60 protein-coding genes, 1 tRNA gene, 1 other RNA gene and 1 pseudogene (2 of these 63 cut by a window edge) are annotated in these 53,967 nt (G+C 65.4%); 23 read left to right on the plus strand and 40 right to left on the minus strand.

The genetic code is table 11. The annotated features are described in order from the left end of the window. The 7 genes from LI337_RS05880 to LI337_RS05910 all read right to left on the minus strand — a co-directional run. Nucleotides 1–157: the 5' portion of a DUF7314 family protein gene (locus LI337_RS05880; RefSeq protein WP_227228835.1), read on the minus strand. Its footprint begins 119 nt before the window's first position; only the first 157 of its 276 coding nucleotides appear in the window; the start codon lies at nucleotides 155–157; the stop codon falls past the left edge of the window. Next, nucleotides 150–509 (minus strand): DUF7315 family membrane protein, encoded by a 360-nt coding sequence (locus tag LI337_RS05885; protein ID WP_227228837.1) that lies wholly within the window; start codon nucleotides 507–509, stop codon nucleotides 150–152. Before LI337_RS05885 ends, LI337_RS05880 begins: the two co-directional genes overlap by 8 nt. A gap of 153 nt (nucleotides 510–662) precedes the next feature. Beyond that, nucleotides 663–1,451, minus strand: a complete 789-nt coding sequence (locus LI337_RS05890) for a cytochrome b family protein (protein ID WP_227228838.1) — start codon at nucleotides 1,449–1,451, stop codon at nucleotides 663–665. A gap of 11 nt (nucleotides 1,452–1,462) precedes the next feature. Continuing rightward, complete coding sequence (locus LI337_RS05895; RefSeq protein WP_227228839.1) at nucleotides 1,463–2,269, minus strand: cytochrome b; 807 nt, start codon at nucleotides 2,267–2,269, stop codon at nucleotides 1,463–1,465. A gap of 4 nt (nucleotides 2,270–2,273) precedes the next feature. Further along, nucleotides 2,274–2,660, minus strand: coding sequence for a DUF7318 family protein (locus tag LI337_RS05900; RefSeq protein WP_227228841.1), 387 nt, complete (start codon nucleotides 2,658–2,660; stop codon nucleotides 2,274–2,276). Continuing rightward, nucleotides 2,660–3,292 (minus strand): plastocyanin/azurin family copper-binding protein, encoded by a 633-nt coding sequence (locus LI337_RS05905; protein WP_227228842.1) that lies wholly within the window; start codon nucleotides 3,290–3,292, stop codon nucleotides 2,660–2,662. The genes LI337_RS05900 and LI337_RS05905 overlap by 1 nt, the downstream gene beginning before the upstream one ends. A 129-nt stretch (nucleotides 3,293–3,421) precedes the next feature. After that, nucleotides 3,422–4,342: a DUF7319 domain-containing protein gene (locus tag LI337_RS05910; RefSeq protein WP_227228843.1), complete on the minus strand. Its 921-nt coding sequence runs from the start codon at nucleotides 4,340–4,342 to the stop codon at nucleotides 3,422–3,424. A gap of 169 nt (nucleotides 4,343–4,511) precedes the next feature. On the opposite strand from LI337_RS05910, the gene LI337_RS05915 reads away from it, so the two are divergent. Further along, nucleotides 4,512–5,003 carry a DUF7321 family protein gene (locus LI337_RS05915; protein ID WP_227228844.1) on the plus strand — a complete coding sequence of 164 codons (492 nt, stop codon included), beginning with the start codon at nucleotides 4,512–4,514 and terminating at the stop codon, nucleotides 5,001–5,003. Between the two features lie 28 nt (nucleotides 5,004–5,031). Here LI337_RS05915 and nth read toward each other — a convergent pair whose 3' ends face one another. Next, complete coding sequence (gene nth / locus LI337_RS05920) at nucleotides 5,032–5,715, minus strand: endonuclease III (RefSeq protein WP_227228846.1); 684 nt, start codon at nucleotides 5,713–5,715, stop codon at nucleotides 5,032–5,034. Nucleotides 5,716–5,944: 229 nt separating this feature from the next. On the opposite strand from nth, the gene LI337_RS05925 reads away from it, so the two are divergent. Then, on the plus strand, nucleotides 5,945–6,919 hold the full coding sequence (locus LI337_RS05925) for an aldo/keto reductase (protein ID WP_227228847.1): 975 nt from the start codon (nucleotides 5,945–5,947) through the stop codon (nucleotides 6,917–6,919). Nucleotides 6,920–6,974: 55 nt separating this feature from the next. Here the strand turns inward: LI337_RS05925 and ffs are convergent. Both ffs and LI337_RS05935 read right to left on the minus strand, forming a co-directional pair. After that, nucleotides 6,975–7,284: signal recognition particle sRNA (gene ffs / locus LI337_RS05930), an RNA gene on the minus strand. Between the two features lie 101 nt (nucleotides 7,285–7,385). Next, on the minus strand, nucleotides 7,386–7,799 hold the full coding sequence (locus LI337_RS05935; protein WP_227228848.1) for a DUF7548 family protein: 414 nt from the start codon (nucleotides 7,797–7,799) through the stop codon (nucleotides 7,386–7,388). A gap of 279 nt (nucleotides 7,800–8,078) precedes the next feature. Here LI337_RS05935 and LI337_RS05940 point away from each other — a divergent pair, with 279 nt between their 5' ends. From LI337_RS05940 to LI337_RS05960, 5 genes are all read left to right on the plus strand, one after another. Beyond that, nucleotides 8,079–8,327, plus strand: coding sequence for a DUF7999 family protein (locus LI337_RS05940; RefSeq protein ID WP_227228850.1), 249 nt, complete (start codon nucleotides 8,079–8,081; stop codon nucleotides 8,325–8,327). Between the two features lie 106 nt (nucleotides 8,328–8,433). Further along, entirely contained in the window at nucleotides 8,434–8,712 is a 279-nt protein-coding gene (locus LI337_RS05945; protein WP_227228851.1) for a ribonuclease P protein component 4, read from the plus strand. Between the two features lie 79 nt (nucleotides 8,713–8,791). Next, complete coding sequence (locus LI337_RS05950; RefSeq protein ID WP_227228853.1) at nucleotides 8,792–9,037, plus strand: YhbY family RNA-binding protein; 246 nt, start codon at nucleotides 8,792–8,794, stop codon at nucleotides 9,035–9,037. Then, entirely contained in the window at nucleotides 9,037–9,957 is a 921-nt protein-coding gene (locus tag LI337_RS05955; RefSeq protein WP_227228855.1) for a mechanosensitive ion channel family protein, read from the plus strand. The genes LI337_RS05950 and LI337_RS05955 overlap by 1 nt, the downstream gene beginning before the upstream one ends. Nucleotides 9,958–10,053: 96 nt before the next feature. Next, on the plus strand, nucleotides 10,054–10,260 hold the full coding sequence (locus LI337_RS05960) for a hypothetical protein (protein ID WP_227228856.1): 207 nt from the start codon (nucleotides 10,054–10,056) through the stop codon (nucleotides 10,258–10,260). Nucleotides 10,261–10,299: 39 nt separating this feature from the next. On the opposite strand, the gene LI337_RS05965 is transcribed toward LI337_RS05960, so the two are convergent. The 4 genes from LI337_RS05965 to LI337_RS05980 all read right to left on the minus strand — a co-directional run bounded on the left by LI337_RS05965 (nucleotide 10,300) and on the right by LI337_RS05980 (nucleotide 12,345). Next, the gene (locus LI337_RS05965) at nucleotides 10,300–11,127 is read right to left on the minus strand and encodes a bacteriorhodopsin (protein ID WP_227228858.1); all 828 of its coding nucleotides are present in this window, start codon (nucleotides 11,125–11,127) and stop codon (nucleotides 10,300–10,302) included. Between the two features lie 385 nt (nucleotides 11,128–11,512). Next, a tRNA-Ala gene (locus LI337_RS05970) sits at nucleotides 11,513–11,584 on the minus strand. A gap of 100 nt (nucleotides 11,585–11,684) precedes the next feature. After that, entirely contained in the window at nucleotides 11,685–12,125 is a 441-nt protein-coding gene (locus LI337_RS05975; RefSeq protein ID WP_227228859.1) for an RNA-binding protein, read from the minus strand. 31 nt (nucleotides 12,126–12,156) lie between these two features. Beyond that, complete coding sequence (locus LI337_RS05980) at nucleotides 12,157–12,345, minus strand: DUF1918 domain-containing protein (RefSeq protein ID WP_227228861.1); 189 nt, start codon at nucleotides 12,343–12,345, stop codon at nucleotides 12,157–12,159. Between the two features lie 255 nt (nucleotides 12,346–12,600). Between LI337_RS05980 and LI337_RS05985 the strand changes: the two genes are divergently transcribed. After that, nucleotides 12,601–13,164: an NUDIX hydrolase gene (locus LI337_RS05985; protein ID WP_227228862.1), complete on the plus strand. Its 564-nt coding sequence runs from the start codon at nucleotides 12,601–12,603 to the stop codon at nucleotides 13,162–13,164. Between the two features lie 40 nt (nucleotides 13,165–13,204). Here LI337_RS05985 and lrpA1 read toward each other — a convergent pair whose 3' ends face one another. From lrpA1 to LI337_RS06000, 3 genes are all read right to left on the minus strand, one after another. Then, nucleotides 13,205–13,633: an HTH-type transcriptional regulator LrpA1 gene (gene lrpA1 / locus LI337_RS05990; RefSeq protein WP_227228864.1), complete on the minus strand. Its 429-nt coding sequence runs from the start codon at nucleotides 13,631–13,633 to the stop codon at nucleotides 13,205–13,207. Nucleotides 13,634–13,828: 195 nt separating this feature from the next. Next, nucleotides 13,829–14,767, minus strand: a complete 939-nt coding sequence (locus tag LI337_RS05995; RefSeq protein WP_227228866.1) for a thiamine pyrophosphate-dependent enzyme — start codon at nucleotides 14,765–14,767, stop codon at nucleotides 13,829–13,831. A gap of 2 nt (nucleotides 14,768–14,769) precedes the next feature. Next, nucleotides 14,770–16,671 carry a 2-oxoacid:acceptor oxidoreductase subunit alpha gene (locus LI337_RS06000; protein WP_227228868.1) on the minus strand — a complete coding sequence of 634 codons (1,902 nt, stop codon included), beginning with the start codon at nucleotides 16,669–16,671 and terminating at the stop codon, nucleotides 14,770–14,772. 343 nt (nucleotides 16,672–17,014) lie between these two features. On the opposite strand from LI337_RS06000, the gene LI337_RS06005 reads away from it, so the two are divergent. Then, nucleotides 17,015–20,302: a PKD domain-containing protein gene (locus LI337_RS06005; RefSeq protein ID WP_264474852.1), complete on the plus strand. Its 3,288-nt coding sequence runs from the start codon at nucleotides 17,015–17,017 to the stop codon at nucleotides 20,300–20,302. Further along, the gene (locus tag LI337_RS06010; RefSeq protein WP_227228870.1) at nucleotides 20,299–21,246 is read left to right on the plus strand and encodes a hypothetical protein; all 948 of its coding nucleotides are present in this window, start codon (nucleotides 20,299–20,301) and stop codon (nucleotides 21,244–21,246) included. Before LI337_RS06005 ends, LI337_RS06010 begins: the two co-directional genes overlap by 4 nt. Nucleotides 21,247–21,252: 6 nt before the next feature. Here the strand turns inward: LI337_RS06010 and aroC are convergent, their stop codons facing one another. From aroC to aroA, 4 genes are all read right to left on the minus strand, one after another. After that, a complete protein-coding gene (gene aroC / locus LI337_RS06015; protein WP_227228871.1) occupies nucleotides 21,253–22,419 on the minus strand; it encodes a chorismate synthase in 1,167 nt (388 codons plus the stop codon). A gap of 105 nt (nucleotides 22,420–22,524) precedes the next feature. After that, on the minus strand, nucleotides 22,525–22,665 hold the full coding sequence (locus LI337_RS06020) for a hypothetical protein (RefSeq protein WP_227228873.1): 141 nt from the start codon (nucleotides 22,663–22,665) through the stop codon (nucleotides 22,525–22,527). A 69-nt stretch (nucleotides 22,666–22,734) separates the two neighbouring features. After that, on the minus strand, nucleotides 22,735–23,835 hold the full coding sequence (locus LI337_RS06025; RefSeq protein WP_227228875.1) for an alkaline phosphatase family protein: 1,101 nt from the start codon (nucleotides 23,833–23,835) through the stop codon (nucleotides 22,735–22,737). A 2-nt stretch (nucleotides 23,836–23,837) separates the two neighbouring features. Continuing rightward, nucleotides 23,838–25,139, minus strand: coding sequence for a 3-phosphoshikimate 1-carboxyvinyltransferase (gene aroA / locus LI337_RS06030; protein ID WP_227228876.1), 1,302 nt, complete (start codon nucleotides 25,137–25,139; stop codon nucleotides 23,838–23,840). On the opposite strand from aroA, the gene LI337_RS06035 reads away from it, so the two are divergent. The 5 genes from LI337_RS06035 to LI337_RS06055 all read left to right on the plus strand — a co-directional run bounded on the left by LI337_RS06035 (nucleotide 25,126) and on the right by LI337_RS06055 (nucleotide 29,028). Next, complete coding sequence (locus LI337_RS06035) at nucleotides 25,126–25,428, plus strand: hypothetical protein (RefSeq protein WP_227228877.1); 303 nt, start codon at nucleotides 25,126–25,128, stop codon at nucleotides 25,426–25,428. The genes aroA and LI337_RS06035 overlap by 14 nt on opposite strands. Further along, the gene (locus LI337_RS06040; RefSeq protein ID WP_227228879.1) at nucleotides 25,425–26,609 is read left to right on the plus strand and encodes a M24 family metallopeptidase; all 1,185 of its coding nucleotides are present in this window, start codon (nucleotides 25,425–25,427) and stop codon (nucleotides 26,607–26,609) included. Before LI337_RS06035 ends, LI337_RS06040 begins: the two co-directional genes overlap by 4 nt. Nucleotides 26,610–27,050: 441 nt before the next feature. Further along, nucleotides 27,051–27,833, plus strand: a complete 783-nt coding sequence (locus LI337_RS06045; RefSeq protein WP_227229429.1) for an aldo/keto reductase — start codon at nucleotides 27,051–27,053, stop codon at nucleotides 27,831–27,833. Nucleotides 27,834–27,951: 118 nt separating this feature from the next. Next, nucleotides 27,952–28,725, plus strand: coding sequence for a hypothetical protein (locus tag LI337_RS06050; RefSeq protein WP_227228880.1), 774 nt, complete (start codon nucleotides 27,952–27,954; stop codon nucleotides 28,723–28,725). Between the two features lie 111 nt (nucleotides 28,726–28,836). Then, nucleotides 28,837–29,028 (plus strand): DUF7333 family protein, encoded by a 192-nt coding sequence (locus LI337_RS06055; protein WP_227228882.1) that lies wholly within the window; start codon nucleotides 28,837–28,839, stop codon nucleotides 29,026–29,028. Between the two features lie 37 nt (nucleotides 29,029–29,065). Here LI337_RS06055 and LI337_RS06060 read toward each other — a convergent pair whose 3' ends face one another. Then, nucleotides 29,066–29,635 (minus strand): hypothetical protein, encoded by a 570-nt coding sequence (locus LI337_RS06060; protein WP_227228884.1) that lies wholly within the window; start codon nucleotides 29,633–29,635, stop codon nucleotides 29,066–29,068. A 95-nt stretch (nucleotides 29,636–29,730) separates the two neighbouring features. Further along, nucleotides 29,731–30,681 (minus strand): phosphoadenosine phosphosulfate reductase family protein, encoded by a 951-nt coding sequence (locus LI337_RS06065; protein WP_227228885.1) that lies wholly within the window; start codon nucleotides 30,679–30,681, stop codon nucleotides 29,731–29,733. Between the two features lie 192 nt (nucleotides 30,682–30,873). Here LI337_RS06065 and trxA point away from each other — a divergent pair, with 192 nt between their 5' ends. Then, a complete protein-coding gene (gene trxA, locus LI337_RS06070) occupies nucleotides 30,874–31,284 on the plus strand; it encodes a thioredoxin (RefSeq protein ID WP_227228887.1) in 411 nt (136 codons plus the stop codon). Between the two features lie 186 nt (nucleotides 31,285–31,470). On the opposite strand, the gene LI337_RS06075 is transcribed toward trxA, so the two are convergent. From LI337_RS06075 to LI337_RS06090, 4 genes and pseudogenes are all read right to left on the minus strand, one after another. Beyond that, entirely contained in the window at nucleotides 31,471–32,262 is a 792-nt protein-coding gene (locus LI337_RS06075; RefSeq protein WP_227228889.1) for a hypothetical protein, read from the minus strand. Between the two features lie 49 nt (nucleotides 32,263–32,311). Next, on the minus strand, nucleotides 32,312–32,935 hold the full coding sequence (locus LI337_RS06080) for an HAD family hydrolase (RefSeq protein ID WP_227228891.1): 624 nt from the start codon (nucleotides 32,933–32,935) through the stop codon (nucleotides 32,312–32,314). A 116-nt stretch (nucleotides 32,936–33,051) separates the two neighbouring features. Then, a complete protein-coding gene (locus LI337_RS06085) occupies nucleotides 33,052–34,230 on the minus strand; it encodes a M24 family metallopeptidase (protein ID WP_227228892.1) in 1,179 nt (392 codons plus the stop codon). Nucleotides 34,231–34,481: 251 nt separating this feature from the next. Beyond that, nucleotides 34,482–34,661 (minus strand): annotated as a pseudogene (locus LI337_RS06090) (DUF8145 family protein); the annotation flags it as partial. Nucleotides 34,662–34,866: 205 nt separating this feature from the next. Here LI337_RS06090 and LI337_RS06095 point away from each other — a divergent pair. Next, on the plus strand, nucleotides 34,867–36,525 hold the full coding sequence (locus LI337_RS06095; protein WP_227228895.1) for a potassium channel family protein: 1,659 nt from the start codon (nucleotides 34,867–34,869) through the stop codon (nucleotides 36,523–36,525). On the opposite strand, the gene LI337_RS06100 is transcribed toward LI337_RS06095, so the two are convergent. Continuing rightward, on the minus strand, nucleotides 36,464–37,132 hold the full coding sequence (locus LI337_RS06100; RefSeq protein ID WP_227228897.1) for a DUF998 domain-containing protein: 669 nt from the start codon (nucleotides 37,130–37,132) through the stop codon (nucleotides 36,464–36,466). The two genes, LI337_RS06095 and LI337_RS06100, sit on opposite strands and share 62 nt — an antisense overlap. Nucleotides 37,133–37,261: 129 nt before the next feature. Here LI337_RS06100 and LI337_RS06105 point away from each other — a divergent pair, with 129 nt between their 5' ends. After that, nucleotides 37,262–37,450 carry a DUF5786 family protein gene (locus tag LI337_RS06105; RefSeq protein ID WP_227228898.1) on the plus strand — a complete coding sequence of 63 codons (189 nt, stop codon included), beginning with the start codon at nucleotides 37,262–37,264 and terminating at the stop codon, nucleotides 37,448–37,450. 39 nt (nucleotides 37,451–37,489) lie between these two features. Here LI337_RS06105 and LI337_RS06110 read toward each other — a convergent pair whose 3' ends face one another. Both LI337_RS06110 and LI337_RS06115 read right to left on the minus strand, forming a co-directional pair. Next, entirely contained in the window at nucleotides 37,490–37,795 is a 306-nt protein-coding gene (locus tag LI337_RS06110) for a hypothetical protein (protein ID WP_227228900.1), read from the minus strand. 6 nt (nucleotides 37,796–37,801) lie between these two features. Continuing rightward, on the minus strand, nucleotides 37,802–39,160 hold the full coding sequence (locus tag LI337_RS06115; RefSeq protein ID WP_380699636.1) for a hypothetical protein: 1,359 nt from the start codon (nucleotides 39,158–39,160) through the stop codon (nucleotides 37,802–37,804). Nucleotides 39,161–39,371: 211 nt separating this feature from the next. Between LI337_RS06115 and LI337_RS06120 the strand changes: the two genes are divergently transcribed. Next, entirely contained in the window at nucleotides 39,372–40,265 is an 894-nt protein-coding gene (locus LI337_RS06120) for a hypothetical protein (RefSeq protein ID WP_227228904.1), read from the plus strand. Between the two features lie 129 nt (nucleotides 40,266–40,394). On the opposite strand, the gene LI337_RS06125 is transcribed toward LI337_RS06120, so the two are convergent. The 6 genes from LI337_RS06125 to LI337_RS06150 form a co-directional block, all read right to left on the minus strand. Further along, a complete protein-coding gene (locus LI337_RS06125; protein ID WP_227228906.1) occupies nucleotides 40,395–40,910 on the minus strand; it encodes a SocA family protein in 516 nt (171 codons plus the stop codon). 57 nt (nucleotides 40,911–40,967) lie between these two features. Further along, on the minus strand, nucleotides 40,968–41,990 hold the full coding sequence (locus tag LI337_RS06130; protein ID WP_227228909.1) for a hypothetical protein: 1,023 nt from the start codon (nucleotides 41,988–41,990) through the stop codon (nucleotides 40,968–40,970). 116 nt (nucleotides 41,991–42,106) lie between these two features. Further along, entirely contained in the window at nucleotides 42,107–42,661 is a 555-nt protein-coding gene (locus LI337_RS06135; protein WP_380699634.1) for a hypothetical protein, read from the minus strand. 62 nt (nucleotides 42,662–42,723) lie between these two features. Beyond that, a complete protein-coding gene (locus LI337_RS06140; protein WP_227228912.1) occupies nucleotides 42,724–43,314 on the minus strand; it encodes a tRNA (cytidine(56)-2'-O)-methyltransferase in 591 nt (196 codons plus the stop codon). Nucleotides 43,315–43,365: 51 nt separating this feature from the next. Then, nucleotides 43,366–43,836: a hypothetical protein gene (locus tag LI337_RS06145; RefSeq protein ID WP_227228914.1), complete on the minus strand. Its 471-nt coding sequence runs from the start codon at nucleotides 43,834–43,836 to the stop codon at nucleotides 43,366–43,368. Nucleotides 43,837–43,906: 70 nt separating this feature from the next. Continuing rightward, on the minus strand, nucleotides 43,907–44,608 hold the full coding sequence (locus tag LI337_RS06150; protein WP_227228916.1) for a DICT sensory domain-containing protein: 702 nt from the start codon (nucleotides 44,606–44,608) through the stop codon (nucleotides 43,907–43,909). A gap of 131 nt (nucleotides 44,609–44,739) precedes the next feature. On the opposite strand from LI337_RS06150, the gene LI337_RS06155 reads away from it, so the two are divergent. After that, the gene (locus LI337_RS06155) at nucleotides 44,740–45,672 is read left to right on the plus strand and encodes an NAD-dependent epimerase/dehydratase family protein (protein WP_227228918.1); all 933 of its coding nucleotides are present in this window, start codon (nucleotides 44,740–44,742) and stop codon (nucleotides 45,670–45,672) included. Nucleotides 45,673–45,713: 41 nt separating this feature from the next. On the opposite strand, the gene LI337_RS06160 is transcribed toward LI337_RS06155, so the two are convergent. Both LI337_RS06160 and LI337_RS06165 read right to left on the minus strand, forming a co-directional pair. Then, a complete protein-coding gene (locus LI337_RS06160; protein ID WP_227228920.1) occupies nucleotides 45,714–46,055 on the minus strand; it encodes a BsuPI-related putative proteinase inhibitor in 342 nt (113 codons plus the stop codon). 511 nt (nucleotides 46,056–46,566) lie between these two features. Next, entirely contained in the window at nucleotides 46,567–47,727 is a 1,161-nt protein-coding gene (locus LI337_RS06165; protein ID WP_227228921.1) for a S8 family peptidase, read from the minus strand. Between the two features lie 321 nt (nucleotides 47,728–48,048). Here LI337_RS06165 and LI337_RS06170 point away from each other — a divergent pair, with 321 nt between their 5' ends. Further along, nucleotides 48,049–48,792: a DUF2797 domain-containing protein gene (locus LI337_RS06170; protein WP_227228923.1), complete on the plus strand. Its 744-nt coding sequence runs from the start codon at nucleotides 48,049–48,051 to the stop codon at nucleotides 48,790–48,792. A 6-nt stretch (nucleotides 48,793–48,798) separates the two neighbouring features. Here the strand turns inward: LI337_RS06170 and LI337_RS06175 are convergent, their stop codons facing one another. Then, nucleotides 48,799–49,011 carry a DUF8132 family protein gene (locus LI337_RS06175; RefSeq protein ID WP_227228925.1) on the minus strand — a complete coding sequence of 71 codons (213 nt, stop codon included), beginning with the start codon at nucleotides 49,009–49,011 and terminating at the stop codon, nucleotides 48,799–48,801. Between the two features lie 220 nt (nucleotides 49,012–49,231). Here LI337_RS06175 and LI337_RS06180 point away from each other — a divergent pair, with 220 nt between their 5' ends. After that, nucleotides 49,232–50,173 carry a beta propeller repeat protein gene (locus LI337_RS06180; protein WP_227228926.1) on the plus strand — a complete coding sequence of 314 codons (942 nt, stop codon included), beginning with the start codon at nucleotides 49,232–49,234 and terminating at the stop codon, nucleotides 50,171–50,173. A 296-nt stretch (nucleotides 50,174–50,469) separates the two neighbouring features. Here LI337_RS06180 and LI337_RS06185 read toward each other — a convergent pair whose 3' ends face one another. Further along, nucleotides 50,470–51,555: a WD40/YVTN/BNR-like repeat-containing protein gene (locus tag LI337_RS06185; protein ID WP_227228928.1), complete on the minus strand. Its 1,086-nt coding sequence runs from the start codon at nucleotides 51,553–51,555 to the stop codon at nucleotides 50,470–50,472. A 209-nt stretch (nucleotides 51,556–51,764) separates the two neighbouring features. On the opposite strand from LI337_RS06185, the gene LI337_RS06190 reads away from it, so the two are divergent. Continuing rightward, nucleotides 51,765–53,967: the 5' portion of a KAP family P-loop NTPase fold protein gene (locus tag LI337_RS06190; protein ID WP_227228930.1), read on the plus strand. It continues 11 nt past the right edge of the window; 2,203 of the gene's 2,214 nt are visible here — the first part of the coding sequence; the start codon lies at nucleotides 51,765–51,767; its stop codon lies off the right edge, out of view.

Here is a 53,967-nt window from a genome sequence, read left to right on the forward strand (position 1 = left end):
CGCCGATCTGGTCGAACGTTCCGAGGTTCTCGGGGAGCGGGTCGATCAACTGGGTGGTGCTCTCGAAGGAGGCCGTCCGGTACCAGCCCGCGAGGATCATCCACGCCAGTCCTGCCCCGGTGAAGATAGCGAGTCCCTTGGCGAATTCGTCAGCCATTGTCTGAACCTTCGTCGGCGTCCTCTTGAGAGTTTCCCATTCCCTCGGCCTGGAACCGCGTTCCGAGGACGTAGACACCGGCCCCGCCCGCGATCACCAGCAGTGCCACGACCGCGAGGATGCCGCTCAGGATGCCGTCTGCGACGGCGAGACCGAGCGCCGACAGGAGCGATTCGAGCAGACTCCGCAGGAGACTCGTCTGGAGCGTCGCGGCGTCCAGCAGGAGGAACCCGCTCACGACCGCGACGACTGCGATCAACGTCGAGAAGACGATGATCGTCTTGTAGAGTCGCAACGGGACGACGACGTTTCGCCCGCCGGGGTCGGTCGACGACGCTGAGCCATCACTCATGGCAGAGAGAAGGGACCGGCGATACTTCGGTACTTCGGGACGTGCCCGTCGCTGTGGGGCGCGAGGACACGGAAGGCGGTGAACCGCAGAGAACGTCGGGGAACCGCCGTCAGTTCGGCGGCCGGAGTCTGTCGGACGACGCTCGGCAGGCCGTTACTTCGGCGGCCGGAGCCGGTAGTAGCGACGGTTGAGGTCGTACATGTAGCCCTCGCGCATCGTCTTCAGCACCGCGTAGGTGATGATCCCCGCGACGATGGGGAGGAGGAACGTCAGGTCGAACAGCAGCGTCGGGTCCATCGGCATCAGGTTCTTGACCGACAGCAGGCTGATGGTGAACGCGAAGACGACGCCCATCACGCCGACCGCAGACCAGAACGGCTGTTCGACCGGTCTGCGTGCAGACCCCTTGTTCAGGAACGGCACCATGGCGATGAAGCCGACGACGACCACGTTCGCCAGCACGCCGTACGTCCGGTCGGCCATCAGCTTCTGGCCGCCCAGAATCGCCAGTTCGGGGTTCAGGTCGTTGAGCTTCAGCAGGCCGAACGACCAGTAGAGATACCAGTCGGGCAGGATGATCGCCGGCGTCACGCTGGCATTCGCCGGGTCCGCGATGTGCGGCGGCATCGTCGCCGACAGGAACAGGATCATCCCGGTGAAGAAGGCCGTGATCGAGAGGTTCCGCACGATCTCGTGGGGCCACGTCGGGAAGCCGAGCACGTCGCGCTCGACGTAGTCCGACTCGGTCCGGAGGTCCTGGTCCTCGCGGCGTGCCCGCTCGAAGTACTCGTAGGTGAGCCGCGACAGGCCGGTCGTCCGCTCTTTGCGTTCGCGCCACGTCGGCGTCTCGTCGTCGGGGGCGACGATGCCCGTGCCGTCTGCACGGACCTCCTCGCCGCCGTCCGTCTTCGCCGTCTCGTTCGTATCGTCGGTGTTACTCATGTTGTGTCACCTCAGTGCGGTTCCGCGATGCCCTGCACCCAGACGATCCCGATGTGGATGGCGATCAGCGTCGTCACCACGAACGGGAGGAAGAACACGTGCAGGATGTACATTCGCTGGAGCGTCGCCTGACTCAGCGTGAAGCCGCCGAACAGTAGCTGGGCGACCCACTCGCCGATCAGGGGGATCGAGAGGCTCATCTCGACACCGATCTGGCCGGCCCAGAAGGCCAGCTGGTCCCACGGGAGCAGGTAGCCGGTGTACCCGAACACCATCGTCAGGCTGATGAGCACGATGCCGATCAGCCAGTTCAGCTCACGCGGTTCCTTGTACGCGCCCGTGAAGTAGACACGGAGCATGTGCAGGAACACTGCCGCGACCATCACCTGTGCGGACCACCGGTGGATGGAGCGGAGCATGTAGCCGAACTGGAGTTCCCGCATGATCAGTTCGATGGAGGCGTACGCGACCGAGGGGTCGCCGGTCGCCCCCTGTGCGGCTGCGGGGGAGTAGTAGAACCCCAGTAAGGCCCCGCTGATCGCGGCCACGATGTACGCGAGCGTCGAGAACGACCCCAGCGCGTACAGGGGGTACCAGTACCAGAACTTGTTGTCGAGGTTGTACTGCTCGGTGTGGCTCTTGGGCATCTGGAGGTTGACCCGGTAGTAGAGGGTCTCCAGAATCTCCAGATAGTCGACGATCCGGAGCCGTTTGTCGAGCCAGATCAGCGCCGTCAGGAACGTCGTCTCGACGGGAGACAGGTCCTTCGTCTCCATCCAGCCCTTGTGATCGTAGTCGTCTTTTTTCTCTAAACTCATTGTCTCACCGCTTGTAGTACGGGTAGATCGCCCGCTTCACTTGGTCCCACGCGCCGTCGGCGAACTCGGTCCCGTCTACGTCGTCCTCGCGGATGTAGAGGTCCTCCCACTTGCGACGCCGCTTCTTCACGATCATCACGTCGGGGAGGAACTCCTTCCGGTACAGCGCCAGCACGAAGGCGAGATCGATGAAGATCATCGCCAGCAGACCGCCGAGGAACATGTTCCCGAACTCCGAGAGTGCCCACCCGGAGACGAAGCCGTACGCGAACAGGAACACGAAGCCGATCTCCAGGATCGTCAGGAGGACGATCGCGATCGCCGCCGCCGTGCTCTCACGTGCCGGTTCGTACCGGTGGATGTCGCCGTAGGTGCTTCCGGTGCTGGACATCAGTCACGTCCCCCCGTGTTGCCGGTGTTCGGCGACTCGCCGTACTTGAGGACGTAGAAGGTGAACACGAGCGTCGCGATGATCCCGAGGATCGTCGCGGAGCCGACCCAGTGAGCCTGGATCGGGACGCCGAGGTCGTGGAGTTCCTTCTCGCCGCCACCGCCGCCACCGCCCCCGCTGCCGGGGTTCTCGGTGACGACGACCTCGGCGACCATCCCTGCCCCCTCGTGGGGGATGCAGAAGTACTCGTAGGTGCCGAGCGTCTCGAAGGTGTGGCTCACGGACTCGCCGCCCGCGACGTTCCCCTCGCCGTTGTTCCACCCGGTCCGGGCGGCCTCCTCGGAGTCGAACCCACCGGACGCGAAGTAGGTGGCTCCCTCCGGGATGCCATCGTCGTAGAACGTGACCGAGTGCCCGACGCTGCCGACGTTCGGCCACTCGATGGTGTCTCCGGGTGCGATCTCGATGCTCGCCGGATCGAACACGAGGCCGTCCGTCATCTCGACGGTGTGTGTCGTCCCGCCACCACTGCTCCCGCCTCCGCTCTCGTTTTGGGCGGACGCAGTGCTCGTGGCGGCTGCTACCGCGCCGGTCGCGCCACCGGCCGTTCGCAGAAAGTCCCGCCTGTTCATACACGAATGCCTCAGGATGGAACGCGCTTAAACCCACCGACTGCCGGAGCGCGGCGAGGCGACGAAGGCGGCCGATTCGACGCCCCACGGCGCCGAATCGCGGTTCGGCTCCTGCGGCCTGCTACCGGCTCACTCGCCGTCGAGTTCCGGGGCGCGTTCGGCGTCGGTCAGCCGTCGGAGTTCACCGGTCTCCGGATCGGCACCGACCGGGACGAACTCCGGGATCTCGCCGCTCTCCAGGCCGACTGCACGCAGGCGGTTCCGGTACTCCTCGGCGCGGAACCGGTCCGAGAGGCGGGCGTTGGCGACGACGCTGAACAGGAAGATCCCGGTCAGGATGAACAACACCGCCATGATCGGCGCGACGAGGTTGATCGCGCCGTTCGCGTCCGGGATGCGGTCGGTGAAGAAGAAGATGGCCAGCATCCCGAGTCCGGCGAGAATCTGTGCGCCGGCGACGACCTGCAACATGTTGTTGCCGAGTTGGCCGGAGCCCTCCGGCACGTCATTCGGGTCGGGCAACGCGAAGTTCTCCGGCGGTTCGGGCACGTCGTAGTCTTCCATCGAGCAGAGCGCGACCGTCGGCTTCACGTCCCGGAGGACGGTGCCCCGCCCCTCGATACTCCCGTCGGGGTGGACGATGGCGTACCCCTCGTCGGAGTACGCGAGCAGTCGTGGTTCGCCGTCCTCGACGAACCGCTCCAGAACCGCGAACACCTCCCTGCCGGCGACCCGGTTCCGGAGGTCCTGTTCGACGCGGTCCAGCAGTTCGGTGCCGGTGATCCACGTGTCGGCGTCGAACACCGCGTCCCACTCGTCGGGGGACATCTGTGCCATGTCCGCCGGGCCGAAGTTGTCGAAGTCGTACTTGTCCTCGACCTCCTGCCGGAGCGCGTCGAGGTCCGGATCGCTCGACTCCGGTGCCGTCTCGGTCGGGGGCTGGTCACCTGCGTCCGACACACTCGACGGTGTCGAGTCGGCTCGCTCGGCGTCGGTGTCGTCGGCCGTCTCGTCGGCGTCGGACCCACCGGTCGAGGGTGCGTCTGCCATCGGTCGAAGTAGGGAACACAGCGGTAAACGCTTTCCGACACGCCCGACCGTGGTCGTCACAGGGCGGTGGCGGAGAGTCCGGTCGGCTACCGAGTGACCCGCGATACTGCGGTCCGGCGACCGGGAGCGAGTCGGTCCATTTACGCCACCCCGAACCTAATCCCGGACGATGGGAGCCGTCGCCGACAGTACGATAGCCGCCGTCGCGTTTCTGCTCGTCACCGCGAGTTTCCCCTTCTACCTCTACGGGGCGTGGATCATGATCGACGCCGAGACGGTGACGTGGGACACCCTGACGTACCACCTGAAGTTCATCGTCCCCGGTCTGCTGTTGAACACGGTGCCGGTCGTCTTCTGGATGGCTCCGCGCCTGCCGGACCAACTGAACGGTATCTCGGCACTCCACGCGTTTCTCGGGTTGCAGGCGTACGCGCTGTTGGTGTTCGCACTGACGGGGATCGTCCGCATCTTCCAGGCGAAGCGGGCCGCGAACCTCTACGACGACCCCGGACAGGAGGTCGACCTGGACGACCTCCACGAGAACATGGGCGCGTGGCGCGGTCGCCTCCGACTGGGCGTGTTCGGCTACGTGTTCTTCTGGATTCTGGCCTACGTCGTCGGCATCTTCAAGTTCGTCTCGCGGTACGGCCTGCCGTTCTGAGGCGAAGTTCGGGTTCGATTTCCGCGAGTCACCACGCCTCGCCGCTGGCGAGGTCGACGTCGTGATCGACTTGCGAGGAGGGACAGATGGCTTCGAGTCGGCAGTCGGCACAGTCGGGGTTCTGCGCGGTGCAGACCGCCCGCCCGTGGCTGATGAGCAGGTGGGTGAACTCCTGCCAGTCGTCCTCGGGGACGACGCCCATCAGGTCGGCTTCGATCTTCTCCGGGGTCTGCTCCTCGGTGAGGCCGAGTCGCCGGGAGAGCCGCTGGACGTGGGTGTCGACGACGATGCCCTCCACGATGTCGTGGCCGTGCTGGAGAACGACGTTCGCGGTCTTGCGCCCGACGCCGGTCAGGGCGGTCAACTCGTCCATCGTGTCCGGCACCTCGCCGTCGTGTTCCTCCACGATCGTCTGGCAGGCGCTCACGATCCACTTCGACTTGTTGTTGTAGTAGGTGATCGAGTTGATGTCCTCGGCGAGTTCCGCCTGGTCGACTGTGGCGTAGTCCTCGGCGGTGTGGTACTTCTCGAACAGGTCGGCGGTGACTTTGTTCACGCGCTCGTCGGTACACTGCGCCGAGAGCATCACGGCGATCAGGAGTTCGAGTCGGGTCGAGAAGTGCAGCGAGATGGTCGTGTCGGGGTACTCCTCGTACAACTGGTCGAGGACGTCGAGCATCTGGTCGTCCCGCGACTCGTGTGGCGTTCCCATACTCGTCGTGGTCGTGGGGGAGCGGTTTGAACGGTTCGGAGTCGGAACTGTGCGGTGCTGTGGCCGCTGGCTAATCGGGCGTCGGTACGAACTCGGGCGCATCGAGCGTCGGTGCGAACTCGGGCGGGTCGGTCGTGGCCGGCGAGACGAACCTCTCCGACTTCTCGACCGGTCGGGACTCACTCGCCGGTGGGCGTGAACTTTTGCCCCTGCCCGGAGAGGTGCCGGTATGGAGTACACGACTCTCGGCGACACCGGGATGGAGGTCTCACGCGTCTGTCTCGGCTGCATGTCCTTCGGCACGAGCGACTGGCGCGACTGGGTCTTGGACGAGACGGAGGGCATCGAACTCGTCGACCGCGCACTCGAGTTGGGGATCAACTTCTTCGACACCGCGAACATGTACTCGGCCGGCGAGTCCGAACGCGTCCTCGGGAAGGCACTCGACGGACGTCGGGACGAGGCGGTCGTGGCGACGAAGGGCTACTTCCAGATGGACGAGTCGAACCCCAACTCCGGTGGTCTCTCGCGGAAGGCCATCGAACAGGAACTCGACGACTCACTCGACCGTCTGGGGATGGACACCATCGACCTCTACCAGACCCACCGCTGGGATTACGACACGCCCATCGAGACGACGATGCGCGCGCTGGACGACGCAGTCCGGCGCGGGAAGGTGCGCTACCTCGGTGCGTCCTCGATGTGGGCCCACCAGTTCGCCGAGGCGCTCCACACCAGCGACCGCCTCGGACTGGACCGGTTCGCCACGATGCAGAACCACTACAACCTGCTGTACCGCGAGGAGGAACGCGAGATGCTCCCCCTCTGTGAGAAGGAGGGTGTCGGCGTCATCCCGTGGTCGCCACTCGCTCGTGGCTACCTGGCCCGCCCGCACGCGGACGCCGAGACGACCACTCGCGGCGAGACGGACGACCACGCCAGACAGCACCCCTACTTCGAGGGTGGCGGCCGGGAGGTCAACGAACGCGTCGAAGAACTGGCCGACGAGAAGGGCGTGAAGATGGCTCAGATCGGCCTGGCGTGGCTCCTCCACCAGGAGGGGGTCGACTCACCCATCGTCGGCACCACCAGTGTCGAACACCTCGAAGACGCCGCCGAGGCGGTCGACCTCGACCTCTCGGACAGCGAACTCGCGTACCTCGAAGAACCCGCCGAACCGGTGCGCGTCTCGGGCCACGAGTAAGGCACAGTCCTGCGTTCACGGGAGCGTCGTCACTCGGGTACTGAAAACCGGATGAATGTGGACAGCGGGATTGCCCGGCGTTCCGACCCGGGGAATCTCGGTTGCCTCCTCCACCCCGCGACCCTACGAGCGACGCACGTCCGACGGTGGGATGCTCGCTTCCGCGCCTGACCCGATACCGCCGACGAACCACGGCGTGTCGCCCCTGCGGACGGACGCCCTGGACCGCTGTCCCCGCAGGACGAGGTTTCGACGTTGGCTCCCGAGGCCCGAACCGGTCTGACCGGACGCCTCCGGGTTCGGTCCCCGCTCAAGACCGTATCGCGGGTGAAGAGCAGGGCCTAACTGCCCGACCTAGTCCGGTCTCACAGTACGCCGTTGCTTCTTAAGGGCCTTTCGACTCGTCGGCGAAAAGCGACCGACGGCGACTCACCGACGACACCGGCAGACGACCGACCACGGCGACTCACAGCACCTGCCGGGCGTATCCCGCCGCGCTGACCGGGATGACCGCCGCGACGGCCAACAGGAGCCAGCGGTGCCACTCGATCCACGAGGCGCTCGCCGGGAAACTGAACAGGTAGTTGTCCGGCATCGTCACCGCCCACAGTGTCGCCAGTGCCGTCACCGCCAGCCCCATCACGAGTGTCAACCCGGCGATCACGTCGGCGTCGGTCCGGCCCTGCGCGCCCGAGAGAAACGCGATGACGGCGACCGCAGCGAGAAACGGGATCGCACTCGCACCGACCGGGCCGGCGCTGTAGTACGTCCCGACGTCGCCGCCCGCGTTCGGGATCAGCAGATACGGGGCGAGGTAGACCGCGATCAGCGCCACCGAGGCCACGATGCCGACACGCGGAGCGACCTGCGTTTCGTCCATACGTCAGCCTGCGGCCCGACTGCTGTTAAACGATGTGAGTTCGGGCGTGGCCTCCGGCCCCGACTCCGGGGCCACTCGACCCCTCGCGGCCACGAACAACTCGTGTTCCGTTTCTCGCTGTGGTCACGGTAACGACCCACACGACCAGATGACCGGACGTAACGGTGTTCGGTGAACTATTGTGAACTACCGAGAGCTATCCGAAAGATCGTTAGCTATCTATCACAGATTCTGCCACAGTTACCAAGGTTTATGTAGAATTGGTTCAGTGGGTTGTGTATGTCTGGAACGACGGCGGTTCATCGGGGACAGACGCACAGAGTAACCAAGGGTATGAACGACTACGGTGCGATGACGTTGACGACGCGGGAGACCCACGAGACGAAGCAGGTCGTCGGTTACTCGTCGCCCCACATCAAGACGCGGCTCGAAGCACTCGAGGAGGGTGAGACGGTTCGACTGAACCTCCGCCGTGCCGGTTCCCGGGGCAACGTCTGGGAAGTGGCCGAACTGCTCCCCGGTCGGTAATCGTCGACGCTCGCGACGGCTTCTCTCTCTCTCTCTTTCGGTCTTCGTCTCTTCGCCCGCTTCTCACTTCGGAACGCCTAACACCGACAGCCGACTCCCTGTCGCTATGGGAGTTCCGGCCGAACGACTCGACCGACTACACGCCCTCGCGCGAGCAGCGGCCCGCGACGGCGACCCCGAGCGCGCCCGGTACTACGTCCGTCTCGCCCGTCGGGTGGGCGAGCGGAACCGCGTGCGACTCCCGCGAACGTTCCGTCGGTTCACCTGTGACGCGTGTGACGCCTACCTCCTCCCCGGTCGGAACGCGCGGGTGCGACTCCAGTCGGGTCACGTCGTCGTCACCTGCGACTGCGGCGTGCAGGCGCGGTACCCGTACCGCGACTGACCCGCTGGCGGCCGCCAGCGAGAGGTTCGGCCGAACCCGAAAGGTAAAACCAGTTGCTCCGGTAATGAGGATAGACCCCATGAGCACTCAGGAGTTGCGGAAGGAGGCACACGATCTGGACGTGACGGTGTGGGTCGGCAAGAGCGGCGTCGGGGCGGTCACCGACGAACTCGCCGACCAACTGGACGACCGAAAACTGGTGAAGGTCAAGTTCCACCGCTCTGCACAGGGCGGGACGACGGTCGAGGAACTCGCCGACGAACTCGCCGACGCGGTCGGCGCCGAACTGGTGGAGACGCGCGGGAACACGGCGGTGTTCCACTGATGCTGCCCGGCATTCTGCTGCAGGTCGCGCCGGACGGCCCGATCGCACAGTTCCTGGTCGACACGTTCGGCCTGGCCGCGCCGACGGCGAACACGCTCGGCAGTGCGATCACCTTCGTCCTCGCGGCGGTGATCCTCTACGTCGTCGGTCGTGCGGTCGTGTTGCCCCTCGCCGACCGCGTGTTCAAGTCCCGCGGCCTGGAGGAACACGCCCGGAAACCGCTCCGGAAACTGACGCTCGTCGTCGTCGTCTTCGCCGCCATCGGCATCGCCTTCGCGGCGGCTGGCTACGGCAGCATCCTGACGGCGCTGGCGACCGTCGCCGCCGCGGCGACCCTCGCCATCGGCTTCGCCATGCAGGACGTCATCGCCAACTTCGTCGCCGGCATCTTCATCTTCACCGACAAGCCGTTCCGTATCGGCGACTGGATCGAGTGGGACGGCAACTCCGGCATCGTCGAGGACATCAGCTTCCGCGTCTCGCGCGTCCGGACCTTCGACAACGAACTGCTGACGGTGCCGAACTCGGCGCTCACGGACGGCGTCGTCAAGAACCCGGTCGCCAAGGACACCCTCCGACTGAAGGTGCCCTTCGGCATCGGCTACGACGACGACATCGGCAAGGCGACCGAGATCATCCAGGAGGAGGCCGAGAACCACCCCGAGATCCTCTCGGACCCGGCCCCCTCGGTTCGACTGACGAACCTCGGTGACTCCTCGGTCGAACTCACCTCCCGCGTCTGGATCGCCAACCCCTCGCGGGCGGACTTTGTGAAGACTCGCGGCGAGTACACGACGACCGTCAAAGAGCGGTTCGACGCCGAGGGCATCGACATCCCGTACCCGAACCGCACGCTCTCGGGATCGCTGTCGGTCGCCGACGCGCCGTCGCTTGCCGACGCCGTCGACGCGGACGACTGACCGCACTCGTCGGTCACGAGCGCGGAGTGCGGATTCTTTCGACGCCGACCGACCCAGTGCCGACAGCGACAAGCCGCTGGCTGTCGGAGAGGTGGTATGACCACGACAGGGATCCGGTACATGGCGGCGTTCGGCTTCGGTTTCCTCGCCGCGACACTCGTCTTGCGGTATCTCTTCGACTACACGGCGGCACAGGCGATCGGCACGGGCGTCTTCGCGGGCCTCATGTCCATGGGATCGACGTACATCAGTCTCAGACGACAACGGCGGAAAGAAGACGGCGACGCGGAAGCCGAGGCGTGACGCCTCGACCGTGAAGAACGCGTCGTCGGAGTCGGGTGTTCAGTCGTCGGCCGGCGTCGCGCCCGAGAGCGACGAACCGGTCTCGGAGACCACGCCTTCGTTGTCGGCGACCCAGTTCAGGAGCAGGAACGCGAAGACGTACTTGGCCACGATGTCCAGCGCGGAGTAGCCCCACGAGGTCAGACCGACGCCCAGCACGGCGATGCCCTCGGCACCGAGCGCCCACAGGATGGGGTAGCCGAGCCACAGCACGACCGTCAGGGTGCGGAGCGTCCCGAAGATGTCGGCGGTCCCGGCGGCTTGCGCCTCGGCCGGCCACTCGGCCAGCAGGACGTACAGCACGACCACGAAGAACGCACAACTGACGCCGAAGAACGCCCAGCGGAGCAGGACCGAGGAGGTGACCAGCGCGGCCGCGAGGCCGGTCACGCACATCGCCACGTCCATCGTGACGACCGTGAACAGCTTCGTGCGGTCGGTGCCGGCCAAGAGACCGAGTGCGATCAGGATCATCGGCGTCGAGAGCGTCCACGTGAGGTAGCGACCCCACGGTGACAGTACTTCCTGCCCGGCGAGTGCGTGGCCGGCAGGCATCGTCTGGAGGCTCACGGTCAGCCCGGAGATCAAGGCGAGATAGCTGGAGATGGAGACGAGTGGGACGAGCAGTGCGGCGACCCAGATCAGCTTGGCGCGCTCGGTCTGGAGCTTCCGGCCCATCTGGACGAACAGGAGGATGGACGCCCCCGCGAGGGCGACGTTGACCCACAGCGAGGAACTGAGGAGGAAGTTGTTGGCGATCTGCTCGGCGACCTCCGGTTGGGTCGCTTGGAGTATCGGTGCGAACGGTGTGGCGGGTTCTGCTGTCATGTGTTGTGAGTGTCGAGTGTGTGTCGAATCGGTTTCACGTCGAACAGTCAGTACTGGTTCCGAATCGTAATAAGGCTACGTAAAATGTGAACTCTTTTCACCGGTGTTTCGATTCGGTTTCTGGTTTTACACGGATCGTCACGAAATCGTGGCAGTACCGAATCGAGGTGGTGTGAGTCAGGCGGGTGGGTCGCTCGGGGTCGTGAGCCGAGTCACGTCGTCCAGTACGTCGAAGTCGTCGTGGGAGGAGTACAGATACTCGGTCTCCTCGCACGCCATGTGTGGAGTGACAGGTATCCCTCTGATAGATGATGGCCTACATGTTACCACAACGACGCAGTTTGAGTGGCCCGGTGTCTGTCGAGGGACCGACGAAGAAATCGAGTGGACTCGCCGGGATTTGAACCCGGGGCCTCTCCCATGCCAAGGGAGTGATCTACCCCTGATCTACGAGCCCGCGAACGCATCCACCAGTACCCCGGTAGAACACATAAGGGCTTCGACTTTGCGAAGTCCGCGAGAGCCAGTACCGCGCCGAACAGCCGACCCACCCGAACTCAGATCGCTTCGTCCCGCACCGCCTCCAGCGCCTCGCGCGCGTTCGCCACCGCCTTCTCGCGCTTCGCCGGGTACGCCTCGACCTTCGCGCGGAGCGTCAACCCCTCGCCGAGTCGGACCTCGCCACGGAACGCCGCCTGTTTGTCCAGTCGGAGGAACAGCGAGTTGTTGTCGTCGACGCGGTCCTCCAGTTGGTCGATCACGGCGTCGATGTTCGGCAGGTCTGTCAACCGCGAGAGGACGTGGCGCACGTCGTCGGCGTTGTCAACCCGCGCCGAGAGGACGACGATGCGGTCGCCGTGGAACCCGGTGTTCGTCACGCGCTCTACCTCGTACTCCTCGGGGAGGAACGTCCGGAGCGCCTGCTCGACGCGCTTCTCGTCTTCGGTCGCGTAACAGAACGTCCGCAGATCGACGTAGTGGAAGGGGACACTCGGCATGTGAGCAACGTAAGTCGGCAGGTGGAAAGCGTTACTCCTCGGACTCGACGGCTTCCAGTGCGTCCTCGGGGACGCCGGTCTCCTGGCCGTCCTCGAAGCTGATCGTGTAGGTCGCGTCGCCGAACATCGTCTCCATGACCTGCGTGATCGTCCCCGTCTCGCCGTCGAACTCGCTGTGTTTGTCGTGGAGAACTGCCTCGTCGTCTTTCTCGAAGCTCATGGACTGGGGTACCCCCGGCGCAGTGAAAAGTGAACTGATTACGACCGACGTGTCGGCTCCGGAGTTTCCGGAGTCTCCGGCGTCCAGGGAGCCACCGACCGACGCTCGCAGGCCGGGACCCGACCGGCGACGCTCCCCGGTCGAAGCCTTATTTTCCCCCGGGTTCGAAGCGCGTGGTATGAACACGGTCCCGTCACACTCGCGTTCGCGCTCGCGCGGGACACCGCGACACCGGCTTCGATCTAGGACGCGACGATGACGACGCTCGACGATCTGTGGTTCCTCGCGGACGAAGCGAACCAGCGCGCCGAACAGGCATACCACCGACTCCGCCGTCGGTACGACGAGTTCATGGAACGCTCGCTCGACCGGCGCGTCTCCCGCCCGCGCTTCCGGACGCTCGCCCGCCGCGTCAAGGAGACCGGCGCGCCCTTCGGTGCTCACACGATCGTCTACCGCGAGAACGGCGACCTCCTGCTCTGTCGCCACGAGGGCGTCGACCTGTGGGTCCTGCCCGGCGGCGGCGTCGATCCCGGTGAGACCTTCGCGGAGGCGGCCCGGAGAGAACTCCACGAGGAGGCTGGGCTGTCGGTCGAGTACGACGGTCTGGCGATGGCGAACCGCGTCCAGATCAGGTGTGACGCCTACGAGACGTGGGGCGTCCTCCCGGTGTTCGCGGCCGAGGCGGTGACCGAGACGCCGGCCGTCGCCGACCCGGACGACGAGATATCGTGTGCCCGGTGGTTCGACGACCTGCCCGAGGACACCCGCGACAGGACCGACCTCGAAGCGTGGCGCAGGCGGCAGTCGTTCGGGTGAGTGCAGTCGACGACAGTTCGGCCGAGCGGAGCGGATGCGTCTACTTCAGGCGTTCCTGCAGGAACGAGGGATGTGCGGCGGTGACACCGTCGACGCCGAGAATCGACTCGCTGATGACGTCGCCGAGTTCGTCGCCGTCGCCGGCCCGGACCTCGGCCATCAGCATGTGGTCGCCAGAGGAGGTGTAGAGTGCCTCGACCGCCTCGAGTTCTTTCAACGCCCGCGTCGCCTCCACGTACTGCTCCGAGGCGACGTCGATCCCCACTAACGCGATCGACTGGCTCGACAGTTTCTTCGGGTCCACGTCGGCGGAGTAGCCGACGATGACGCCGTCCGACTCCAACTTCTGGATGTACTTTCTGACGGTGGGTTTCGACACCTCCGCCCGGTCTGCGATCTCGGCGTAGGAAGCCTGCGCATCCTCCTCTAACACTTCGAGGATGCGGTCCTCGGTAGACGTACTCGACATAGACTGTAATTCGCGTGCCCGAAAAAATATCTTGCGAAGCCGAAAACGGTTCTCGGCCGCGAACAACCCGCCAGACGACGGCGGGTCTTCGCCGAGACGACGACTTTGTCGTGGCCCGCCGATGCGGGTCACGGCCCGACGATAGTCCGCAGGCAGTCCGGCGACAGTCCGCCGACAAGCCGGCGACAGACCGGCTTACTTGTGCTTGTCGAGGAACAGGTCGTGGGTCCGCTCCCACTCGTAGTCCTCGTCGAAGTACCGCTCTGCGAGCGGCGTCTCGGGCATCTCGCCGATCTGGCGCTTCTCCTGCCCGTAGGAGGGGCGCTCCTCGTCGCGGTAGTAGACGCCGGTGAGCACCTCGCCCTCGTACAGTTTGTCCTCGGTCGTCCGCATCATCTCCTGTGCCTCGGCCCGGTTCGTCGGGTCGAAGTCGTAGTCCTCGGAGTCGTTGATGTCGATGTACGGGACGTACTGCCGGGCGTCCTTGTTCCACGTCGGACACTGGGTCAGGAAGTCGACGTGCGCGAACCCGTCGTGTTCCATCGCCTCGATGAGGATGTCTTTCGCCTGGTTCGGGTTGACCGCGGCGGTACGCGCGATGAACGACGCACCGGACGTGAGCGACAGCGAGAGCGGCCGGATCGGGTCCTTCGCCGAGCCGTGGGGCTGGGTCTTGGACTTGTGGCCCTTCGGCGACGTCGGGGAGGTCTGCCCCTTCGTCAGGCCGAAGATCTCGTTGTTGAACACGATGTAGGTCATGTCGTGGTTCTCACGCGCCGTGTGCATGAAGTGGTTCCCGCCGATGCCGTAGCCGTCGCCGTCACCGCCGGCGGCGACGACTTCGAGACCGGGGTTCGCCAGCTTCGCGGCCCGTGCGACCGGCAGCGAGCGACCGTGGATCGTGTGGAAGCCGTAGCTCTCGAAGTAGCTGTTCAGCTTGCCCGAACAGCCGATCCCGGTACACAGCAGCGTCTCGTCGGGAGTCCGGCCCACCTCGGGCATGGCCTGCTTCAGCGCCTTCAGGACGCCGAAGTCACCACAGCCCGGACACCACGTCGGCTGTGGTTCGAGGCCAGGTGTGAACTCCTCACGGTCGATCTCTCGCTCTTCTCCGATTGCTGAGAATGCACTCATTGTCAGTCACCCGCCGCTGGGACGAACTTGGTCTCGTGGCCGGGCAGTTCCCCGCCTTCGACGATACTGGTCTCGAACCCGTCGACGATCTCGGCGGGCTCGAAGGGGTTGCCGTTGTACTTCAGGAGACTCGACAGCTTCCTGCCGTACTTGCCGAGTTCCTTCTGTGTCAGGCCGCGGAACTGCGCCGAGGCGTTCATCTCGACGACGAGACACTCGTCGACCGATTCGAGGAACGCGCTGACCTCCTCTTCTGGGTACGGCATCATGTCGCTGACGCCGAGCATCTTCACGGAGTGGCCGGCGTCGTTGAGCCGACCCACCGCCTCCTCGACGGTCCCCTGCATGGAGCCGAAGGTCATGATCCCGTAGTCGGCGTCCTCGGGACCGGCGTGGGCCTGGTTACCCTTCTCGTCGAGTTCGGCACGGATGCCGTCGAACTTCCGCATCCGCCGGTTCATCTGGTTGACGCGGTTGTCGGGGTCCTCGCTGATGTGACCCTGCGGCATGTGCTCGTTCCCGGTGGCGAGGAAGTGGCCACCCTTCTGCCCGGGGATCGACCGCGGGCTGACGCCCTCGGGGCTGTCGGCGTTGTCGTACTGGAACCGGGAGTACTTGCCCGAGGAGTCGTGGGGTGCGTCGACGAGTTCCTCCTCAGTCAGCGTGGAGCCGAGACTCGGGTCCGGCTCGCGGTCGAAGAAGCTCGCCGGGATGTTGCGGTACTCGCCGGAGAGCTTCTGGTCGTAGATGACGATCGAGGGGATCTGGTAGTCGTACGCGATCTCGAAGGCCGTCCGGGTCTGCTCGTAGGCCTCGGCCGGGTCGGCCGGCGCGAAGACGACGCGGTTCGAGTCACCCTGCGACGTGTAGAGGACGTGTTCGAGGTCGCCCTGTTCGGGCTTCGTCGGCATCCCGGTCGAGGGACCGGCGCGTGTCGCCTCCAGCAGGACGAGCGGCGTCTCGGACATCTCCGCGAGGCCGAGCGGTTCGGACATCAGTGCGAACCCACCGCCGGAGGAACCCGACATCGCCTTCACGCCGGCGTGGCTCGCACCGATGGCGAGTGCGGCCGCCGCGATCTCGTCTTCGACCTGCTCGGAGATGCCTCCGACCTCGGGGAGGTTCTGCGACATGATCGTGAAGACCTCGGTCCACGGGGTCATCGGGTAGCCCGCGATGAACCGACAGCCGGCGTCGAACGACCCGTAGGCGATGGCGTCCGACCCGGAGACGAGCACCTGCTCCTCGTCGTGCTCGCCGGTCGGCACGGTCACGTCGGGCGCGTCGGCGTCGAACTCCGCTTGGACGAGTTCGTACGCCTCCTCCAGAATCTCCAGGTTCGGCTCCAGAATCTTCTCCGGCATCGCGTCCCGCATCAGCTCCTCGATCCACTCGGGGTCGATGTCGGCGATGGCACACGTGACACCGACACCGGCGGTGTTCCGCATGACCTCACGGCCCTTCTCGCGGGCGAGGCTCCGCAGGTCGATGTCGTAGACGTGCCAGTCGTTCTCCTCGACACGCTCGTCGAAGTTCTCGATCTCGGAGGTGTCGAGCAGGCCGGAGTCGTAGACGATGACGCCGCCTTCACGCAGTTCGTCGAGGTTCTCGTAGAGCGGCTTGGCTTCCTCGTTGCCGTAGTAGGCGTTCTCCTTCGGGTTCCGGGCGAAGGAGTCACCCAGCGCGAGCAGGAAGTTGTAGCCGTCTCCGCGAGACTTGACGGGCTCTTCGGACGCTCGGATCTCCGTGTACGTGTGGCCACCGCGAATCCGGGACGGGTAGTGCCGGTGGGTGAACACGTGCAAGCCTGAGCGCATCAGGGCTTTGGCGAAGTTGGTGCTGGTGGAGGCGATACCGTCGCCCGAACCCCCAGCGATTCGCCAGATGAGTTCGTGGTCAGTCATATTTTGAGGTCACGACCCTCCGTCGGGTCGTAAGTGGTTGGACCTTTCCCCGGATTCGCCTAAAGCCTTTGCTATGCGTTGACAATGGAAGATAATTAAGGACCTATGATGTCGCCACTCGGCCGGTGCTCGTCGCGACACTCGCGTCCAACTCCACGACGATCTGACCGAATCAGATAAGCTACGGTTGATTCATCTAACTCTATCTCACCAACATTTAAGTCGGGTAGCGGGACAATGCCCGTCCAACTCGATGACACGATGGCTGTCGATACTGCTGGCAGTGCTGGTGACGACGACGCTGGTGCCGACTGGAACGGCGGTCCCGGCGAACGAACCACCGTTGCCCGACGCGGGACTCGACCAGACGGTCGAACGTGGGGCGACGGTCTTCCTCGACGGTACAGGCTCACGCGACCCGGACGGCACCATCTCGGCGTACGACTGGACGATCCGGGACACGGCGACGAACGCGACGGTCACCACACGCTCGGGAGAGATTCCCTCCTTCGTCCCACCCGACCTGGGTCGGTACGCCGTCACGCTGACCGTGACGGACGACGACGGAGCGTCTCGCAGTGACACACTCTACGTCACTGTCGAACCGGGCGACGGGCCGAACGTCTCGGTGAGCGGTCCCGACGCGCCACAGGTCGGGAGTGTCGCACCGTACACGGCGCAGTTCTCTGCCGGTGCCGCAAACCTCTCGCACGTCACGTGGCGACTCGACGGGACGGTCGTTGCCAACCGAAGCACCGGTTCGGAGGCGAAGACGGACACGTTCCGCAAGACGTTCCCGACATTGGACGAGCGTGAGCTGACGGTCACGGTGGTCGACGAGGACGGCCTCGATGCGACGGCTCGATTACCTGTCGACCCTCGTCAGTCGGACGGTGGCGAACCGCCGACCGACCCGATCGCACCCGGTCAGAACCCGACCGTGGTCGGACCACAACTCGTGACGGGCACAGAGCCACTCGAAGCGTCCTACTCGGTGGACCTCGACGCGGCGGACCAGGTCACGGACGTAGAGTGGCACGACGCGGGCGGCGTCCGCGACGGCGGTCGGTCCTCGACCGTGACCTGGGACCCCGGTGTCCACGACTACTACGCGGTCGTCACCTACACCGACGGGTCGAGTTCCGTGGCGAAGTTCGCGGACGGCACGACGTCGGTCGTCGCCGACCCGAAACCGAACGTCGCACTCGACTCGCTGACCACGGTCGGTGGGATCGCTGGCACGACCACGGCTACCGACGCGTTCGACAACCTAGACTCGCTGACGGTGCGCGTCGACGGCTCGGTCGTCGCTCGCTGGCCGAACAGTCGTCTCCCACCAGGGGCGGACAAGGGGGTTCACTCGCTCGACTTCGGCGCACCGGGCGTCGATCCGAACAGTTCCCACCGACTGAAGATCGTAGCGACTGACCGACGTGGCCAGCGCGACGTTCTCACGCGGACGGTGACGCCCGATGGAGTCCCGCGTGTGATCTCGTCTGGGTTCGTGAACACGCCCGTCGATTCGTATCACGAACGCATCGACGCGAGTCGGTACGCTGGCCACCACGTGATTCGAATCGCGCTGAACGGTGTGAGTCGGGAGAAGATCGAGTGGCGACTGGCCGGTGCCAGTGAAAGCGATATGATGCGAATAGATCAGGGAAGGTACTCTCAGTACACTGAGTACGATGCCGACGGAGATATTCTCACGGTACATAGCTTCTGGGCCGGACCATCCCCGAAAGAGTATGAGGTTGACGCACAGATTCTCGTCGAGCGAAGTGGTAGGCAGAAGCTGGTACGTGGGTGGACCGACGAGTTGAATGTCACACCGAGTGATCCCGAACTTCGACTCAACGTGACGTTCGACGGGACGCCTCACCAGAAGACTCGATGGGGCATCGTGATCGATGCAAGTCGTTCGTTCGATCCCGATGGGACCAAGTTAAATTATTCATGGGGCTACGGGGCCGAACCCACTAAAACCGACAACACTACCGCCAAGTTCGATTCACATCAGCGTGCGGAAATCACTATTGAGGACGGGTTCGAGAACCGAGTAAGCAGAAATCACTCGTTCCATCAGTACTACGCCCCACCACTCAAGCAAATTAATAGTTCACGAGAGGGTCTGGTGGCTAAGAACACAACGATAGAAATTCCAGTTCGGACAGAAGAATACACCTTCAGTCACGACACGTACGAAATCGATCTCGAAACAGAAGTCGAACACTCGGATGCACACGTCGAAAATTGGCACAGAGAGTACGACAATTCGACCAGTGGCATCGAGATCGAGCGCCACTGGGAAGGCACCCTGGTAATCCAAGCGTCAGAGTTCGTCGACGGGAACGAACAGCCAGTGGTGGTCGTGAGAAACGCCGAGAAGCCCGAGCAGACAGTGCGAAAACAAACTGTTCCGGCACCGACGGTCGTACAGGACGTCTCGTCCGTCCGTCGCAATGTAACTGTCTCGGACCTCCGGTACCAAGTCCTCCGACCACGGGTCAGGACTATCGAGGTCCAACAGCGGGAGAGACGCGACTACTTCGTGTCCAAAGGGTACTCGATCACGGATACGCAAATATCCGGAACCGAGTACTCGATCCAGCAGTACACGAAGGTCCAAGAAGCGAAGTACGAGGAGAAACAGACGGCGTTCCGGCGGTCTTCGACTCGCCGCCAGTTCCTCGCCCGTTCTCCGGCGTGGCACGCTGCGGGAACCGAGACGACGACGGAAGAAGTCACGGTTCGACGCTCAGAGTGGCGCGACGAGATGGCTGGTAGAGGATACTTCACAGGGAAAACACGGGATGTCTTGACCGACCCTGCAGAGTACCGCACCGAACGGGAGTACGAGTACACGACAACCGAAGAGAGGACGGGGACGAAGACTGTCACGAAGTACAAGACGATCACCGTCACTGAGACGAAGACGCGAACCGTGACGGTCTGCAACCGGTACTTCGGGTGCTACGAGAAAGAAGAGACGTACACTGTCGAAAGGGAGAAGACGATCTCCTACGAGAAGACGGTCGAGTACACGTACACCGTAGAAGAGACTCACGACTACTGGGCCTTCGACAAGCGTGGGTGGGGTCACGACCCGACCGGAGACAGCCGACGTGTGAAGGTCGATGACGCGGAGTACGAGACGCAGTATCGGTTCCAGTACACCGATACCGAGAGACGAGAGACGACACGGTATCTCGCCGAGACGACCGTCCAGACACAGGAAGAGAAGTACGACTGGCGACACCATCTCACGACGAAGGACAAAGGCTTCGCGGAGAGACTGGTTCTCAGTGAAGACTATCGGATCGGCTCGACATCGGCGACCAAGGCGTGGGAACTAACAAAACAAGTCGGTGAAAGGAAAACCATAACTAACTCGTACGACGACGCGTCAGACGTGCTCGAAACCCGAGCGAACGTCGAAGGGGACCTCCACCGTCGCGCGCTCGATCCACGCACCGGTGAGTTCGTCCGGCTGAACAGCACGCAGTTCGAACTGGACTATTCCAGTGACGAAGCCGAGACGAAGCCCGAAATCGTTCACAACGTGACGACCGACGAGTCGGAACGATGTGATAGAACGACTCTCGGACGGTGTGGAGGGCAGAGTCGATGAGTTGGATCAAATTGACACTCATCGCTGTACTCCTCGTGTCCAGTGTTCAACCAGCCGCAGGGGGCGTAGCTCCGGATATCGACACAGTCCATCATCAGCCTAATGAGCTACTGCAAGAGAGGGAGCTGAATGGAAGTTTCGGGATCAACTTCACTGTGTCGTTCGACGAGCAGAGTCGAGTGGCCACAGTAACCGCACATAACGGACTCGACAGAACGCAAGAATCGGTATTCGTGATCAACGTCGACGACCGCCCGTTCTCGTCGACGAGACACAACCTTTCGTCGGGAGAAAGCAAGAGCTGGCGAATCAATGTCACTGACGGGCTCAATGCGGTGGAAAAGAACCACACGGTAACCATTTCCACCCGTGGCGACTACGTCCAATACAACTTCACCGAGGAGTTCGACCCGGACGAGACAGAGGTGCTCCCCGTCCCCAGAATCACAGACGTAACGGTAGAGAATGGGACGATCAGAGGAGAACCGTCTACCGTAGCGATGGTTACTCTCCGAAATCCATCGGTCCAGACCTACGGAATGAAACTGATGGCCTTCACAGAAGGCACCGACGGGAGTCTGTACCCGTCGTCAGTTAGTCCTAAGAGTAATAGGACTATCAAAGTCGAACTCCTCGACCCACGCGGTAAACTCGTCGCCGGTGAAGTCCGACTCTACAGTGGGAACCTCTCGGCGGGCGACGGTGGCATCGACCAAGTCGAGTTCGTCGGTCGTGCAGGCGAAGAGACGAACCACTGGAACCAGTCGTACGAAGCCGTCAAGGGAACGTGGCGGAAGGACAACTACGTCTATCAGAACGAGTCCGTGCCCGACTCCGACGTCGATCCACTCGTCGAAGGCATCGACGACAGACTCGTCGGTGCTGGCGTCGCCGCCGCCGTACTCGCCCTCCTCGCCGTCCTCCTCGTCGCCAGACGACGCTAAGCTCCCTCACTCCTCGTCCATATTCGCCGGACTGCGCGGGTGGTAGTCGGTGTCGTACTCGCCCGGCCGGTCGTCGATGCGTTCGGGGTTGATCCGCCCACCGAGCAACATGAAGTCCAGCACCGTCACGTACAGCATCGCCTCGACGACCGGCACCGCACGCGGCGGGAGGACGGGGTCGTGGCGACCGACGACCTGCACCTGCTTCTCCTCGCCGGTCTCCCAGTCGACCGTGGTCTGCTCTTTCGGAATCGAAGTCGGCGCGTGCCAGGTCGCCTCGCCCCAGATGGGCTGGCCGGTCGTGATGCCACCCTGGAGACCGCCGTGCTTGTTGCCGACCGGCGTCGGGTCGCCGTCCTCGTCGAACTGCCAGTCCTCGTTGCGGTCGTGACCGGTCCACTCGCGGGCGTCCTTCCCGAGACCGAACTCGAAGGCGGTCGTGGCGGGGATGGAGAACATCGCCCGTCCGAGTCGCGACGGGAAGGAGTCGAAGCGCGGCGCGCCGAGGCCGCGCGGGACGCCGTGCGCCTCGAAGTAGATGCTCCCGCCGATGGAGTCCCCCGCTTTCTGGTACTCGTCGATGCGGTCGCGCATCTTCTCGGCCGTCTCGGGGTGGGCACACCGGACCTCGTTCTCCTCCGAGTGTTCGAGTATCTCCTCGAAAGAGACGTCGGGGGCCTCGATGTCGCCGATCTGGTTGACGTGCGCCTTGATCTCGACGTCGTACTCGGAGGCGGCGAGCACCTGCTTTGCGACCGCGCCGGCCGCGACCCAGTTCACCGTCTCGCGGGCCGACGAGCGACCACCGCCGCCCCAGTTACGCGTGCCGAACTTCGCCGAGTAGGTGAAGTCGCCGTGGCTCGGCCGCGGCGCGGTGACGAACGGTTCGTACTTGCCCGAGCGGGCGTCCTTGTTCTGGATGACCATCCCGATGGGCGTCCCGGTGGTGTAGCCGTCCTGCGTTCCGGAGTTGAGCTTCACCTTGTCCGGTTCGCCCCTGCTCGTCGTGATCATCGACTGGCCGGGCTTGCGTCGGTCGAGATCCCGCTGGATGGTCTCCTCGTCGAGTTCGACGCCGGCGGGACAGCCGGAGACGGTGACACCCATCGCCTCCCCGTGGCTCTCGCCGTAGGTGGTGAACTGAAAGAGTCGGCCGAAACGATTGCCGTTCATTACCACGGCGTCGGTGCCGGGAGCATTTGAAACTTGCATTCGACGCAAGGACGTGTCGGCTCGGTCGTCGGCGGACGAGTGCCGGCGAGGACTCGACGGTCACCCTCACAGTTCGTCGGCCCGCACGGCGGCGAACGGGACCAGCATCTCCTCCGGGGTGAGACCGCCGTGCATCCCCACCATGTCGAGTTCGGCCGGTTCCGCCTCGCCGAACCACGTCCCGAGCCAGTCGTGGCTGAGGATCAAGTCACCACACCGTCGGCGGAAGAGTTCCGAGACCGGCCGGTCGCCGAACAGGTTCCGGTCGAGTGCCTCTTACCGGGTGAAGACGTGCGCGTCGAGGTCAGAGAGCGCGCGGCGGGTCTCCTCGACGGTGCCCTCCTGCAGGTGGAGGTGGACGTTCCGCATACTGCCGGAGAGACAGACCGGCGTCCCGTCGGCGTGCCGGCGGAGGTTCGCCATCAGGGTCTCGTTGTCGGAGAGGTCGACGTTCCGGTCGGGGTCGGTGTTCACGTGGCCGTGGTCGGCCGTGATCAGCAGGAGCGTGTTCGCCGCCGTCTCCGCGTCCAAGTCTGCAACGAACGCGGACAGTTGCTCGCAGACCGTCGCGAGCGTCGACTGGAAGTCGTCGCCCTCGGTGCCCGAGTCGTGGGAGACTGCGTCGACGTGGGGCACGTAACCGTAGACGTAGCCCGGCGTGGCGCTAGCCATGGTGACGCCAGCGAGCCGTGCGCCGAACTCTTCGAGGTCGCCGTACTCGTGTTGTGTCACGCCGGGACTCGACTCGGGGAACGGCTGGAGGCGATGGCAGTCGACGCCCGCGTCCGCCAGTCGGTCGTAGTGGTACGAGACGCCCGTACTGGCCTCTGGTGCGACGAGCACCGCTTCGTCACCGGCCGTGACGTGCGCTGCACCCGCCTCGGGGCCCGCTTTGACCCGCCCCCCGAGCGGCAGGAACGACCGGTCGGTCTCGGGGTCGTAGACGTTCCAGCCGGTGCGACCGTGCTCGCAGGGGAGTTGGCCGGTCTCGAAGGTCGTGATCGCGGCGGCCGTCTCCGAGGGGTAGACCGACGTGAGTGGTGTGACCGTCCCGCCATCGGTGAGTCGGCCGAGGAAGTCGTAGTCGCCCTGGTCGCGCTTCCACGAGTCGAGGCCGTAGCCGTCCACGACGACCGTCACGATGCGGTCGACGCTCGTACCGAAGCCGGCGGCGTTCCCGTCGGTGGCGTCGTCCGTCGTGACACCGTCGACGCCATCGAACACGTCGGCCGGGAGCGGTCTGTCGGCGTCGGCCCCGAACAGTGCCGCGATGGTGTCCGAGACGTTGCCGAAGCAGTAGTCCTCGTACGCCGGGAAGACGGCTCCACCCTCCTCGTGTTCGTCGCGGAGTTGGCGTTCGATCTCGGTCCGGAGCACGGTCAGTCCCGGTGAACCTCGGCACCGAGGTCGTACAGCGTGTCGAAGAAGCCCGGGAACGACACGTCGACGTGTTCGGCACCGCCCACGGTCGTCGTCCCCTCCGCCACGAGGCCGGCGAGGCCGAGCGACATGACGATGCGGTGGTCCGCCCGGCCGTCGACGCGGGTACCGACCAGTTCGGTGTCGTCGCCGTGGATCGTCAGCGTGTCCTCCTGCTCGGTGACGTTCGCGCCCAGTTTGGCGAGTTCTTCCGCCATCGCGCTCACGCGGTCGGTCTCCTTGTAGCGGACGTGTTCGCAGTTGACGATCCGGGTGTCGCCGTCCGCGACCGCCCCGAGAGTGGCGATCGTCGGCAGGAGGTCCGGCGTGTCGCCCACGTCGACTTCGACGCCCGAGAGGGCCGAGCGGTGGACCTCGATCTCTCCGGCCTCGCGGTCCCAGTCGATCTCCGCGCCCATCCGGTCGAGAACGTCGACGATGGCACTGTCGCCCTGCGCGCTCGGCTGTGCGCCCCGGACGAGCAGTCCCTCGTCGTCTGCGGCGATGGCTCCGGCGGCGAGCAGGTACGACATCGAGGAGAAGTCCCCGGGCACGCGGTACTCGCCGTCTGCCGGGCGGTAGGACTGGCCCCCCTCGACGGCGAAGCCGTCTTCGGTCTGCTCGGTCTCGACGCCGAAGTCGGCGAGCACCTCGAGCGTGATGTCGACGTAGGGGGCCGACTTCAGTTCCGTCTCCAGGTCGACCTCGATCCCCTCGTCGGTCACCGCACCGGCCAGCAACAGGGCGGTGATGTACTGGGAGGAGACGTCGCCGGGAATCGAGACACTGCCTCCCTCGATGGCTCCGCCGACCACGACGGGAGCCTGTCCGTTCCGCCGGGTGCTCTCCGCCCGGCCGCCGAGTTGCTCGACCGCGTCCAGCAGGGGCCCCTGCGGCCGCGACCGCAGCGAGTCGTCGCCGGTCAGCACGGTCAGGCCGTCGGCGAGGGCGGCACAGGCCGTCACGAGGCGGATCGTCGTCCCGCTGTTCGCACAGTCGATCACGTCGTCCGGGACTTCGGGCCGGCCGTCGAAGCCGGTCACGTCCAGCGTGGCGTGCTGTCGGCTGTCGTCGTACGCGACCGTGCCGCCGAAGGCTTCGACCGCGCGGGCGGTCGCCTTCGTGTCGGCGCTGTCGAGGGCGTCCCGGACGACCGCGCCGTCGCTGTAGCCGGACGCGAGAATCGCCCGATGGGTGTAGCTCTTCGAGGGCGGCGCGCGCGTCGTCCCGTGGACCCGCGAGGGCGAGATGGAGACGTTCATGTTCGACGCGTCGGCGACCCGGACAATGAGACTACCGGAGGTGGCGAGGCTGGCGAGGAGACCACCGGTGGTGGAGAGCCTGGCGAGGGGATCACTGGTGGTGGAGAGCCTGGCGAGGAGACCACCGGTGGTGGAGAGCCTGGCGAAGGGATCACCGGTGGTAGAGAGCCTGGCGAGGGGATCACTGGTGGTGGAGAGCCTGGCGAGGAGACCACCAGCGGTGAGGAGGATGGTCGACCTTCCGCGAGGACAACCCCTTTACCCGCCGGCGACGCCCTCGGTGGTATGAGCCGCGATCTCTCTCGACTCGACAGCTTCCTCGCCGACGCCGGCTTCGACGGCTACCTCGTCGCCGACGACGGCGAGGACTCCGACCAGCGCTACCTCGCCGGCTTCGACGCCCCCGACGAGTTCGTCACCCTCCGGGCCGACGGCGAGACACACCTCCTCGTCTCGGGCCTGGAGTACGGTCGCGCGACGAAGGAGGCCGAGGCGGACCACGTCGTCCGGTATTCGGACTACGACTGGGCCGAGAAGGTCGAGCAGTTCGGCCGCGAGGAGGCCCGCATCCGTATGCTCGCGGAATTCGTCGCGGACTGCGGTGCGGGCGCGAGCGACCTCTCGGTCCCGGCGTCGTTCCCCCTCGGCACCGCCGACCCGCTTCGAAAGCGGGACCTCTCGCTGACGCCGGAGACCGACGAGGTCGTCACCGAGATTCGCGCGACGAAGACCGACGAGGAGGTGGCCGCCATCCGCGAGGCACAGCGCGCGAACGAATCGGCGATGGCTCGCGCCGAGGAACTGCTCCGGGCGGCGTCGGTCGCCGAGGACGGGACACTCCGGCACGAGGGCGAGGTGTTGACGAGCGAACGCGTCGCCGAGGCCATCGAGGTGACACTGCTCCGGGAGGGCTGTGCACTGGACGAGACTATCGTCGCCTGCGGGAGCGACGCCGCCGACCCGCACGACCGGGGGAGCGGTCCGCTCGTGGCCGGCGAGGCGATCATCGTCGACATCTTCCCGCGCAGCAAGGCGACGGGTTACCACTCGGACATGACTCGGACGTTCGTGAAAGGCGAGGCGAGCGCGGAGATCGAGTCGTGGTTCGACGTGACCGACGAGGCACGCGAGGCCGCGCTGGCGGCGGTCGAACCCGGCGTGACCGGCGCAGCAGTCCACGACGCGGTGTGTGACGTGTACGAGTCGGCGGGTCATCCGACGCTTCGGTCCGACCACACGACCGAGACGGGGTTCATCCACAGCACCGGGCACGGCGTCGGCCTCGACGTGCACGAACTTCCCCGCGTGAGTCCGGGTGGTGGCGAACTGAAACCGGGACACGTCATCACCATCGAACCGGGGCTGTACGACCCGGCGGTCGGCGGCGTCCGCATCGAGGACATCGTGGTCGTCACCGACGACGGCCACGAGAACCTCGTGGAGTACCCGGTCGAACTGGTCGTGGAGTGAGCAGACGGAGACGACAGCAGGTCGACTGACTACGATCGACTGACTGGCGAGCACCTGACCACGATTGACTGACTGGCGAGCACCTGACCACGATCGACTGACTGGCGAGCACCTGATCACGATCGACCGAGGGCAGGCCGACCGCCGTCCACCGACAGACAGCAGACCGACCGCCGTCCACGAGGACGGCACACCGGGCACTCTCGGGAGTCGGCGACCGAGCGACGCGAGGGAGCCGACGACCACGCCGAGAGAGCGACGGTTCGACGACGAGTCCGAGAGGCAGAGACCGCGTTCGGTTCCGAGCCGAGATCGTGCGAACCGCAGCCACACCGGCGAACGCGCCGGGTTTCACAACGTCTTTTCACACGCGGCCGCAACCCACGACCGACTATGACTCAGCAGACTCTCGAGAGTGACGACGTGCCGACGGCCAACGGGATGCCGATGCTCGGACTGGGAACCTGGGAGAACACCGACGCAGACGAGTGTGTGAACGCGGTGCAGACCGCACTGGAGATGGGCTACCGCCACATCGACACCGCACAGATCTACGGCAACGAGGCCGAGGTCGGCGAGGGCATCGCGCAGGCCGACGTGCCTCGGGAGGACATCTTCCTCGCCACGAAGGTCTGGATCGACGATCTGGACGCGGAGGGCGTCGTGGAGACGACCCGAGAGAGTCTCGACAAACTCGGCGTCGAGTACGTGGACCTGCTGTACGTCCACTGGCCGGCCCGCGAGTACGATCCGGAGGAGACGCTCGGCGCGTTCGACGACCTCGTCGCGGAGGGGCTGACAGACCGGATCGGCATCTCCAACTTCGAACCGGCGCAGGTCGACGAAGCCATCGAGACTGCCGAGAACGACATCTTCGCCAACCAGGTCGAACTCCACCCCCTCCTGCCGCAGGAAGAACTCCGCGAGCACTGCGCCGAGCGTGACGTGGAACTCGTCGCCTACTCCCCGCTCGCGCGCGGGAAGGTCTTCGACGTGCCGGAACTGCAGGGGATCGCCGAGAAGCACGACGCCAGTCCGCCGCAGGTGTCGCTGGCGTGGCTCCGCGAGAAGGGTGTGACGGCGATCCCGAAGGCGACCAGCGAGGCCCACATCGCCGACAACTGGGCGTCGCTGTCGCTCGATCTGGACGACGAAGACGTGGCGAAAATCGACGCCATCGACGAGACCGACCGCCGCGTGGACCCCGGGTTCGCGCCGTGGTAGACCGGCGACTCGACTGACCGACCGCGCCGCTGGTCCCCGACCGGCGACTGTCCAGAACGCGACGGCCGGCGATTGAAGCCACAAGTTTCACGTCGGCCTCCCGCACAACACAGTTCGTATGCAACCGGGGGCAACACAGCCGGGGCTGGTGGGGGCGATCCGGATCGACGTCCGGCGACTCCACGACACGTGGATGGAACTCGCCTTTCCCCGGCAGCTCGACGCCGAGGACACGATCATCGGTCGCTGGCGACCGGAGACGACACTGCAGCGAGTCGCCTACCTCGCGTGGTCGGCGCTCGGCGTCCCACTCGTCGCCGTCTTCTACCCCCTCCTCTTGCTCGGCTTCTTCGTCCGGTTCAACGCCACGCGACTCGACAGCGCGACGACACGGCTCGGCGTGGTCGGCGTGGTCGGCGTCTCGATCCTGGCGTGGGGCGCGCTGTCGGCGGTCGCGTGGCTCCGGAACTTCCCGCTCGACGGCGTGGTCGCGCTCGTCGCCGCGAGTGTCGTCGCCACGGTCTCGGCCGCACTCGGCGTCGTCTTCGCACGAGTCGGCGGCCGGGGAACGTCGGTCCTGCTCGCCTATCCGGCGGGCGTCACGGCGCTGTTCCTCCCGCCGGTCGTCGCCGCGCTCTACTCGCCGACGCTGGCGGGCGTGGTGTTTCCGGGCAGTCGGGGACTGGCGATCTGGCTCCTGCAGAACGTGCTGTTCGTCGGCGGCATCGGCGACCTGCTGACCGCGCGGTTCGACCTGCAGGGCATCGGCTACGTGGCGATGTGGGTCGCCATCTCGGTGCCGCTGGGCTGGGTGCTCGGCTTCGTCGTCACGCTGGCGGACGTGATCCGGCCGAAACGCGACGAGACCAGTGGCTCGTCGGCAGGGTTCTGACGGGGGTCGGACCACCCGAGCGAGACGGAACGGGACCCGAACGGGGGAGCCGTCGCCGGTCTCGTCGGCGTCGAAGGTAACCCTTAATCGGCCTCCGTCCTACGGTGCGGTATGGCACTCGACCTCACGAAGACCGCCGTGATCTTCGCCGCGCTGATCGCCGTCGGCGTCGGCGGACTGGCTGCATCGGGCGTGATGGCGACCGGGACCGTCCTGATGATGGTCCTCCCCTCGACCGTCGTCTTCGGACTGATCTGTCTCGCGCTCGGCGTCCAGTACGGCGAGTACCGCGCGGCGAACTGAGTCGCGCACCGGCGACCGACTTCGCCGACCGACTCCACTACTCCTTCGAGCGCGTGACGAAGCCGTCGCCGGTGACACTGCCGAGCGACGTGGCTCGCCCGCGAAGCGACCAGTCCCGGTCCGTCGGTTCGGCGAGTTCGGTGTCCAGTCCGCGGATCGCGGCGAGCAGGTCCGCCGGGCGGGCGGTCCCGACGATCACGGTCTCGTCTGCGAGTCGCAGGACGACGCCCTCCTCGCCGGCGACGTTGTAGGTCGGCGGGTCGCCGAGTCCGAGGTGGACGCCCCACCGACCGAACGTCGTCGCCGACCGGTGGCGGTGTCGACCGACACGCTCGATCCGTTCGGCGGGGATCACTCGCGGGTCACCGAAGGGCCGGACGCGGATCGACACCGCGTCGGGTCGGACCTCGACGACGAGTCGCGTGACCCAGAGGAGCACGACAGCCCCGACACCGACCGCGAGGAGGAGTCCACGAAGGAGGAGCGCCATCGGTTCGGCGATGCTCACCACGACGAGCAGGAGTGCGACGGTGACGACGACGAACGACAGCATCGGCTCGCGGAGTCGTTGCACCTCGCGGAAGCGGAGGGAGTCGTCTCGTGACATACGGTATCGTACGTCACGCGAGAGTATCAACTGTGTGGGTTACTCACCGAGAACCCGACAGATCAGCTGTCAGATCGGTCCTCTCGAGACGTTCGTCACATGTAGCCTAGGTCGCGAAGCCGTGCCATCAGGTTCTCCTTGTCCTGTGCGCGCCCTTCGCGTTCGGTCGTGCCCTCCATGTCCTGCAACCACGCCGGTGTCTCGCCGGCGGTGCCGGATCCGGACTCGGTGCCGAGCGACCGGAACCCCTCGAAGTACTTCGGCGAGACCGGGATGTCCTCGGCCGTGACGCCCTCGGGGAGGTCGTCGGTGCTCTCCGGGACGTAGCCCGCCGGGTAGTCCGGGACGGCGTCGGGGACGACGAACGACCACATCGCCTCCCAGACGGCGCGCTCGTCGAACTGCAGAATCGGATGCACGCGGTCGTGGGGCGGGTACTTCTCGGAGTCGTGCCGCGGCGAGAAGAACGTCTCGTCGGCGCGGGCCTCCTGTTCGTCCCAGCGCACGCCGGAGAAGATCCCGTCGAAGCCGTGTTCGGTCAGCGTCTCGTTCAGGGCGACGGTCTTCAGCAGGTGGTTGCCGACCAGCGTGTCGGCGTCGACGACCACGGTGTCCTCGTCGTACTCCAGTCGAGCGAGTTCGCGCCGGGTCGCCTCGGAGAGGTCGGCGACCGGGATCGCCTCGCCGGGTTCGGCGTCGAGACGGGCGAACTCCTCGTTGCGGGCGACGACCAGGTCCAGATTCCAGCGGTCGGTCCACCGGTGGACGAAGTCCGTCGTCTCGGCGAAGTGCTCGAAGTGGTCGATGAAGACGACCGGCGGCACCTCGTGGTCGAGTTCGCGGGCCACCTCGCGGACGACGTACAGCACGAGCGTCGAGTCCTTCCCGCCGGTCCACATGACGGCCGGCTTCCGGTACTGTTCGAGTGCGGTGCGGGTGACCTCGATGGCCTTGTCCAGTTTGTCGCCGAGACTCGGATAGTCGGCGGCCGACTCGCCGGTGCCGGCCTCGTAGTCCACGTCGAGGTACTCGGGGAAGGTGGGCATGTCCGGGTCGTCGGGTGCGAAGGGCTTAGTTAGTACGCAGATACCGCGTGTAGGGTGGCGTTGTCGGGGGCGGGACCGTGACACCGGTCGTCGCTCGACGCCGGTGACGATCCACGGGACACGCGGCCACCGGGGTTATCTTGTGCAATCTACACAAAACCGTTAAGTCGTCGGCGACCCAACTCGCTGTCGATGAGCGACACAGACGACATCGAGGAGATCAGAGCACAGAAACGAGAGAGACTCCTCCAGCAGACCGACGATGGGGCCGAACAGTCCGCGAAGCAACCCTCGGAACCGATCCACGTCGGTAGTCCCGCCGAGTTTCAGGAACTGACGAGCGAGGGGGTCGTCCTCGTGGACTTCCACGCGGACTGGTGTGGTCCGTGCCAGATGCTCGAACCGACGATCGAGACGCTGGCCCGCGAGAGCGCCGCGACCGTCGCGAAGGTAGACATCGACGCCCAGCAGGCCATCGCCCAGCAGTACGGCGTCCGGAGCGTCCCGACCGTGATGCTGTTTGCCGACGGCGAGGCGGTCCAGCGCATCGTCGGCGTCCGCGACCGATCGGCCTACGAGTCCGCCATCGCCCAGCACGCCTGATCACGTCTCGACTTTCTCCCTGCGGTCTCACTCGTCGAGCAGTGCGGCCAGCAGGCGGACCCGTGGCTCGGCTACTCCACCGTGAGGGACGCACAGGACGGCCGCGACCGCGTCACTGTCCGCGCTCGACGGCCGCAACCGCGTCGACCACCGACGACTCCACGTTCACTGGCTGAATCGCCGGAGTCAGACGAGCGTCCAGACGACCACGCCGACGTGGACCGCGACGACGCGGCCGAGTTCTCTCGCGGCACCGAGCGCGGGTGTCGCTGTAGTTCGCTCCGCCCGTGGCACCGCTGCTCGGCCGGGTGTCGACCCGCCGACCGCCAGTGCCACGAGGATACCGGCGACCAGCGTGGCGACGACCGCCGGTCGGGCCACCGCCGGGACGACCGCGACACAGGACAGGAGGACGACCGCGACCGGCAGCAACGCGGTCGCGTCCGCCTCGCCTCCCCGTTCGGTGGCCGCCTCGTCGGTCTGCCCGCCGTCCGAGTCCTCGGACGTCCCGAGACCTCGGGCGAGGAGGGTCGCCATCCCCGCCGTCGCCGCCACCTCGCTCGCCACGACGAGCGAGAGCGTGATCGACGCACCCGCCAGTCCGCCGAGGCCGCCGCCGCCCGTGCCGACCAGCGAGAACGCCCCGAGTGCGAGAGCGACGACGACGAGGACGACCGTGACGAGTCCAGTCCCGGCTTCGGCGTTCTCGCGCGCGGTCTCGTCGGTCGCAGACGTCGCCAGTGACGCCAGTCCCCGGAGGCTACGCGTCCCGGTCAGCAGGTACAGCGTGCCGAGGTACAGCGCCGGCGGCGTAGCGAGCGGCGCGGGGACGAGCAACGTGACGCCGGCGAGTAGGCCGATCACGGCACCGACGACCGGGAGCACCACCGGTGTCGTCCGGACTGCGCTCCACTCGTCGTCCATGCCGGCCGAGAAGCGCGTGAGTGCGCCGACCGCACCTCGAAGCGCGGTCAACATCCGGGTATCACCGGCGTTGCTGCCGTTCGGGGACAGCGACCGTTCCGTCTCACGCTCGCGCCTCCAGCCACTCGGGAAAGTCGGTCAGGGACACGTCGGCCACGTCGAGGAACACCGCGCCCGCGTCGTCGGCCCCGCCGTCGGTCGCCGGGTCGTCGCCGACGTGGACCAGCGTCGAGAGGTCGGTCTCCAGCGCGTCCACACAGGACTCGAAGGCGCGCCGATCCGGCTTCCGCCAGCCACAGCCGACACTGGTGACGACCGCGTCGAAGTCGTCGCGCGCCACCTCGGAGCGAATCAGCGTCCGCCCGACGAGTTCGGGCACTGCACAGTTCGACAGGAGTGCGACCACGCCGTGTTCGCGGGCGGCCCGCACCGCCCCGACAGCGCCGGGCCGCGTCTCCACCGTGGGATCGAAGGCGGCGACGACCGCGCGTCTGGCGGCGTTGTTCGGCGCGGCGACGCCGCGACTCCGGAGTGCAGCAGAGACGTGTGCCGGGAGTGGGACCTCCGCACCCGGCGGTGCGTCGATCTGTGGCTCACGATAGGCGTCGCCCCAGTCGTCCGGGACGGGAACGTCGCGAGCACGCAGTTCGTCGGCGACCGCCGCAGCGGGGTCGGCGGGTCGGTCGGCGGCCACCAGCGTACCGAACAGGTCGAAGGAGACTGCCACTGTCGAGTGGTGGGGTGACGGTGTGGTGAAGGTGGTGGTTCCCGGCGGACGGTCGGCGGTCGGCGACAGCGGTCGGCGGTCGACGGTCGGCGACAGCGGTCGGTCCCCCTGCGGGCTCAGACGACGTTCGACGCGAGGTCGCGCGGGAAGTTCGTCAGCCACTCGACGCCGTGGTCGGTGATGGCGACCGTGTCGGAGTGGCGGTAGCCGGCCGTGTCGGTGTAGATTCCCGGTTCGATCGTGTAGACCTGTCCGGGAGCCATCTCGGCGTCGGCGGGATCGTCGCAGTGGTCGGCCCAGCCACGGTCGATGTACGGCGGTTCGTGCCCGCCGAGACCGATGTTGTGCCCGACGTGGTGGCGCGCGAGGTCGGTGATGCCCTGCTCCTCGAAGTAGTCCCAGACGACCTGGTCGACGTGCGAGACCGGGACGCCCGGCCCGAGTGCGTCGATGGCGAGCGTCTGGGCTTCGAGCATCAACTCGAAGTAGTGTTCGTCCTCGTCGGAGTAGTCGCCGACGAACATCGTGCGTTCGAGTTCGGAGTAGTAGCCGTCGACGTTCGCGGTCGCACCGGTGATCAACACGTCGCCCTCCGAGAGACGCTCGTTCGGGGTGTGGCCGTGCGGGAGGGCGGTCTCCTCGGCCGAGATGTAGCCCGCCGAGACCGGGCCGTCGGCGCGTTCCCGGACCGAATAGCGGTCGCCGAGGGTGTCCAGCATCGCGCGGGAGGCGTCGGTCGAAGCGCGCTGAGAGACGGTCGCGGGGTGTTCGCCGACCGCGGTGTAGTCCGCGAGGTAGCGGTGGCCGAGGTTCGCCCACTTCGCGGACTCCCGGATGAGGTCGACCTCGGCGTCGGTCTTCTCCCAGCGCATCCGGGGGACCCACGACTGGGTGGTGACGGTCAGCGAGTCGGACAGCGCGGGGCCCTCGTAACCCATCACGCCCGGTGCGCCGTCGCTGTCGGCGGCGACCGTTTCCACGTCGAGGTCCCGGCACATCGAGACGATCACGCCCATCGGGTCGCCGCCGGGGTAGTCGAAGTACGAGTGGACCGCGTCGATGCGCTCGTTGGGGTCGACGCGTTCGACCTCCAGTCGCGGGACCGTGATCTCGACGCGGTCGGGCGTGACCGCCAGTGCGACCGGGCGTTCGGTCTGGATGTGGTGGAAGCCGGAGAGGTACTCGATGCTGGTGGCGTCGAAGAACAGCGCGGCGTCGGCGTCGGTGTCCGCGAGAGTGCCGCGAATCTCACGGAGACGTGCCGTGAACTCGCTGTCGGGGAGTTTAGTGGCCATGTCGGGTGGTCGCGTGGAGTCGGCAAAAGCGTCGGGGTGCCGGAATACGTGGGGTGTGAGTGGGACGTTTGGTTTGTGCGCCAGTGAGAGTATGTTGGATCGTGTGACTGTGGTTCTGCCGACACTGGGATGGTCGACTGCACAGCAACCGCGACCGCCACCTACGACGACCGAGTGACCGCTCCCGCGACCGACCGAGCCGAGCCCTCTACAACTGATTCGTCTGCGTTCCCTAGTGCGTTCCCGACTCGCTACACCTGTTCGTGCGTGTGATGGTAGAAGCGAACCATCGCCACGCCGTCCTGCGACACTGGCTCGAAACAGACCCGGCGATACAGGTCGTTGTCGAGCAGGTTCACCAGGAGGCCGGCGTCGTGGAGCGACACCGAGTCGTAGTCGGCGTCGCAGACCGGACAGCAGTCCGGTGCGTCCGCGGGGACGCGACTGACGCGCCGACGTGCCGGCGATCCAGTCGACTCGAGGTCACCAGTTTCCGCGACCGGGTCCTCCATACCCGAGGCAGGGACGCGACCGCGAAAACCGTTGTCCCGGTCGGTGTTCCGGCCGTCGACAACCACCGGCCACGGGCCAGACACTTCCACGGACTTTATACCCGGCAGGGCCAAGCCTCGGGCGATGTCGAGGGCCAAACGCCGCGTCGGGTACTTCCTCGTCGCATTCGTCGCGGCGACGCTGGTGTTCACGGTCGCCTACCAGGTCGGGATGACCGTCCTGGAGGGCCAGCCCCGGACGTTCACCGAGTCGCTGCTGGTCGTCGTCGAGACGTTCACGACGACCGGCTACGGCGAGGACGCCGGCCAGTGGTCCACGCCGACGCTCCGCATCCTGATGATCGTGATGCAGTTGACCGGCGTCGGCCTGCTCTTCACGACCTTCCCGTTCATCCTCGTCCCCCTGTTCGAGGAGGCGCTGGCGACCGACCCGCCGACCGACACCGACCTCGAAGACCACGTCGTCATCTGTACGTTCACCCCGCGCGGCGACACCCTCGTCGACGAACTCGACGCGATGGACGTCCCCTACGTGATCGTCGAGTCCGACCGCGAGACCGCCCGGGACCTGTTCGAGGACGACTACGCCGTCGTCCACGGCGACCCCGAGTCCGTCGAGACGCTCGAAGCGGCGAACCTCGAAGCCGCCACCGCGCTGGTGGCCGACGACACCGACGAACGCAACGCGAGTATCGTCCTCTCGGCCAACGAGGTCGCCCCCGAGGTGCGCGTCGTCAGCATCATCGAGGACGCCGAGGTGGCCGACTACCAGCGGTACGCGGGCGCGGATCGGGTCGTCTCCCCCCGGCGACTGCTCGGGGAGAGTCTCGCCAACAAGGCGACGACGTCCGTCTCGGCCGACCTGGACGCCATCGAGATCGGCGAGGACTTCGAGATCGCCGAACTGCTCGTCCAGCGCGGTGCGGACGTGGTCGGCCGGAAGATCGCCGACAGTCGGATCGCGGAGATCACCGGGGTCAACATCATCGGGGCGTGGTTCCGCGGCGAGTTCGTCAGCCCACCCGACCCCGACTCGGTGATCGACGAACACACGATCCTGCTCGTCTCCGGGCAGGAAGAACAGGTCGAGAAACTGCGCGACCTGACACTCTCGAAGGCTCGACGCTACCGACGCGGAACCGTCGTCGTCGCCGGGTCCGGCGAGGTCGGTACCACGGCGAGCGACGTGCTCGTCGGCGAGGGCGTCCCGACGACCGTGGTCGATCTCGAGGACAAACCCGGCGTGGACATCGTCGGCGACATCACCGACCGCCGGACGCTGAAGGAGGCCGGTGTCGCCGACGCCCGGAGCGTGCTCCTCGCCTTGGACGACGACACGACGACCATCTTCGCCGCGCTGGTGGTCAACCAGTTCTCCCCACAGACGGAGATCATCGCCCGCGCGAACGAACGCGAGAGCGTGAGCAAACTCTACCGGGCCGGCGCAGAGTACGTCCTCGCGCTCTCGACGGTCAGCGGTCGCCTGCTCGCCTCCCAACTGCTGGACGAGGAGGTCATCTCGCCGAGTACGCAGGTGGACGTGGTCCGGACGAAAGCGCCCGGTCTCGCGGGCCAGAGTCTCGTACAGGCCGACGTGCGCGCGCGGACCAACTGCACCGTCATCGCCGCCGAACGCAACGGCGACCTGATCACCGACGTCGGCCCGGACTTCGTCGTCAGAGCGACCGACGACCTGATCGTCGCCGGCATCGACGCGGACATCAATCGCTTCGCAGAACTCGCCGATGCAGGCGGGACAGAGCCGCAGGACGACTCGGACTGACTCCCCACAACCACGCGGTCAACGCCAGCGCCCCGACCGTCTCCGGAATCGCCAACCCCGGCCCGAGTCTGAACCCCTGTGCCCACGCGAGCCAGTAGCCGATGTGGCCGACCGCCAGCAGCAGCGCGACCTGTCCGGCAGCCTGCCGGACGCGTCTGAGTCCGTCGACCGCGAGTGTCGCCGTCAAGCCGAGGTAGAACCCGACCGCGACGGAGAAGTGCGGTTCGACCGTCGTGCCGCCGAGCGAGAGGCGGGCGGGGATCGGAAAGACGCCGATCAGTGCCATCGAGAGTGCCGAGGCGGTGAAGAGAACGGCGACCAGCCGACCGGCGAGGCCGTCGAGGAGACCGCGGTCCGGCGACGACGACCGACTCGCGGTGTCGGCCCACAGCGCGAGGCCGTAGGGCACCGCGAGCAGACCACCGACGACGAGTCCGTAGTTGAACAGCGGCGCGACGGCGGAGGTAGCTGTGACGCCGAGTTCCGAGAGCGCGTCGTCGGTCCACGAGAACCACGGCGCGAGCAGGGTCGCGAGCAGGATACACCCGAGCGAGACGACCGGCGCGACGGTCCCGGACAGGCGAGCGAGGCGGAGTCGGTCTGGCATCGCCGGCGGTTCACGGTCGAGGCGGGTATGTCTACTGCTGTCGGCTCCCCTCGGTGTGCCGACTGGTGTCACCCACCCAGCAGGTGGTGGACCGGCCCGTTTTTGTTGCTTCGGGAGAGACGTGGGAGTATGGGCTTCGGGAGCTACGACGAGTCAGAGCAGGAGAACCAACAGAGTGACACCGACCTCGACGACAGCGACGGTGTCTCGGTCCACCAGAACGACCACGACGGCAAAGCCACCTTCGAGACCGGTGCGTCGAACGAGGAACTCATCGACCAGTTGCAGTCGATGAAAGACGACGGCGACGACGAGTAGTCCCGCGACTCACTCCCCGCGACTCGACTCCCTTCTGTTTCAGGTGACACCGGCGTACAGCAGCAGGAACCCGAAGTAGATCAGCACCAGCAGTCCCAGCGCCACGATCCGGAACCGCCGGAGGTCCGGTTCCTCTGCCCGGTACGCCTCGACGAACGCCTCCTGGTCCGCCTCCGTCAGTGACTCGTAGTGTGCCAGTCCCCGGTGGAGCGTCAGCGACTCGGCGTCGGAAAACGGTCGCCCGCAGTAGTCGCAGGTCTCCGGTGTCTCGTCCGGTGGGACGGCGGTCTGGTCGTCTGCGGCGGTCGGGCGTGAGCCTCGGTCGGGCGTGGTGTCGTCGAGCATGGCAGGTCAGAGGAACGGCGGTTCGACGGGCGGTTCCGAGACGATCCAGAGACTGATCATCGTGTACAGCACCATGACCAGCGTGATCCCGTACTGGCTCCGGACGGCGTCCATCCGGCGCGGGAACAGTTCGTAGGCGGTCGCGTGGGCGACCCAGATCGCCAGCAGGTGGCCCAGGAGGACGAAGGCGAGTTCCAGTCCGCCGAACCACCCCGGCAGTGCCGCCAAGATCGGCGGGTTCTGAAGCGGGTCGACCGGTGAGGCGAGCACCGAGAGGAGGTTCGGCAGGAGTGTCAGGACGTACCCGAGATTGTGCGCGAGGTGGTAGCCCGCCGCGATCGGCAGGAGTGACGGTGCGAATCGGCGGGCGAGATACGCGGTCGTGAGGTACGTCCCGCCCCGTTCGCGGGCCGATCGGTTGGCCAGCCAGAAGACGCCGAGGAAGGCGGCGAAGCCGAGGAGGAACACGCCGAGGTAGACGGCGAGCGGCGGGACCCCGACCCCGACGACCGCCCGGGCGAAGTCGGCCCACGGGCCGGTACCGACGAAGCCGTCGTAGGTGGTCACGAACAGCAGGCAGACCACGAACGCCACCTCGTCCACCCCGGTCACGAGGCGTTCCTCGGTGAGCGACATCGCGGGCAGGCGGAGTTCGAGGTTCCCGGACTCGTCGCGGCCGAGTGGCGCGACCCGGCCGTAGTACCGGAACACCCGCGAGACCGGATCGACGCGGGCGAAGTAGGTGTCGGGGCCGACGACCAGCGCGCCGACGAGCGTCACCGCGCAGTAGCCCGCGACGGTGGTAGCCAGCAAGGTGGGTTCGTCCGCGAGAGGGCTGATCACCTCGATCCAGATGAGCGCCAGCAGGCCGGCCACGCTGGGCCACGCGCCGAGTCGGTCGGGGTAGTCGTAGTCCAGCGACGGGAGCAGTTCGGCGACGGTCCGCACGGGGTTGATCGCGGGCCAGGAGTTCCCCAGCAAGTAGGTCGACCCGACGTAGCCGCCCCACCACGCGACCCAGACGAGCAGGATGGCGAGGTTCCGCCGGGGGGTGTCCGGGCCGAGGAAACCGAAGTAGAGGATCGCTGTGAGGGCAGAGAGACCGAAGAGTTGGCCCGCGAGTCGGAGCGCGCGACCGAGGATGTCGGGGGGTGTGATGTCCTCGCCCCAGTCGTGGATCGACCGGATGAACGCCCGGTCGGTGACGAAGGAGGCGAGCAGGAAGGAGGCACCGACGGTCCCGCCGCCGGTAGCGAGAAAGAGCCACGTCGGAATCGCGAGGTCGCGCGCGGTGGCGGCTCTGAGTGCGCCGCTGTGCGCGATGGCGGGGGTGGCGAGGAGCGTGACGCCGAGGAGTGCGAGCAGGAGGGAGACGAGTCTGGCGAGTCGTGTGGTGTCGGCTCGACTCGGTGTGGTCTCGCGGAGTCGGCGTCGCATCACCCGGAGTTAGGCGAGGGTGTGGGTGTAGGTTTCGGAATCGGAGTACACTAAGAAGTTCGCTCTGACAGGACACAGAATGTATGAACGCTAGGTAAGTTATTTATATCAACATCTACTACTTTTCGTAGGTCCCACTATGAGTGAAGTAGAATTCTACATAGCTCGCATTGAGTTCGATCAGCAATTAACTCTATTCGCAGGCTACAACTCAGAAAATACAGAACAGGATTTATTCTACGAAGAGATGATGGCGTTTACTGACAGGAATACTAGAGTCTATCCGCCAGAAGACGACGATGAAGAAGAAGAGCCAGAAAATGAGTGGTTCTTCGGAGACGTTCGAGGGAACAATATCATCAACAAATCGAATAGCTCGAATAGATGTATTGTTGGCAAGTTTGGGAAGTCTTACAGAAATGATCCAGAAATATACGACAGGGAAGAAGCAGACTTCGTAGAATCGGAGGAGTCAACCAAGGAGTCTGACTACTCAATGTTCATTATCGACCCAGTTGAGGAAATAATCATCTTTAATCAGGTTTATAGAGTACGGAATAAGAACTTCAAAGACAATTTTGAGAGGGCTTACGAGGCTTTCAGGAGCGAGGATGACGGATCAATCACGTTAAAATTCATAGATAATAATAAAAGTCTAACTGAAATACTGAGCGAGTACACTGTTACGGAATCTGAGCTAACGGTACACCCATATGCAGATGACGCCGAAGATCGAGTTGAAATTGAAAATCTCATGAACGAACTCGGTGCTAGAGAGTTTACTATTACTCCCAAAAGCGATTTGGGATTGAATACGGATTCGGAGTTTCTGAGGGATAGTGCGGAGTTGGTGGAAGAGACTGGAAGTGATTACGAGATTGTCTACAAAACGGAGTCTGATTTGAAGGCTGTTAAAAAGTCTGGGAAAGACAATGCGATTCTCCGTGATGATAGACCGAATAGCGTTGGTTGGTATGTGAGCCATGGCTCAGAATTGATAGAATATGCCCTTTCAATAGACGATGAGATTTAATTTTTGACGAATCGTACAATTAAATCGTCTTGATATTAGGGTTGATCCTGCCTAAGTCGTCATCATTCTGCGTTTGGAATAGGAGAATATTCTCTACCGCACGAGAAAGTTTTGAGATGTATATATCTATTACTGCTCTAATTTCGAGAGGTCCTTGCTCAGGCGCTCTTTATTCTCACCGTACTTGCTGAAATCCATCTTCTCTCCGAATGGGAAATATTCATACAACAACGTTGACTTACTCCACTCAGCCAACTCTTCATTGGAGAATCGTCCGTTCCGAACCATTTGGTTGGCTTCCTCAATTAATTTGAGAATATCGTCGTCTAAATTGGGGTCGCTATCTGGTGACGTGTACGCTGTCACCACTTTGCCGTGGTGAGTGTCTGCCTTCGTACTGAATTCGTGTTTGAGTTCGTCCAATCGCTCACTCAACTCATCAGAATATGCTCCATACATGTATGGCTTGAAATCGGCAGTCGTGAGACGAATCCAGTCACGGTCTCTGAGTGAGAGCAGTTCGGCCAAGTAGACAAGTTTCTGGAGTCGGTATTCGTGGAGGTACTCGTTCGTATTGATGAATCCCCGGATGACCTCGTCAAGAGACACGGTTCCGTCCTCCGAGGCGTATTCTGGTGAACTCATGAGCAGGAGTGGCCCTCCAATCCTATAAACATCTTATTCCCAATGTATTAACTATTTTCACGATTCGTTGGCTTCCGACGACTCCACTTGATTCTCGTCCTGTTTAACATCGTCTTTTCTGTCTACCGCAGTGGAGTACGCCGAGATCAGATACTCAACGTAGTGGCGCTTGTACGTGCCAGATGCATCAAAGAACACTAACGCACTGAATGCGGCTCCCAGTGGGACGAATCTATAGAACCGTGGCGGCATGAGAGAGAAGACGACTGGCTGGTGCTGAAAGAGGTCAGGAATCTGCGTCACATCAACGAGGAAGATGGTGTAGAGGGCGGCGAAAATGAACGAGACGACCCACATACTTCGACAGAACGAATACAGTGCTTGGAAGTGTCGAAACTGCGCTATTCCACTGTTTTCCAGCCGACTCGTGACGAGCGGGTACGCAGACATGATCTCTTCGGGATTCTTCCGAAGGTCGGTTCCGTAGACCGATTCGAATGCCGTGGCGAAGGATTCGAATCCGACACCTTTTGACTCTGTTTCCCACCGATCCTCGTTTTCTGGACTGAAGTTCCACTCTAGGTACTTGAAGAACAGATATCTGTGGCCGATGAGCGAGTCGTACATCCCCCAGTATCGACAGCGTATCCACTCGACGAGTCCGTTCTGCCAATTGGTTCGGAGCCTCTCCGAGAAGCTACCTTTCCCGTCAGGTCCTTCGGGATTGTAATCGGACCTCAACGTCGAGATGTTGAGTAATTCGGGCTGGTCGCTGTACAACCGGATCAGATTGAACGTCCTCCGTATTCGCTTAGCGACCCACAGAAACGATTTTTCAATGTTATCGGCAAGAGTGTGAATCCCCTGTCCGATTGTCAGCCCAGCGATCAGCAACAGGAGAAACAGCGCAGCGATGTTGACCAGTGTGATGTCCGAGCCACCGACGAACGGAACCCGATCACGAGGGAGAAGCGAAACGAGGCCGAGCGTGAATATCGCACCCGGTAACGACTTCCCGAACAGGTCGTAAGACCCGATGGATTGGATAACCTGACTCTGCGCTCGGGCCGACCCGGACATAGCTGTTGTGAACTTAGGCTAGAAACTACCCGGTAATAAATCGTGTCGTCTCTGTTGTAGTGTCCCGATAAGATCAAGTCTGTTTGAGAAGAGTAAACAGTAGCTTCGTCAGTCACTTACCCGATTTCCTCTCGCTCCTCTCCCTGCCGAACCACTCGCGTCTCACCACTCACCAGATCGACCACCATCGCCTGCCCGCCGTAGCCGTGGGTCTGGTCGTGCCCGCGAACCACGACCCGAGTCACGCCCTCGGGCACCGAAATCGTCTCGGAGCGCGTGAACTCCCGCGTCCCGTGGGCGTGGAGCAACTCCCGGCGGCCGAGTCGCTCGCCGCCGGTGGTCTCCACCTGCCACCAGTTCGCGTAGCCGTCTTCCCCGTCGTCGTCGTGGACGAGGGTCACGTCGAATCGGTACTGCCCGTCATCCTGCGCTTCGACCGCGACACCGACGACGTTCGCCTCCCGGAGGTCCAGCGCGGCCGAGGTCTGGCTGTCGGTGGCTGTCCCGGCGGTCGTCGTCGTAGCCGTCGTCTCGGCGGTCGCCGACCTCTCGGTGGGCCGCGTCGTCTGTGGATCGCGGGGCGTCCGGCGCTCCTCGGTGCTACAGCCCGCGAGCGCGACGAGACTACCGACGACCGCGGTCAGGACGGTGCGGCGGGGAGGGCTGTCGATCACGGGCGACGGTTCGACCGCGACACGCAAAAGTCCAGTCCGCGACTCGGGAGTGCGACCCCTCACTCGTCGGTACTGTCGGGAGTCGCATCCCCGGGAGCGTCGTCGGGGGGCCCGCTCTCGGCTTCCACGACACGTTTCCCGACTGCCTTGGGGATCACCTCGCGGTCGGCGTCCTCCCACTCCCGATCCAGTTCCCGGCCCTCGAACAGTCGATCCAGAAACACCGCCAGCGCCGCCACCTCCGAGTGGGGCTGGTTCGTCACGCCGACGTTCCAGTCGGCGTGTTCGTACACCTCGAAGGGCACCTTCTCGGAGCCGACGACGATCAGGAGTGGCTCCTCGGCGTGGGCAGTCCGAATCTCGCCCTCAACGTCCTCGACGCGTTCGCCGTACATCGTCAGGTGGACGACCGACCCCTCCCAGTCGCGGATCAGCGGTCGGTAGGCCTCGATCACCTCCGCCGAAAACGGCCCGCCGAAACGGTCGGTGATGTCCCGGACGGTCCGGGCCGACTGGTTCGCGTCGCCGACGAACAACACCCGGTCGGCCCCGAGTGCCCGCGCCGTCAGCCCGATGTGTGTCGTCATCCGGTCGTCGCGTCCCGGTCGGTGGCCCAACCTGAGGACGACGACCTCGCGTTCCCCGTGCATACCGGAGGGTGCCAGCACTGCCCGTTAGCGGTTTCGGATCGGGACAGTCGGTCAGAGTGTGGTCTCGTCGCCGACCAGACAGGTCTCGGGTGAGACCGTGAACAACTCGTCACAGTCGCCCCGAATGTCGATCCACAGGCTGTCGCCGTACTGGACGTGCGCCGAGACACACGAGGCAGAATCGTCCCACCGCTCTCCGATCTCTGAGGCCGACCTCGACGCCCACTCGCCGCCATCGACACGAGCGAACACTTCGTAGTCGCCCGGTGTCGTCCCCCAGTCACAGTCCGGAGCCGTGCCGAAGATACGGTCGTCACTCGCGCCACGGACCTCATGTGTCGATTCGTGGACCGTCTCGTCGTCCCGAGCCACGCGGAGGTCGAACCGATGGCTTTCGTCGGCGAAGTTCGACAGCCCGACTCGGGCGAGTCTGCGCTCCCGACCGAGAACGGAGTCCAGACAGCCGGCGGTCGAGACCGTCGCCGAGAGACCGGCAACTGCGAGAAATTCACGGCGGCGCATACCCGACCGAGTTGCCGAGTCTGTAAGTGCCTTCTGTCCGTGCCTGCGAACGACTCGGAGCCAGCCGCACTCACCCGCAGTACGTCGACTCCAGGTGATCGAGCACCGTATCGACCGTCTCCGGCCGGTAGCTCCAGAAGCCGAAGAAGCCCTCGTCGCGTTCCTCGGCGACCAGCGCACACTTCCGGTGGTCGTCGCCCCCGTCGAAAGCGACGAACCACGTGTCCTCTATCTCCGGGCCGACGTCGGTGTGGACCGTCGCGCCCGTCAACTCGGGGGACCAGTCCGGCCGCCCGTACAGGTGCAGGTCGAGGTCGTCCAGTTCCGCGAGCAGTTCGTAGGTCGTCGACTGCGCCCGGAGCGCCGAGAGCGACTGGAAGCCGACGTGGAGTCGGCCCTCGCCGACGCGCCACGCGCGGTCTTCGAACTCGTGTGAGGTGGCGAGCAGGTGGTCGCGGTCGAGCGACTGCGCCGTCGTGTCCGAGAGGAGTGTGAGCAGATCGCGGTAGCGTTCGTCCGCGAAGGTGGCGTGGCCCGGCGTGGTGTCGACTTCCGGCCCGTCGAGGGCCGTGAGTTCGGCCCAGCCGAGACAGCGGGTCCCCTCGGAGACCGTCACCGTCGGCACTGCATCGTCGGGCGCGACGAGTCGGTGGACGACCTCCACGTCCCGCGACTCGAACCGCTTCGTCAGGCCGGACGACAGCGTCGGCGCGTACACCGTGACGCGCTTCTCACGGTCGTCTACCTCGGCCACCAGTTCGTGCAGACTCATTCGGGGTGTGGGCGTTCGTTAGACGAGGGGGTTCATGACCCTTTTCCCGATTCTCCGAACCAGTCGACGGTCTCGGGGCCGAGACGCCTGCGATCGGAACACACTTGCTGACGACGCGTGCAGTGGGTGGCATGAAGCTCTCCGACAGACGGATTCTCGTCACTGGTGGGGCGGGTCTGATCGGGTCACATCTCGCGGGAGCACTGGCCGAGGACAACCACGTCGTCGCGGTCGACGACCTCTCCAAAGGGGAACGCGACCGCGTGCCCGAAGGCGTCGAGTTCGCGCGGGCCGACCTGCTCGACGCCGACGACGTCGCCGAGGTCGTCACCGAGGACCTCGACGTCGTCTTCCACCTCGCGGCGTACACGGACACGAACTTCGACGACGACCGCGTACTGTTCGAGGAGAACACCGAGATGACGTACAACCTCCTCCAGCGCATGGAGGACGTGGGCGTGTCGAACCTCGCCTTCACCTCCTCGTCGACGGTCTACGGCGAGGCACCGATGCCGACCCCGGAGGACTACGCACCCCTCGAACCGATCAGCATCTACGGCGCGAGCAAACTCGCCGACGAAGGCCTGCTCTCCACCTACGCACACTCGTACGATTTCCAGGTCTGGACCTTCCGCTTCGCCAACATCGTCGGCCCGTACCAGCGCGGCAACGTCATCCCGGACTTCATCCAGAAGCTCCAGCAGGACCCCGACACGCTCACCATCCTCGGCGACGGGCGACAGGAGAAGTCGTACCTCCACGTCGAGGAGTGCGTCCGCGCCATCCAGCACGTCGTCGAACACGCCGACCGCGATCTGAACGTCTACAACCTCGGGACGCGCACGACGACCTCGGTCACCCGAATCGCGGACATCGTCGCCGACGAGATGGGGCTCGATCCGAGCTACGAGTTCACCGGCGGCGACCGTGGCTGGGTCGGCGACGTCCCGAAGATGCGCCTGTCGATCGAGAAGCTGTCGGCGCTCGGCTTCGAGCCACAGCAGTCCTCCGACGAGGCGGTGCGGGACGCGGCCCGGGACCTGATCGGCGAGATCGTCGGCTGAGCCGCGCCGAGGCGTCGGCCGAGTCGTGCCGCGAACGTCGGTTACAGCGAGAAGGCGGACTCGGCAGACGCACTCTGTGCGTTGTCCGCGAGTTCGCCCCGGCAGACGAACGATCCACTGTCTGAGTCGTCAGCAGTCCACTCGGCGTCGTACGCGACCGACTCACCCGGCGCGAGTTCCTCGCTCCCGAGCATCTGTGCGAACATCTGGCCGTCCGACCAGCGCCAGCGCTCGGTGTCGTCCTCGGCGGCCCGGACCACGAAGTCGAATCGCTGGCTGTCCGAGAAGGTCAGGGAGACCGGGTCGTCGCCCTCGTTCGTGACGGTGAGCGTGAACCGCGCGGTGTCGTCGTCGGTCTCGACATCGAGTGTCGCAGCGAGCATACTGTGCCGGTCGTCGGCCGAGAAAATAACTCCGGTGGATGGCCGCTCGTGTCGTGGCAGTTCGGCACTGGGGGTCGGGCCTCGGTGCCGGCGGAGAGCGGGTTCGGAGGCCGACGACGTGACCCGTGACTGGCCGAGTTCCGGCGGTCGCGACCGCACCAACACCGCACCTCGGCCACCCCGCCCTCTCGCGTCTGGCGAGAGGCACGCTCTCGCTGACCTTCGTCACCGGCGCTTCCTGCCGGTTGCTGGCGAGACGTTCGGTCTCGCCCTGTTCGTTTCACTCACGAAGACGACGAAGTCGCACGCGCCGGACCTGTTCGGAATCGCACGCACCGGCCCTGTTCGGAATCGCACGCACCGGCCCTGTTCGGAACCGGCCTCGGAGCCAGCCCGTGAGAACGCTCTCGGGAACACAGGAACTGGGCTGGAGCAGTCGCGGGCGGGGAGGTCGGTCGAGGAGCGAAGTAGAGGAGCGACGCGAGAGTCGTGACCTCGCCGAACAGTGGGCTCAGAGGTCGTCCGAGGAGTCGAGACCGAGCGCAGCGGCGGCGTCGAGCAGGCCCGCACCGGACTCGTTTCCGGACAGGCCGACGTCCTCGGCGGTGCCGGCGAGGCGAGCCCGGACCTCGGTCGGTGCGTAGCCGGCGTCGATCAACAGGCCGGCCGCACCCGCGACGTGCGGACAGGACATCGACGTCCCGGAGAACTGCCCGTAGGTCCCGCCGGGGAGCGTGGAGTTCACGTCGACACCGGGGGCGGCGATGTCGACCTCCGGTCCGGTCGAGGAGAAGCCGGCGAGGCTGTCCGTGCTGTCGGTCGCGGAGACGGCCATGACCTCGGGGTAGGCGGCCGGGTAGCCGACACAGTCCGAGCACGGCCCGGAGTTGCCGGCGGCCGCGACCTGGAAGACACCGTTGCTGTCGGCGTACTGCACCGCGTCACGCAGGACCGACGACGACGTGGAGCCGCCGAGACTCATCGAGGCGACGTCCCAGCCCTGATCCGCCACGTACTCGACACCGGCCGCGATGTCGGAGTAGGACCCGGAACCGCGCTTGCCGAGCACCTTCACGGCGTGGAGCGTCGCCTGCGAGGAGACGCCGACGACGCCCTCGGTGTTGTCGATGGCACCGGCCGTGCCGGCACAGTGGGTCCCGTGGTCGTTGTCGTCGTCCCAGTCGAACCCACAGGACTTCGGTCCACCCTTACAGCGCGTGAACGCACGGCCCTCGCCGAGTACACCCTGCAGGTCGGGGTGGTCGGAGTCGATACCGGTGTCGATGATCGCGATGTCGGCACCGGAACCGGTCGTCCCGTTCGCCCGTGCCACGTCGGCGTCCACGCGGTCGACACCGTACGGGAGCGACTGCGCGAGGGCGTGCATCGTACCGTTCTCCTCGACGTAGCGGACGTCGCCACGGTTGCGGAGCCCCGACACGGCGTTCTCGTTGACGGTGATCGTCATCGCGCCGAAGCCGAACTCTCGCTCGACCGACGAGGCCGCACTCGCAGCAGCGCGCTTGCCGGCCGTCGAGTCGAAGCCGACGTTCACTTCGACGAGGTCGGATCTGCCGGCGGATGCCAGTCCGGTCAGCCCGGCACTGCCTGCGACGCCGCCTGTGAGCTTGAGTACGTCACGACGAGTCTTGCCCGTGTTGTTACCCAACATGGTACGTGTGAGATATGGACACGAGTTGATAAGGCTTGAGATTTGAGTTCAAATATAGTATTTTTGGCCAAACGTAACTAGATTGAGTTGTAACCGGAAAGAACCAGACGACAATTGTTACGAGTTGTTCGGTCTGATACTTCGGGTTCGGGCGTCGGTTCGAGCGCCGACACGGTGTGATTCACCAGGGCACGTATGCGTCGAGCCGGCGTGTTTCCTGCGCTGTGTTAGCTTTGGTCACACCCGGGACCACTGGATCGAACGACCCCCTCGTCCCGGCGAGACAGCAGACACTTTACCACGCTCGCCGTAGCTCGTCTCGTGCAGATCGTGGGCTACGACCCGGTCGATCCGGCGCTCCTGCTCTCGGACGACGGTGTCCGTCGGCAGTCGCTCGCGCCGGGGACCGACCTCGACTTCGCGCTCGCCGACCGGCACTGTGCCGGCGTCCTCGACGGCGAGACCCACCTCGCGTGTGACGCGGAGTCGGCACCCTACTGCCAGGACCACACCTACACGTGGGTCTGTGCCCGTTGTACCGGCGACTGTCTGAAAGACGAGATGGACTGCTACGACGACCACGCCATCTACCTCGCCGCCTTCGCGCCGGCGACGTTCAAAGTCGGCGTGACGAAGGAGTACCGGCTCGAGACCCGCCTCCGCGAACAGGGGGCCGATCGCGCCGTCCACCTCCGGACGGTCGAGAACGGGCGGATCGCCCGCGAGATCGAAGCCGGGATCGCCGAGTCGATGTCGGATCGGGTGCGCGTCCCGACGAAGGCCGAGGGACTCCACCGGTCGGTCGACGACGCGGCCTGGGCGGACCTGCTCGACGGCTTCGACTACGAGGCCGAGTTCTCGTTCGACTACGGACTCGACCTCACGGACCGGCCGGTCGCAGAGACGATCGCGACCGGCACGGTTCGGGGGACACAGGGTCGACTGCTCGTCCTCGACAACGCCGGGACGACCTACGCGGTCGACCTCCGGCAACTGGTCGGCTACGACGTACGCGAGGGCGGGACCGACAGGGACCTCCAGTCGAGTCTCGGGGCGTTCGGGTAGAGAGAGTCAGACCCGCGCGCCGACGCCCGCGAACTTCGTCATCCCCCAGGTCAACACGATGATCCCGACGACGAACACGCCCAAGGTGCCGAGCAGTGGCACCGGCTCCAGTGCCGCACCGCCGAGAAACGGGCCGCGGACGATCAGGTAGCCGGAGCCGAGCGTGATCGACAGACCGACGACAGTCACGAGTCCGAAGAAGAGTGACGTGATCTTCACCGGGCGACCACCTCCGCCGAGCGTGTCATTCTCGACTACATCCTGCGCAGGCACGGGCTTAACTGCTGTCCTCCGATGCACGCCGCCAACTGGTCGAATATTCGTCACTCGACCGTCGGAGCGGTCCCGCGTTCGAAGTCGCCCACGTCTCACCCACCCGACTTGATCGAATTCCGGAACGTGAGGGGGTCTCTTGGGTCTCTCGTCCGAACAGCCGACTATGTGGACGTTCGAATCCGCGACGACCCCCGCCTCGTGGACCGCAGTCGACAGCCCCGTCTCCACCACCCTCCACGCCGTCGTGCAGACAGCGAACGGTCCCTGCGCGGTCGGGAACGGTGGCTACGTCGTCGGCCGGGCGAGCGACGGCACGTGGGGCGTCGTCGTCGACGCCGGGATCGCCGCGAAGCACCGTGCCATCTACGACGTCGCGCCGACCGACGACGGCACCCGACTCTGGCTCGTCGGTGCGAGCGGCACCGTCGGCTACTACGACCTCGCTAACGGCGAGCGTCGTGACCTCTCCGCGACACTGGAGTCGGACAGTGCCCTCCAGTCCGTCGCGGTCTCGGGACCCCGTGGCGCGGAGAAACTACTCGTCGCCGACGCGAACGGGAACGTCCTCCCAGCGGATATCGACGGCGACGCGCCGCAGTGGGGGCCGGCGACCCGCCCGGCTGGCGGCACCGTCTTCACCGACCTCGCGGCCGACGACGCCGGCGTCGGCTACGGCGTCGATACCAGTGCAAGCGTCTGGGTGACGACGGACGACGACGGCTGGAAGCGCGTCGGTATCGACGGCGAAGGAGCCAGTCTCTACGCGATCACGACCACCGGCGACGGGCTCCTCGTCGGCGGCGGGAGCGGCCGGCTTCAGGCCTCCGACGAGGAGTTCAGGTGGACGCCGTTCTCCGTGGGCCAGGCGACCGTCTACGGACTGGACGGCGACGCAGACCGGATGGTCGCCGGCGGCGGGAGCGGGAACGTCTTCGTCCGCGAGTCCGGCGGTGACTGGCGGCCCGCCGACTGGTCGGGGAGTGCGACCCTCTACGGCGTCTGTCTCGGCGAACCGGCCGTCGCGGTCGGGGCCAGCGGGACGATCGTAGAGGGGAGCGGCGAGAGCGAGGCCACCGACGGCAGTTCGAGCGACAGCACCGCCTGAGTCGGCACCTCCAATCGGTTCTAACGCTCGTCTGGGCTCTTCACTCTTCGACCGCACGACAGACAGCGACGCCTCTCTGAGAGCGTGTGTCGTCAGTGGGAGCCGACGGGGACGACCATGAGGCGACGACGACGAGACGACGAGGCGACGAGAACGACACGAGAGAGACAGACGAACAGCACCGCGAGAGTTGAGAAGAGCGGGCAGAGCAGATCGAAAACGGTCGACAGCGAGAGACGGCCGACCGCAGGGGACGAACCGAGACAGACGACGAGAGACGACCGGACCGACTCTGCTCAGGAGGTGGTGGTGGAGTCGGTCGTCGAATCGGTCGTGCTGTCCGTCGTCGAGTCGGTCGTGCTGTCCGTCGTCGAGTCTGTCGTCTCGTCCGCGTCGACGCCGTCGCCGTCGTGGAACTCGCCACGGTCGTCGAACTGGTCGCCGTCGGGGCTCGTCGTGTCCTCGGCGGCCTCGCCGCGCGGGCGGTGGATGATCGTCCCGCCCTTGCCGACCGCCACGTCCGGTTTGCCGAGCGCGAGGTCGAACAGGTTCTTCGTCACCGGCGAGGGGATGCGCTCCCAGCGCTCTTCCGAGTCGCGCTGGAAGATGTCGCCGTTGTTGCCGAGGACGACCATCTGGTCCTCGTACATGTCGAACGCGCGTAGGGAGGTCTTGTCGGTGACGCCGATGGGCGTCCAGTTCTTGTAGGAGTCGTCGTAGCGGTAGATGCGCCCGTCGCCGGCCGCGATGTAGACGCGACCGCCGCCGCCCGCGTAGATGTCGTAGAACTTCACCTGCGCGTTGACGACGCCGATATCCTCCCAGCCGTCCTCGGCGGTCGTCTTGAAGGCGTTGCCGGAGGTGTCGACCGCGTAGCCGATGCCGTCCGGACTCGCGGCGAGCGCGGAGACCTTCGACCCCTTCTTCCCGGGCTTGTGGACCTCGCCCCAACTCACGTCGAAGCCGTCCATCGTGAACGGGAGAATCTCCCCGGAGCCGTTGGCGACGAGGCCCTTCTCCGAACCGCGTGCCCCGGCGACGGTCATCCCCTCCCACGTCGAGGTCATCCCCTCCGGGCTGGAGTAGTCGAACTTCTTCTGGGTGCCCACGTCGTAACAGCCGATCGCACCGGAGGAACCGGCGAACCACAGACGCTCGCCGTCGGACGTGACCGCCAGCCCGCGAAGCTGGTTGTCACGGGTCTTCGGGCCGTCGTCGAAGATGATCTCCCAGTCGTCCTCGCGGTTGCCGAGCAGTGTCCCGCCGTCACCGATGGCGTAGGGACCCTCGACCGTCTGGACCACCTCGAACAACGCTTTCTCGAAGGGCGATTCGACTTGCTGCCATTCCGGCGCGTCGGCGTCGGGACCAAGTTCCCACATTGCGACTGGACGTTCGGCCGATATCCACTTCAATCGGGGCGAACTGTTGGAATTCTGGAACCGATATTCGGTCTGTTTTACCTGACCGTCCGGTTACCTCGGGCGATCGGTCACGGCTGTCGGCGGCGTCCCACGGATCCCACCGGAGTCGTCCGGACGAACCTACTTGCCCTCGCTCGTCGTATCTGCACAGTTGGGAGTGTGAACAGATGGCAGACCAACCGTTCCCGGTGCTCACGGAGGAGGTGGAACGTCTCCTCCCGCCCGTAGACGACGCGACGCCGATACCGGCGGTGGAACTGCTCCTGTCGCTGGTCGACCCGGGCCCCGACTCGAAGAGCGAGGTACCCGAGTCGAGCGAATCGGCCGACTTCGGGGCGTCACGACCCGACCCGCCCGAGTGGCTGTACGACACCACCCTCCAGAGCGGCGACGCCGCCACAGCCGAGGCCCGGACACTCCCCGACTGGCTCTCCGAGATCCGACTCCTCTACGAGGAGCAGATGGTTTCGGCGCTCTCGGTCCCGGCGGTGGTCGTCGGCGTCGGGATACTCGTTCCGGACCTCGGAAGCCAACTGGTCACCGCCAACTTCCTCGGCGTGTACGTGGACGAACTCGTCGCCGAACACGGTGTCGAGACGTTCACAGACTTGCTGACGGACGAGGGCCGGAAGTCCGCCGAGCGAGTGATCGGGAACAACGGTCCACCCCCGATCGAACACGTCCCGATCCACGCCGACGACCCGCTGACGGACGCCGACGCCGACGAACTCGGGCGGGACCTGTTCGCCGAGTATCTCGCGCTCCGACTCCGAGACGCGCGGGCCGCGACCTCGGGTGCCTACTCGGTCCACCTCGACGGGCCGTGGGGGGCCGGCAAGAGCACGCTCCTGCACTTCCTCGACGACCACCTCACGGCACCTCGGACTGCCGACGACGACCGAGAGACAGCGGGCGGCACGGACGACGCGACACCGGCCGAGTCGGACGGTGCCCCGACACCGACGGAACTGGGCGACGAGTGGGTCGTCGTCCACTTCAACGCCTGGCAACACCAGCACCTCCGGCCGCCGTGGTGGGCACTGCTGGACCGCATCTTCCACGACACGCGGTCGCAACTCCTGCCGGGTGACCGCCTCCGGCAACGCTGGTGGCGGTTCAGCCGGAGTGGGCGACTCGCGGCCTACGCACTCGTCGGCGTGTTCGGCTGGGTCGTCGTCGGGACACTCCTCGCGGTGGCGTTCGCCGGGCCGGACTCGCTCGCCGAACCGGGGACGGTGGTGGCGCAGTTCGTCGCCAACGCGGACGCACTCGGGGCGATATTCGGGGTGGTGGTCGCCGGCCTGGCGCTCCGAGACGCGGTCGTCTCGCCGACGGTCCCCCGGTCGGCACACGCGGCCCAGCGCTACGTCGACTACCGGAGCGAACCGATGACCGAGATAACGGCGCTGTTCGGCGACCTCATCGAGAGCGTCCAGCGGAGCAGTCCGCCCGGGAGACGGCGGCAGGTCGCGGTGTTCGTCGACGACCTGGACCGGTGTGCGAGCGAGTACGTGGTCGAACTGCTGGAGGGCATCCAGACCCTCTTTCGGCGGGCACCGGTCGTGTTCGTCGTCGCGGGCGACGGTCAGTGGCTCACGACCTGCTTCGAGTCGGTGTACGCGGGCCACGAGGCGGTGGCCGAGACGCCCGGCACCTCCCTCGGGACGCTGTTCGTCGAGAAGACGTTCCAGTTCTCCGCGCCGGTGCCGGGCATCGACCCGGCGCTCCAGTCGGCCTACTGGCAGGGACTCACCCGCGTCCGACCGCCGGCCGAGACCGGAGACGGCCAGTCGTCGGATCTGATCGACTCCCGCGAGACCCCTGCCGGGGTCACGACAGCGCCGACAGCGAAGACCGGGACCCCGGAGACGGACACCGTCGCCGGGCAGGACGAGGATGCCGAGGCGGAGGTCGGTCCCGGCGCGGAGGACGCGTCGGTCCGCGAACGCGTCGAGGCACGGCGTGCCGACGTCCGGTCGTTGGCCTCCCGTCGGGAGCAGGCGGCGTCGGAACGACTGCTCCTCTCGACGCTCGGCGACCTGCTGGCACCGAACCCGCGCGGCATGAAACGTCTCGTCAACACCTACAGCGCGAACCGGGCACTGGCACTCATCGCCGGAGCCGACCTCTCGGAGGCAGTGCTGGCGCGGTGGACGATCCTCTCGCTCCGCTGGCCCGCGCTGGCCGACTATCTGGCTCGGCACCCCGAGCAGGTCACGAGCATCGGTGTGTCGAGTCCGCCAGACGTGGACGAAGACCTCCAGACCCTTTTCGCCGACGAGTCCGGGGACGTCTGGCGGACTGCCTTCGGCGAGGTAGGTGACTCTGTCGAACCACTCGACGCCGAGGCTGTTCGGGACTGTGCCGCGA

It is taken from the genome of Salinirubrum litoreum (genome assembly GCF_020567425.1).
GTDB classification, from domain to species: Archaea; Halobacteriota; Halobacteria; order Halobacteriales; family Haloferacaceae; genus Salinirubrum; species Salinirubrum litoreum.

Coding starts and splice junctions, on each gene's coding strand:
- LI337_RS05885 (WP_227228837.1), bottom strand. CDS start 509: ATGAGTGATGGCTCAGCGTCGTCGACCGACCCCGGCGGGCGAAACGTC.
- LI337_RS05890 (WP_227228838.1), bottom strand. CDS start 1,451: ATGAGTAACACCGACGATACGAACGAGACGGCGAAGACGGACGGCGGC.
- LI337_RS05895 (WP_227228839.1), bottom strand. CDS start 2,269: ATGAGTTTAGAGAAAAAAGACGACTACGATCACAAGGGCTGGATGGAG.
- LI337_RS05900 (WP_227228841.1), bottom strand. CDS start 2,660: ATGTCCAGCACCGGAAGCACCTACGGCGACATCCACCGGTACGAACCG.
- LI337_RS05905 (WP_227228842.1), bottom strand. CDS start 3,292: ATGAACAGGCGGGACTTTCTGCGAACGGCCGGTGGCGCGACCGGCGCG.
- LI337_RS05910 (WP_227228843.1), bottom strand. CDS start 4,342: ATGGCAGACGCACCCTCGACCGGTGGGTCCGACGCCGACGAGACGGCC.
- LI337_RS05915 (WP_227228844.1), top strand. CDS start 4,512: ATGGGAGCCGTCGCCGACAGTACGATAGCCGCCGTCGCGTTTCTGCTC.
- nth (WP_227228846.1), bottom strand. CDS start 5,715: ATGGGAACGCCACACGAGTCGCGGGACGACCAGATGCTCGACGTCCTC.
- LI337_RS05925 (WP_227228847.1), top strand. CDS start 5,945: ATGGAGTACACGACTCTCGGCGACACCGGGATGGAGGTCTCACGCGTC.
- LI337_RS05935 (WP_227228848.1), bottom strand. CDS start 7,799: ATGGACGAAACGCAGGTCGCTCCGCGTGTCGGCATCGTGGCCTCGGTG.
- LI337_RS05940 (WP_227228850.1), top strand. CDS start 8,079: ATGTCTGGAACGACGGCGGTTCATCGGGGACAGACGCACAGAGTAACC.
- LI337_RS05945 (WP_227228851.1), top strand. CDS start 8,434: ATGGGAGTTCCGGCCGAACGACTCGACCGACTACACGCCCTCGCGCGA.
- LI337_RS05950 (WP_227228853.1), top strand. CDS start 8,792: ATGAGCACTCAGGAGTTGCGGAAGGAGGCACACGATCTGGACGTGACG.
- LI337_RS05955 (WP_227228855.1), top strand. CDS start 9,037: ATGCTGCCCGGCATTCTGCTGCAGGTCGCGCCGGACGGCCCGATCGCA.
- LI337_RS05960 (WP_227228856.1), top strand. CDS start 10,054: ATGACCACGACAGGGATCCGGTACATGGCGGCGTTCGGCTTCGGTTTC.
- LI337_RS05965 (WP_227228858.1), bottom strand. CDS start 11,127: ATGACAGCAGAACCCGCCACACCGTTCGCACCGATACTCCAAGCGACC.
- LI337_RS05975 (WP_227228859.1), bottom strand. CDS start 12,125: ATGCCGAGTGTCCCCTTCCACTACGTCGATCTGCGGACGTTCTGTTAC.
- LI337_RS05980 (WP_227228861.1), bottom strand. CDS start 12,345: ATGAGCTTCGAGAAAGACGACGAGGCAGTTCTCCACGACAAACACAGC.
- LI337_RS05985 (WP_227228862.1), top strand. CDS start 12,601: ATGACGACGCTCGACGATCTGTGGTTCCTCGCGGACGAAGCGAACCAG.
- lrpA1 (WP_227228864.1), bottom strand. CDS start 13,633: ATGTCGAGTACGTCTACCGAGGACCGCATCCTCGAAGTGTTAGAGGAG.
- LI337_RS05995 (WP_227228866.1), bottom strand. CDS start 14,767: ATGAGTGCATTCTCAGCAATCGGAGAAGAGCGAGAGATCGACCGTGAG.
- LI337_RS06000 (WP_227228868.1), bottom strand. CDS start 16,671: ATGACTGACCACGAACTCATCTGGCGAATCGCTGGGGGTTCGGGCGAC.
- LI337_RS06010 (WP_227228870.1), top strand. CDS start 20,299: ATGAGTTGGATCAAATTGACACTCATCGCTGTACTCCTCGTGTCCAGT.
- aroC (WP_227228871.1), bottom strand. CDS start 22,419: ATGAACGGCAATCGTTTCGGCCGACTCTTTCAGTTCACCACCTACGGC.
- LI337_RS06035 (WP_227228877.1), top strand. CDS start 25,126: ATGGAGACGTTCATGTTCGACGCGTCGGCGACCCGGACAATGAGACTA.
- aroA (WP_227228876.1), bottom strand. CDS start 25,139: ATGAACGTCTCCATCTCGCCCTCGCGGGTCCACGGGACGACGCGCGCG.
- LI337_RS06040 (WP_227228879.1), top strand. CDS start 25,425: ATGAGCCGCGATCTCTCTCGACTCGACAGCTTCCTCGCCGACGCCGGC.
- LI337_RS06045 (WP_227229429.1), top strand. CDS start 27,051: ATGCCGATGCTCGGACTGGGAACCTGGGAGAACACCGACGCAGACGAG.
- LI337_RS06050 (WP_227228880.1), top strand. CDS start 27,952: ATGCAACCGGGGGCAACACAGCCGGGGCTGGTGGGGGCGATCCGGATC.
- LI337_RS06055 (WP_227228882.1), top strand. CDS start 28,837: ATGGCACTCGACCTCACGAAGACCGCCGTGATCTTCGCCGCGCTGATC.
- LI337_RS06060 (WP_227228884.1), bottom strand. CDS start 29,635: ATGTCACGAGACGACTCCCTCCGCTTCCGCGAGGTGCAACGACTCCGC.
- LI337_RS06065 (WP_227228885.1), bottom strand. CDS start 30,681: ATGCCCACCTTCCCCGAGTACCTCGACGTGGACTACGAGGCCGGCACC.
- trxA (WP_227228887.1), top strand. CDS start 30,874: ATGAGCGACACAGACGACATCGAGGAGATCAGAGCACAGAAACGAGAG.
- LI337_RS06075 (WP_227228889.1), bottom strand. CDS start 32,262: ATGTTGACCGCGCTTCGAGGTGCGGTCGGCGCACTCACGCGCTTCTCG.
- LI337_RS06085 (WP_227228892.1), bottom strand. CDS start 34,230: ATGGCCACTAAACTCCCCGACAGCGAGTTCACGGCACGTCTCCGTGAG.
- LI337_RS06095 (WP_227228895.1), top strand. CDS start 34,867: ATGTCGAGGGCCAAACGCCGCGTCGGGTACTTCCTCGTCGCATTCGTC.
- LI337_RS06100 (WP_227228897.1), bottom strand. CDS start 37,132: ATGCCAGACCGACTCCGCCTCGCTCGCCTGTCCGGGACCGTCGCGCCG.
- LI337_RS06105 (WP_227228898.1), top strand. CDS start 37,262: ATGGGCTTCGGGAGCTACGACGAGTCAGAGCAGGAGAACCAACAGAGT.
- LI337_RS06110 (WP_227228900.1), bottom strand. CDS start 37,795: ATGCTCGACGACACCACGCCCGACCGAGGCTCACGCCCGACCGCCGCA.
- LI337_RS06120 (WP_227228904.1), top strand. CDS start 39,372: ATGAGTGAAGTAGAATTCTACATAGCTCGCATTGAGTTCGATCAGCAA.
- LI337_RS06125 (WP_227228906.1), bottom strand. CDS start 40,910: ATGAGTTCACCAGAATACGCCTCGGAGGACGGAACCGTGTCTCTTGAC.
- LI337_RS06130 (WP_227228909.1), bottom strand. CDS start 41,990: ATGTCCGGGTCGGCCCGAGCGCAGAGTCAGGTTATCCAATCCATCGGG.
- LI337_RS06140 (WP_227228912.1), bottom strand. CDS start 43,314: ATGCACGGGGAACGCGAGGTCGTCGTCCTCAGGTTGGGCCACCGACCG.
- LI337_RS06145 (WP_227228914.1), bottom strand. CDS start 43,836: ATGCGCCGCCGTGAATTTCTCGCAGTTGCCGGTCTCTCGGCGACGGTC.
- LI337_RS06150 (WP_227228916.1), bottom strand. CDS start 44,608: ATGAGTCTGCACGAACTGGTGGCCGAGGTAGACGACCGTGAGAAGCGC.
- LI337_RS06155 (WP_227228918.1), top strand. CDS start 44,740: ATGAAGCTCTCCGACAGACGGATTCTCGTCACTGGTGGGGCGGGTCTG.
- LI337_RS06160 (WP_227228920.1), bottom strand. CDS start 46,055: ATGCTCGCTGCGACACTCGATGTCGAGACCGACGACGACACCGCGCGG.
- LI337_RS06165 (WP_227228921.1), bottom strand. CDS start 47,727: ATGTTGGGTAACAACACGGGCAAGACTCGTCGTGACGTACTCAAGCTC.
- LI337_RS06180 (WP_227228926.1), top strand. CDS start 49,232: ATGTGGACGTTCGAATCCGCGACGACCCCCGCCTCGTGGACCGCAGTC.
- LI337_RS06185 (WP_227228928.1), bottom strand. CDS start 51,555: ATGTGGGAACTTGGTCCCGACGCCGACGCGCCGGAATGGCAGCAAGTC.